The organism is Pseudomonas laurentiana (assembly GCF_014648275.1).
Lineage (GTDB): Bacteria > Pseudomonadota > Gammaproteobacteria > Pseudomonadales > Pseudomonadaceae > Aquipseudomonas > Aquipseudomonas laurentiana.
Window position 1 is genome coordinate 115,343 of sequence record NZ_BMQU01000002.1, and the last position, 57,671, is coordinate 173,013.

Consider the following 57,671-nt stretch of genomic DNA (forward strand, 5'->3'; position numbering starts at 1 on the left):
ACGACAGCGACCCGATATTTTGTCCGCAGAAGCACAGCTGCACCGGGCCAGTGCCGACATTGGCGTAGCAACCGCTGCGATGTTTCCCAGTTTCAGCCTGACGGGAACCTATGGTGCCGCAGGCTCGGACATGGGCTCACTGTTCGCAAGCGGGGGGCGGTTCTGGAGTGTCGGGCCATCAGTCGACATTCCTCTGTTTCACGCAGGCAGCCTGTGGTTTGGTCGTAAAGCTGCCATCAATGCCTATCAGCAGGCGACGGCGAACTATCGGCAAACCGTACTCGACGCATTCGCACAAGTTGCAGATGCATTAAAGGCCCTGGAGTTCGATGCGCAAGCCTTGCAAAAGCAGGCTGAGGCACAAGCTGCTGCTGAGGAGGCACTGCGTTTGCTGCAAGCAAACTATCAGTCCGGTCTGGTGACCTACCTGGATCTGCTGATAGCCGATGTACAGCTTCATCAAGTCAACATTGCGTATCTGCAAGCGCTTGCTCAACGATATCAGGATACTGTTGGGCTGTTTGTCGCATTGGGGGGCGGCTGGTGGAACGCCCCGGCCTCGACCGAGAACAGGCAGCAGCCATGAAGTACCCAGGCATCCTTCGAATCGGCTTCAGGCTGCTGGTCAATGACAGGGCCAAGTTCTCAGCGCTGCTGGTGGGGATTACCTTCTCGGTGTTCCTGATGATGCAGATGACGGCCATGTTTGCCGGCATCCTCAACCGCGCCTACTCGACCGTGACCAATATCGGCGCGGCGATGTGGATCATGGACCCGGCCGTTAATACCCCGACCAGTGTCATTCCTCTGCCGGATTATCTGCTCGACGCCGTACGCAGCATGGAGCAGGTCCGCTATGCGGTGCCGGTGTTCATTGGCGGCGCCCAGGTCAAACTGGCCAGTGGCACCTATCAGCCAGTCAGCGTAATAGGCCTCGACGATACCAGCCTGTTCGGTCGACCGGAGCTCGAGCAGGGTACTATCGAGGACATCTATGCAGAAAACGCATTCGTCGTGGTTCACGATGCCGAATACTCAAAACTGGAAAGTCCCAAGATCGGTACCGCCTTCGAACTCAACGACCACCGCGGCACCATCGTCGGCATTGCCAAGGTGTTGACCAGTGGCTTGACCGGTGTACCCACGCTCTACACGACCTACCGGCGAGCCATCGAATACATCCCGACCACCCGTTTCACCGTGTCTTACATTCTGTTGGAACCCAAGAGCAAAGCCGCAGAGGCGGTGATCAAGCAGCAGGTTGCGCAATTGGGCTATGTCGCCTTGAACAGGGGAGAGTTCAACCAACGCATTACCGACTACTACGTCTACCAGACAGGGGTGGGCACCAACATATTGATGATGACCGTTATCAGTTTTCTGGTCGGTTTATCTATCTCTGGACAAACGTTCTATACCTTTATTCTAGAGAACCTGGACAAGTTTGCGGCCCTCAAGGCCATCGGTGCAAAAGGGCGTGAGCTGATCTACATGATCCTCTTCATGGCGACCTTCACCGCGTTGACGGGGTATGGGCTCGGTGTCGGCCTGGTCACACTGATGATTTCAATCGCACGCAGCTATCTACCCAACTATGCAGCAATCATCACGTACTGGAACCTGGGCCTGGCATTTGGCCTGGTGCTTTTGATCGCAGGGGTTTCAAGTTATGTGGGCGTGCGCAAGGTGCTCAGAATCGAGCCTTTTGACATTTTCAGAGGATAACCGAGCAGTCGTAGGCAGCGCACCTTCAGTTGGCGGCCCCATGCCGCAACACTTCAATGCAAAACGCCGACTCGTAAGGAGGGACGTTGCATTCCACAATATCAGTAGCCGCAACTTGCAGATGCACTCCGACAATGTCGGCATGAATCGGTTGCTGACAGACATGTCGATCGACCAACACCGCCGTGTAAACCCGACGAGCCCCCAATTGCGCCAAGTACGCACACGTACGCAGGAGCGAATGGCCTTCAAACAGCACGTCATCGACAACAAGCAGGGTGCTGTTGGAGAGGTCCAGCGCACCCAAAAGCGGATTTTCGGTCAATTGCGTGCGGGTATGCAGCACTTTGAGGTCATCGGCATAACGTTTGACCTTGAGCGGGTAAAGAGGTAAATCCGGCAAACCGGTCTGACGTGAAAGGTGTTGCTGTAGTCGTTGTGCCAGCGGTTCGCCCCGGCGCTGGATACCAATCAGTACGGCATGAGCGGGTGGTAACAGTGCCGCAGCCTGTCGCGCCATCGCCTGAAGTACCGAATCCAGCTCATCGTTCTCATACAAACGCACCCTTTGACCCACAGGTGTAATCGGCATGGCACTCTCACTTTGAGCGTAGATAGATTGATCATAGCGCAAGGAACTGTAGTGGCGATTTTCGTGCGGTAAGGGCAGGGGAAGAACGCCACAGGATTTTATAAATAAGTAACTCAACTAAATAGACATTTAGTTGAGTTATAGTCTTTTTGTATATAGAAACAGGTTAATGCATCAGATGCGCTAGGGGTAGCCTATACATGCGCGTCATTTTTCAAGCAAGTACGGCATCATTTGATCGCGTGCCAGAAACACGACTAATCGGTTACAAACCACAAATCAACGAAAACAGCATGCTCTGAATCTGGTACCCAAGCACTGAATGAGCACGAGCGAAAGGACTGTTGCAACCAAACTAAGACCTGAATCACAACATCATCCAGGATGTACCGGAAGCTGCAACTTGCTGGCAACATTTTGGCTGACATAAATGCCCAAGCCAACGCTACCAGATCGCGCATTGGGCTGAGCAAGCAAGAAAAAAGGCTTGTGCGTTATCGCAATGTATTCACGAACGCTCGTTATTCCCGGGAGGTCCGGTTGCCGATCGGTTCGACTATGAAGACAAACTGGTCGATGTCCCGCACATGCTGATCGGCAATGTTTCAACAAATGGACCGCCGTGATCCGTTGAACGTTCGCCTAGGAATCTCACAGAAGGAATTCCTGCTGGAGTCCAGCAGAGAGCCAAAGCTGTTGTGAGCCATGCTGAAAAGCAGCCTGCCATGGGTCTGAGGCCTCAATACAAACTTACTCATAATGTATATTATGTTAAATTATGTGTCAGGAAAGGATGGCCGACCTTTGTCCATTTCCACTAACCCCCTAACCCCCGGTCGCTTTTCCACAAAACCCCGTTTCCTAGCAAACCCGGCCACGGACTTCCGAGATTGGCCGATCAACCCCAACTGGAGAATTTTCCAAGGCAACCGTGCCGCTGATTCCTCCGAGGGAATCGAAAAGAACGTGTGGAAACGCGAGATTCGATGCGTTACCCAGTTCATGGATTTCTACCTAAAGGACGTGTCAGCTAAACGGGACAACGTGGCCTCCGAAAAGCTCGAATCTTTATTCAGTTAATCGACAGCTCACCCGCATCACATTTCCGATTTCCAAGTACCATCGTCGGACTCTTCAAATCATTGCCACACATGCCCCTTACACGAGCCATGACATGAGCAAAGCCAGCAGGTGTAATGACACAGGGCAAGTGCTGGTGCGTTAGAAGGCAGGCACAACATCGCCGTGATAGCGCTCAAGGATGAACTTCTTAACTTCGGGGGAATTAAGCAAAGCGCCGAGTTTTAGTACCGCCGGGGCGTTCGCCTGATCGCGACGTACATACAGGTAATTGGCGTATGGTGACTCCGAGCTTTCGATAAACAGAGCATCCTTGTGAGGTTCAAGCTTTGCTTCCAACGCATAGTTGGCTTTGATCAATGCCAAGTCGACCTGGTTAAGCACGCGCGGCAACATGGCCGCCTCTAGCTCCTGAAATTTCAGATGTTTGGGGTTGCTGACGATGTCGAGGCGCGTCGCCATGATGTTGTCGGGATCTTTAAGGGTGATCAAGCCTTGCTTGGCGATCAACAGCAGTGCACGACCGGAGTTGGTCGGATCGTTGGGGATTGCGATGGTAGCGCCATCCTTGAGCTCACTGATGGATTTGATCTTCTTCGAGTAGGCACCGAAGGGTTCGACGTGCACGGCGACAATTGGCACCTGATCGCTGCTTGGGCGGTCTTTTTTGTACGCCTCGTAGTACGGCTTGCTCTGGAAGTAATTGGCGTCCAGCAAGCCTTCATCTGTCTGCCGATCTGGCTGGATATAGTCAGAGAAGACTTTAACATCCAGCGTTACCCCCTCCTTGGCCAGCTCAGGTTTGAGAAATTCCAGGATCTCGGCATGGGGCACAGGCACCACTGCGATTTTCAGGGTTTCGGCATAGGCAGAACCCATGGCAGTAACCAGCAGTGCAACGGAGAGAGCGACACGTTTCACGATAGTTTTCCTTCGAAGCGTTTCAGGGAGAATGATGAGAGATCCAAATCGGTCGAGCCGCGCATACACCACTGCGCAAACGCTTCGCCCAGTGCAGCGGAATGTTTGAAGCCGTGACCGGAACAGGCTGACACCACCAAGGTGTGCTGTAACGACGGATGCTCGTCGATGATGAAATGTCGATCCGGCGTCACGGTGTAGGCGCAGACCGCCGACTTGACCACCTTCGAGGTAACGCCGGAGATGCGGCCATGCACCTGCTGCTCATACATGTCCTGCTCTTCGGCCGCCGAGACCGTACGATCCATTGTTTGTGGCAATGAAGAAGTGTGGTACTGCGCGGTGGCGATTTTCAGGCTGCCCTCGCCGGTTAACGCAGGGAAGCCGTAGTTGATTTTGTCGTCTCCACGACCGTGGGTGAGGATAAACGTCGGTGAGTGGCCCACCAGCCCGGCGCTCTCCTCCAGCTCGAACCAGAAAAGCTTCTGCCGATAGACACTGAGCAGGCTGTCAAACGGCTCGCCCAACAAGCCACCGATCCAGTTGCCCGCGCTGATCACAAGCTTATCGGCAAACAGCGTGCGCTGGTTTGTAATGACCGTAACGCCCTTCTCGTCCGAACTGATATCGGTGACTGTCTCGCCCTTATACAGGATGGCGCCATTCTGTTCGGCCTGCTTGAGCTGCACATCGATGCAGCGCTCAGGGCGGACGAAGCCACCACCTGGTTCAAAGTAACCGATGGCGGTATCGTGCACGTTGGCGAACTGCGGGAAGCGCTGGCGAATCTGCTCGGCGGACAACACTTCATGCTCAATGCCATAGGTCTGCGCCAGGCCAATGGTGCGCTGGGTGAAGTCTGTTTTATCGTTTGGGTCGAACTCAGGGCTTGAGGTCAGTACCAACAGACCGGACTGTTCGAACAGTGACTCCCCCGTCAGTTCCTCGAGCTCACGCCAAATGCGATGGGAATTGCGCACGATGGGAACGTATTGCGCACCCTCACCTACCGAAAGTCGGGTAATGCGCGTATCGCCATGGCTGGAACCCAAGTTGTGGGGTGGGTGATGACGGTCGATACCGACCACATTCGCACCGGCCTTCGCCAATTGATAAACCGTTGCAGCGCCCATGGCACCTAAGCCGAGAACCACTACTTCACACCGCTTGCCCATTAATTCTCGCCTAGTAAAAAAGCCGATAGTTGAGAGCGAAAACGATAGAGAATCAACAACTAAAAGAGCATAAACATATGCCCAAATACATGACTACGGCTACTACCCCACTGCTGCTGCCTGCCGAAGTAGAAACGGTCAGTACTGGCGAAGCCCGACTAAAAGTTACTTGATCCCTAAGCCGTAACAACAGCCACTTCAAAGTTCGGCGGAACGCCGGCTATTGCATTCACTTGATATCCGCCGGGCAATGAAGTCCTTCTCTGCAATAAAAAAGGGCCCTGCGTAAGGCCCTTCATGTTTACAAACCAACATCACGTTGCGAGCCAAGACTCCACGGTGTCAGAACCGTATTGAGCCTTCCACTCCTTCAGCGTTTTATGATTCCCGCCTTTGGTTTCGACGACTTCACCTGAATGAGGGTTTTTATAAACCTTAACTTGGCGAGGTTTGCGAGTGCCTGCTTTGGATTCGGTAGCTGATGCATGACGTCCGGCTTGTGGATCAAGCAGATTGATCACGTTTTCAAGCTGTAACCGTACTCGTCAAGCAACGAGCACGGCCCCGCCTTAGCGTCCGCCTGATGCTCGATGGCGTGCCACGCTTCGAAAAGCTCGCGATAGGTTCAATGAACCCCTTGCATTGCAACATCGACCGCCTCGATAAGAATCTCTGCATGCTCTTTCGTAAACGCCAATAGCGGTCGTATCTTGAGCACGTTTTCGAGCGGGCCGGCGGCACTGATCAGCACCCCATGTTCACGCATTGAGTTGACGACCTTGCGAGCCTGTTCGGCTGCTGGTCGCTTCGTCGCACGGTCAGTGACGAGCTCAACACCGAGGAACATGCCAGCCCCCCTGACGTCACCGATCATTTCATGGCGCTCCGCAAGCTTTGTCAGGCCATCCAGCAGATAACCGCCAATGTCATGCGATCTCTGCTGCAGATGTTCTTCCTGGATGACGTCCAGAACAGCTTGGCCTGCGGCACACGAGACGGGGTTGCCTCCAAACGTATTGAAGTAGCGCATGTTCCTTCCGAAGTCATCAACTACCTCAGAGCGTCCAACGATACCGGCAATGGGCTGACCATTACCCATGGGCTTACCGAGCGTGACAATATCCGGACGCACGTTATGCCTCGAAAAACCCCACATGTTCAGACCGGTACGCGCAAAGCCTGGCTGTACCTCATCTGCGATGTACAGCATTCCTTCTGCCTGGGCCAATGCAACACCTTCAGCGAGGAAACCAGCCGGCCCGGGCAGGACACCGTCGCTGGAGAAGATGCCATCCAGCAAAATAGCCGCAGGACGGATACCGTGCGCGTTCAAGTCATCGATCGCGGCACGTACGTCTGCGGCGAAAGTCGACGCCACGTTTTCGGCCCCCAGACGGTAAGCGTCAGGTGCGCGAACGGTACGGACATGTTCCGGGAGCACCATGCCGCGACCGAGCGACGGCGAAAGCTCGGCGATGTCTCCAGTTACACCGTGGTAGGCAAATTGGGTGATGATGACGCCGGTACCGCCTGTGTACTGCTTGGCGATCCGAAGCGCGAGGTCATTCGCTTCACTACCGGTGCAGGTGAACATGACTCGATCCAAGTCACCAGAGAATGTGCCCAACAGTTGTTCTGCATAGTCGAGAATGCCCTCTTGCAGGTAGCGGGTGTGCGTGTTCAGCAGAAGCGACTGCCGATACATTGCCTCAACCACTCGGGGATGGCAGTGACCGATGGACGCGACGTTGTTGTAGGCATCCAGATAACGACGGCCCTGCTCATCGTAGAGCCAAACGCCCTCCCCTCGAACGGTATGGAGCGGTCGTTCGTAGAAAAGACGGTACGCCGGACCCAAAAGACGCTCGCGGCGCTCAATCAAGCGTCGTTCCGTTTCCGAAAGCCGTGTTGCGTCCTCTGAAGTGAAACCGTTGATCATGCTCATGCTTTGACCTCTCGCAGGCACGCTGAAGAAATTCGATCTTCAATTTCAGATCGAGACAGAGACGACATGGCCTTCAAATTTGCCCACGCGCGCTGGGCGTTTCGAAGGATGTACTCACGATTCTCAGGATGGAGCTCGGCGCGCCATGAGTTGATGCAAAGGGCTAATGCCAACCGCGTGGCGAGCAGCTCCGGCAGCAGTGCCAACTCATCCTGCGTAAGCGGATTGTGTTGGTGGTAAGCGCCAATGACATCCAATGCCGGCTCCAGGACATCGCCGACCTGCCCAAGGTGGTATGAAGCGGCAACCGCTACTTCGTTCACCAATGGTGCGGACACCATGTCACCGAAATCAAGAATGCTCCGCAGGACATTAGGGCTCTCGGCATCCACGATAATGTTGTGCGGGTTCGTGTCATTGTGAATAACCTGCTTTCGGAGCCGAGGGATCCGGGGCAAGACGACGGATTCGTACAGGTCAAGACTTTGCTCGACGATGCTTCGCCCCTGACCTGGCTCGATGTGAGTCAGGAGCGGTCGAAGGTGCGCGGCATGCTGCATGTCCCAGAGCAGAGCATGCCCAGCGGCAGGATGAGTGAAGCCTTCCAGCGCTACGTCAAGCCGAGCAATGGACTGCCCAATGACTCGGCGAAACGCCGTTGTGGTGCGACCCACGCAGTGAAGGGACATACCCTCTTCAAAAGACAGGAGTCGGGCCAGCATGTGCTGCCCATCAATCTCAACAAAGGTGGCGTACTGGCCGTCAAGCGACGGATGCACGCGTTGAACCGGAAGATCGGGATCTCGACGTTCGATCCTTAGCATCGCCTGGTTGTGGAAGTCGACCACATCGGGGTTCTCAAGCGGATGGGAGAGCTTGAACAACCGAGATGACCCGTCTTCAAGAACCACGCGGAAATTGAGGTCTCGCTCTCCGCCCAATTTTTCGAGCTTGCCGCTTAAACCAAATTGCTGCTGGAGCACTGCGGACGCTTGTGCATCAGTGACCAGAGCTGGAGCAGCTTCCAGTAAGCTGTCATCAACAGCTAAATTTTCAAGTGGCATGACTCACGTCCTCATCCGGCTTTCGAATGGCGCCCCTGTTTCCAAGGGCGCCATGCATCACTTATTGACCCAAGCGTTGAATCGCTCCTCCAGATCCTCACCATGATCGATCCAAAACTCGGCGTCGGTAGCCCGGGCGTTTTTTAGATTTTCGGGTGCAGTCGGGAGTTTTTCGCCAACACGTTTATCTACCAAGCTCATCGCGTTTGTGTTGCTGGGCCCATAGGGAATGGCTTCGACGTAATTCTTCTGTTGAACAGGCTCGCTAGCGAAAGCAATGAAGCGCTCTGCCAATTCCTTTTTCGGAGACCCTTTCACGATCGCCCAGTGGTCGAGGTCGTAAAGGCTTCCATTCCATTGCATTGCAAATGACTGGCCTTCCTCCTGGGCAGAGGTGACACGGCCGTTGTAGGCGGAGGTCATGACCACGTCACCGGCTACCAACCATTGCAGAGGTTGCGCGCCGGAATCCCACCATTGGATGTTGGATTTGATTTCGTCGAGCTTTTTGAAAGCCCGTTGAATACCCGCTTCAGTGCCGAGAAGCGTGTAGAGGTCTTGGTTGCTTACTCCGTCCGCAAGCAGCGCGAACTCCAGCGTGAATTTCGCTCCGCGACGAAGGCCGCGCTTACCGGGATATTTTTTTATGTCCCAGAAGTCGGCCCAACCTTGCGGGCTAGTGGCTAGCTTCTTGGGATCATAGGTAAGCACAGTCGACCAGATGAAAATGCCGACGCCACAGTCGCTGACAGCGGCAGGAATGAAATCCTCCTTCTTCCCTATCCGGCTCCAGTCCAAGGGCTCGAACAACCCCTCACTGCAGCCACGGATGAGCTCAGGAGATTCGACCTCCACAACATCCCAACTGGTCTTACCGGTGTCGGCCATCACCTTGATCTTAGCCATTTCGCCATTGTAGTCATCAGCCATGATGGCCGTGGCGCTCTTGGCTGTGAAGGGTTTGTAGAACGCCTTCTCTTGAGCCTGGCGATTGTTCCCGCCAAAGGAAACCACGGTTAGCTTTTCAGCGGCACTCAGCGGGCCTGCAATTGTTCCAAGCAAAAGTACAGCTGCGATTTTCTTATTCATGCGTCTCTCCAGGTCAGCTACGGGTCGTGGGCAGCTTTAAAGGGATGGCAGTTTTCTTGTAGTGGCAGCAATCGATCGAATGTGACGCTTCCTCCGGTGAGGACAGAGTCCATTAAACCACACAATAAATATGATGCATCATATTTTGCGCTACACTCGTTTTCACCAATGAGAGGGATCCCGTCATGACCGATCAACGTACTCTGCTTCTCACCGGTGCGAGCCGAGGCATCGGCCACGCGACCGTGAAACATTTCAGTGCCGCGGGTTGGCGAGTCTTTACCGCTTCGAGGCAGGATCTGGGCGAAGGCTGCCCATGGGCCGAAGGGATGGCCAACCACATTCACCTCGACCTCGGGAACGTGGAGGATGTACAGCGCAGACTTCCGGAAATCAGGGAGAAGCTCGGTGGCCGACTGGATGCCCTAGTTAATAACGCAGGCATTTCACCAAAAGGCTCAGATGGGGAGCGGCTAGGGGTTTTGGAATCCGACTATTCGACCTGGCTGAACGTTTTCAATGTGAACATCTTCTCGACAGCACTGCTGGCTCAGGGGCTTTTTGAGGAGCTCAAGAGGGCAAAAGGCTCCGTTATCAACGTCACCTCCATTGCGGGTTCGCGCGTCCACCCGTTTGCAGGTGTCGCTTACGCCTGCTCGAAAGCGGCGCTATCCGCCCTGACTCGCGAGATGGCGCATGACTTCGGGCCTCACGGTGTTCGCGTAAACGCGATCGCTCCCGGGGAAATCGATACCTCCATCCTATCCGCCGGCACCGAGCTGATAGTCGAGCGATCGATTCCAATGAAACGCATGGGTAAGCCCGAGGAAGTCGCCGCACTTGTGCATTTCCTTTGCACGCACGGCGCTTCGTATGTCAATGGCGCGGAAATTCACGTAAACGGTGGGCAACATGTTTGAGTTACTCGATAATCGCTGCCGGTAGCCTCCCCTATCCAGCCGGGCATGTGCCGCACACGAGTACGCGATGAATTACCCTATTGAGAACCTAAAACACTCCTATCTTGGCAGCGGTATCTATGGCTTGCTCCGAGAGGCTTTGATCACCGGCCGCTTCCAGCCTAACGACCGGCTACGCATACGCGACCTTGCTGAACAATTGGGTACGAGTGTCACGCCTGTTCGGGATGCCATTCTTCAATTGGCGAAGGAGCAGGCTCTGGTTCTCAAGACACCGAGAGACATTCGCGTCCCAGTATTGACCTCCAAGCAGTACCTGGAGATTAGAAGCATTCGGCTCTCGCTCGAAGGATTGGCAGCCGAGACCGCTGCCTCGTTAGTGACCCCGCAACAATTGATGCGGCTGGAAACCTGCATTCAAAATAACCTCGCAGCGATTAAAGACAATGACTTGACGTCAGCATTGATCTTCAATCACGAGTTTCATTTCAGCTTGACGGAAATCGCTGACATGCCGGTACTTGCCAGCCTACTGGACGGCTTGTGGATGCGTACTGGGCCGCTCATTGCTCGCGCCTATGGAAGCTTCAACGAGCGCATGGCGATTGACCATCACTGGGATGTGCTCGACGCGCTCAAGAAACGAGATGGCGCGGGAGCTCGCAAGGCAATCTGTAGTGACATTCTTGATGGAAGTCAGAAAATGTTGGAATACGTTCAACTTGAGCATGATTGAACACCCTGCGTCCGTTGAGCCTGGGTTGTAGTAGTCAACTAACCACGGCGGGTGCTAGCCCGCCGTTGAAACGATGTGGCCGTTGCCAGGTGTAGCGCTGCATCAGATACCTATCGCTATCCTGCTGCGCTGGCTGCGGTCGCTAAAAACAGAAAACCCCTGAAACCATAGGAGTCAGGGGTTTAGAAGTAGTGGTGCCCAGAGACGGAATCGAACCGCCGACACGGGGATTTTCAATCCCCTGCTCTACCGACTGAGCTATCTGGGCCGCAGCGGAATTAAACGTTTTTACCGCTGGAGCGTCAAGCACGAAATCAAAAAAAATCAATGAAATCCTATGTTTAGGATTTTCAGAAATGTGGAAAAGCCACGAAGCCATTAGCGCTAAATAAAGCTGATGCCTCTCTCGCACGGTCGCGAACACGATGAAAAATTGAGCCTGATCAAACTCAATTGAATACCCAGAGCACGCGGGTGAGCTTGTCCGTCAGGTTGGCATAACGGAAGCTGGCATGGGGTTGTAGCTGAAAACTGTCGTTTGCGTAGAGGGTCACGGGATCGCCTTCATCCAGCCAGACGGTCAGCTCACCTTCAAGCACGAAGCAGCCCTGCTCCGAACTGTCGTCCAGATATTCGTCACCACTGGTTGCCCCAGGTTCAAGGCGGCTGTCCAGCATGGAGAAGCTACCGGCTATCGTGGGCGAGACCAGGACGTCGGTAATACCACCTCCGAAATACAGCGTACGACGTTCATGCGGACGAGTTACCCAGCTAAGGTCGCGTGGCTTATTCAGGTTGTAAAAATAGGCTGTTGATACACCGAGTGTTTCGCTAATGGCCGTCAGGTCCGCCACGGTTGGGCGCGACACACCCCGTTCAACCTGGGAAAGAAAGCCAACCGAACGACCAATGCGTTGAGCCAGCTCGCCTAGCGTCAGGCCTTTGAATTTGCGCAAATCGCGAATAAGTATTGCCAGGCCTTCAACTTCTTCGTGCATTTTCATAATTAAACCCATAGATCAAAAAATTGCATGCGCTGCAAAGCCCCTTACGCTACGCCTCAAAAAGCCGATAACGCGAATGCTTGCGCCTTATTATCCAGGGCAAGGTCCAGATACGTATCAACCAGCACAGGAGCTGCCGACATTTTTGTGAAAACTGAGGGGTAGGCAGCAGAGGAGACAGGACCAAGCGCCCCTCAAAGCGCTGTGCAGAGGGCGATTCGGCAGGATGTCAGTATCGCGAGCAGCATGCTGTGAAGCGAGCTTGTGGGCCATGGTTAAGGGCAGCTGTAAAATTGTTCAAGTTATTTTCATGAAAAAATACATGAATAATTTCACAAATCAAGCGCACTTCGACATCAGCGTGGGCGGTGGGATCACCGAAGCGTGGCAATCAAGATCAAGGGCTGAAGGGTGTTTCATTTCAGCGGCTGAGCGTAAAGCGAGCACCTCGGCATGAATCTGCCGAGGTGCTCTGTCTTAGTGGATAGCCTGATAGGTCAGGTCCAGGCACTTACGAGCCTTTTCCACCAGTTCGTCGATCTCTTCAAGGGTGATCACCAGCGGCGGTGCGATGATCATGGTGTCGCCCACAGCGCGCATGATCAGGCCGTTGTCGAAGCAATGCTGACGGCAGATCATGCCGACCCCCTTGCCTTCATAACGCGTCCGCGTGGCCTTATCCTTCACCAGCTCGATCGCTCCGAGCATGCCCAGGCCGCGCACTTCGCCCACCAGCGGGTGGTCAGCCAGCTCACGCAGGCGGTTTTGCAGATACGGCGCGGTCACTTCGCGAACCTGCTCGATAATCTTCTCTTCTCGCAGGATACGCAGGTTTTCCAGGCCCACCGCCGCCGCTACCGGGTGGCCGGAGTAGGTGAAGCCGTGGTTGAAGTCGCCGCCTTCGCTGATCACCTTGGCCACTTCGTCACGCACGATCACACCGCCCATGGGGATATAACCGGACGTGAGCCCCTTGGCGATGGTCATCAGGTCGGGCTTGAGGTCGTAGTAGTCGGAGCCGAACCATTGGCCCGTGCGGCCGAAGCCACAGATTACTTCGTCGGCGACGAAGAGGATGTCGTACTTGGCGAGGATTTCCTTGACCTTCGGCCAGTAGGTTTGCGGCGGAATGATCACGCCGCCAGCGCCCTGGATCGGCTCGGCGATAAAGGCGGCAACATTGTTCTCGCCGACTTCCAGAATTTTCTTTTCCAACTGCTCGGCCGCCCATACGCCGAACTTGGCTTCGGTCATGTCGCCGCCTTCGCCGAACCAGTACGGTTGCGGGATGTGCACGATATCCGGGATCAGGCCGCCCTGCTGGTGCATGCCGCTCATGCCGCCCAGGCCCGCGCCGGCCACGGTGGAGCCGTGGTAGCCGTTAACGCGACCGATGACCACCTTCTTCTGCGGCTTGCCTTTGAGTGCCCAGTAATGGCGCACCATACGCAATACGGTGTCGTTGCCTTCGGAGCCGGAGCCGGTGAAGAACACATGGCTCATGCCTTGCGGGGCCACATCGGCAATCGCCTTGGCCAGCTCCAGCGCGGGCGGGTGCGCGGTCTGGAAGAACAGGTTGTAGTACGGCAGTTCCTTCATCTGCCTGCTGGCCACATCGGCCAGTTCGTCACGACCGTAGCCGACGGCCACGCACCACAAGCCAGCCATGCCATCGAGAATCTTGTTGCCTTCGCTGTCCCACAGGTACACGCCCTTCGCCGAGGTGATGATGCGCGGGCCTTTCTCGGCAAGTTGTTTGACATCGCTGAAGGGTGCTAGATGATGATCACGGCTCATCGCCTGCCAGGCCAGCGTTTGCGAATTTTTTTCACTCATCGACTTATCTCCATCAAAATACGCAGCCGGGCTGCGGGGGCACTTTTTTTATAGTGAGAACGGCCAGTATTCAGGCGGACTTCAACATCAGCTGGCGCAGTACCGAGCGTTGCCGGCAGGCTTTTCCAAATGACTGGAAGATCGTCAGGTAGTGCGGGTTTTCAAGTACCTGAAACTCCGGATGCCATTGAACGGCCAGGGCAAACCCCTTGCTGTTTTCAACCGAGATCGCTTCCACCAATCCATCCGGTGCACGTGCTTCCACCCTTAGCCCGGGCGCCAGCGCATCAATGCCCTGGCCATGTATGGAATTGACATCGATGATCGGTGGCAAGCCCATGCGGTCCATCATGCCGCCCGGCTGTATATGCATCTTGTGGCGTGGGCCATATTGCTTTTCCATGGGCTCGTCCTTGCCTTCACGGTGGTCCATGAACAAACCGGTCTCATGAACTTTCTGGTGAAGGGTGCCTCCCAGCGCCACATTCATCTCCTGAAATCCACGGCAAATACCGAGAACCGGAACACCCGCAGCGATGGCCGCACGCATGAGCGGCAAGGTCGTGGCATCACGCGCGGGGTCGTGACGGGTGCCCGGCGCACTGGCCGGGCCGTTGTAATGGAACGGTTCTATGTTGGACGGCGAGCCGGTAAAGATCAGCCCATCCACCAGGTCAATGATGTCGGCGGTATCCATCAGGTCGGCGAGACTGGGAATCACGATCGGCAAACCGCACGCCGCCTGGCTCGCAGCACGGGCATACTTCTCGCTGATGGTCTGGGTAGCATGCAGCTCAATTTCGCTGGTGCATGCAGTGATGCCGATAACTGGCACACGTGGCATATCATCCTCCGGCAAATCAATATTTCGAGTTGTATTCAAACTTGTGGTTAGCGCGTGCGGCGTAACGTGAGCATCAGGACTTACAGAAACCAGCGATACTCGCGAGCATTGATTTCATTCAGAAAATCCAGTTGTTCCTGGCGCTTGTTTTCGCAGTAGACCATCACGAACTCACTGCCCAGCCCTTCATTGATCACCGGATGGTGACGCATGGAAGCCACTGCGCTCAGCGCGTCCTTGGGGAAATCGATGCCGCTCTTGCGGTTATCGTTCAGCGGCGCAATGGGTTCGACGCCGCGATCCAGGCCGTACTCCATCCCCGTCAGGATGGCCGCCAGTACCAGGTACGGGTTGGCGTCGGCGCCGGCCAGCCGGTGTTCGATACGCAGGTTGCGCGGGTCGGACTCGGGAATGCGAATGCACGCATCTCGGTCTTCAAAGCCCCAGCTCGCAAGGCTGGCAGCGTTGACCATCGCGCCGTAGCGGCGATAGGCATTGTGGTTGGGGGCGAAGATCGGCATGCAATGGGGCAGCAATTCCAGGCAACCCGCCACCGCATGGCGCAGGTTGCGCTGCTCAGAGCCTGCCAGGATGTTGTTTCCGGCCTCGTCGTACAGGCTGACATGCACATGCATCCCGCTACCCGGGGCGTCCAGGTAAGGCTTGCTCATGAAGCTGGCGCGATAGCCGTGTTTCATCGCAACGCCGCGGGTGCTGCGACAGAACAGCGCCGACCAGTCCGCCGCACTCAGGGCATCATCGCTGTGGGAGAAGTTGATTTCGAATTGGCCTGGGCCCAGCTCCGCCGTGATGACGTTCGCCGGCACGCCCTGCTCGTTGGCGACATCGACCATCTCGTGCAGTACCGACGAAAAACGCGACAGTCGTTCGATATGCATGTTCGGCTGGTCGTCTTCATCATCGGTCGACGTGTCGCGTGGGAATTGTGGCAGGCCGTCCTTGAGCTTGCGATCGAACAGGTAGAATTCAAGTTCGAAGGCGACCACCGGGCGTACTCCACGCCGGGCAAGGCGTTCGATCACACGGGCCAGCACTTCACGGGGCTCGAACTCGATAGGCGTCGAGGTGCCGTCCGACGTGATCAGCATCTGCGCGATCACTTCCTTTTCCCAGCGCACCGGTTTCAACGTACCGGGCACCAGGCGCCGTGATGCATCCGGGTCACCATCGGCAAAGCAATAGTCGCCAATCGTGTATAGGCCGCCCTGGGTACCCAGCAGTACACAGTTCTGAGGCAACTTCAGCGGCGCCCCTGCTGCGACTTTCTCAAGCATATCCATGGGATAGCGCTTGCCATAGAAGTGCCCGGGAATATCCAGCGCAATCAAGTCCACATAACGCACTTCAGGGTATTTCGCTCGGAAAGAGCGCACTTCAGTCAGCAGATCCGGAAAGATCGCACTCATCTTCTTATCCTTGTGAGGTGAACGAATTCAATTGAATACCCAGAGCACGCGAGTGAGGTTGTCCGTCAGGTTGGCGTAACGGAAAAGCGTGTGGGGTTGCAGCTGGAAGCTGTCGTTTGCATGGAGTGTCACGGCGTCGCCGTCTTCCAGCCAAACCGTCAGTTCGCCTTCGAGCACTAAACAGCCCTGCTCCGAACGGTCGTTCAGGTACTGATCACCACTGGTGGCACCCGGTTCAAGACGACTGTCGAGCATGGAGAAGCCGCCAGCAATATTGGGCGAGGCCAGCACGTCGGTAATGCCAGAGCCGAAATACAGTGTGCGCCGCTCATGGGGGCGAGTAACCCAACGGATGCCACGGGGCTTGCTAAGGTTGTAAAAGTACGCGGTCGATACACCGAGTGTTTCGCTAATCGCCGTCAGGTCCGCCACGGTCGGGCGCGAAACACCCCGTTCAACCTTGGAAAGAAAGTCATCCGAACGATCAACGCGTTCAGCCAGTTCGCCCAGTGTCAGGTTCTTGAATGTGCGCAGATCGTGAATAAAGATCGCCAGGCCTTCGACTTCTTCGTGCATCTTCATTGTCAGGGGCATGCCGTGAAATTATTTGAGTTATTTTTCATGAAAAAATACACGAAAAATTTCACAGGTCAAGCCGAACGCTAAATTCGGCTGCACCATTGGTCAATGCAGGTGCTCGCCCTCGGAGCGAAATCGGTGGTCAGCACGATGGACAGCACGATGGACAGGTAGTACCGAGCGCTGGGTGAAGTCCAGCGCCAGCCACGCCGTTGTTCACTCCCCTGAGCGGTCGCTCAGGCCTCTGCGATCGACAAGTGCGCGCCCTCCTCCACGCGTTTTCTGACAACGCACTGCAGACCGTGGAGCTTAAGAAGCGGCGTTCTTCTCGAGTGTTCAATGCTTACGTTCGCCAGTCACCCGGAGGCTTCCGGGCGCTATGCCAAAAAAATCCCTAAAGCGTCGATGGAAATGTGAAATGCTGACGAAACCGGTGGCGACAGCAATTTCCCCAATCGGCCGATTACTTTGCGCAATGAGCTGCCTCGCTCGTGTCAGACGTAACTCCAGGTAATACCGAGTCGGTGTAGCCTCCATGAAACGGCAAAACCAGCGCTCCAGCTGGCGCTTTGAAATTCTGACACAGGCGGCCAGCTCATCGATCGTCAGTGGCTCTTCGATATTCTGGCGCATCAGCTCTAATGCCGACTTGAGCGTCTGAGGCAACGTCGGGTCTGAGTCAACGCCAATGACGGATATATCTGAAGCATCATCCGATTCGTCGCAACGCAGCACCTCCTCCACTGCGCATACCAGTTCCTGCTTGCCGGTTTGCCGCATCAACTCGAGCATCATGCGTAGCGAGCTGTTGGCGCCGGCACAACTGATACGGCCCCGATCAAAAACGTAGGTACGGCTGGAAACACTGACGTTTGGAAACACCTCGGCCATCATCGCCCGGCCATCCGGATGAAACGCACACTCGAATCCGTCCAGCAAATTCGCTTCCGCCAGGAAAAAAGCACCGTTCCACAATCCCCCCATTATCGCCCCCGATGAGGCGCCGGCTCGAAGCTTGCGTCGAAGCAATGGGTCACCCTGCAGTTGAACACGGAAACCTCCCGCGACAATAACGACCTCCTGATTGTCCTCTAGCTGACCCAGTTCGCAATCCGCTGAAATGACGATGCCCAGATCGCTTATTACCTGGCGCCCCGAGATACCCACCGTCAGTATCTCGTACAGGGGTTTCTGGCTCATCAGGTTGGCAGTAACCAATGCATCCACTGCCCCGGTGAAGGACATCATTGAGAAATTGTCCATCAGGATAAATGCCACCCGAACGGGGGTTCCCTCCGCTGCAGGCAAGGCGTCAGCATTTCGATAAGCCATGTTTTTGTTCTTGAGCACACTTTCAAATGCGTAGCGCATGTGACCTCTCTGAGTGAGCAGATTTTTTAGTCTCAGCAAGCGGATCGCCATGCGCCAATGCGGGAAAGCGACGTTGCCAGCCCCACCGCAGAGAGGGAAATCTCGATCGGGAAAGGTTGTTGAGATGGAGGTATTCAAATACCTCGGCACCGCCGATGAATCTCGCATTTGCGCCGAATAGGAAGAGAGTAATCATCTGTGACTGATCAGGGAACATCCCCTGTAGCGCCAAGGCTAAGCGTGTCGTTAAGAAGCATATTCAAGACGTTCTTATGGGTTGATTGGCTTTACCGATCACGATAGTTGGGACGGGGCGAGAACGCTGATCGCAATCTCAGCGCTCTCGAAGCCCGTCGGTTCAACGCGTCTTGCCAAGCCAGCGAAGGTAACTGACAGCCGCCTCGCAGCGCAGGACCAGCCCGCGGCTACCGGGCATGCATCTCGCGGATCAGCTTCTTGTTGATCTTGCCAACGCTGGTTTTCGGTATTTCGTCCACAAAACGCACTTGCCGTGGCACCGCCCATTTATTCAAGCTGCCACTGTCGACAAATTGCTGCAGGTGCTGGGCAAGGGACTGCTGATCCAGTTGCACACCCGCGGCGCGGACCACCAGGGCCAACGGTTGCTCGCCCCATTGCGCATCGGCAATCCCCACCACCGCCACCGAATCGACGTCGGGGTGCTGGCTGATCAAGCTCTCCAGCGCCACCGAGCTGATCCACTCGCCGCCCGTCTTGATCACATCCTTGATCCGGTCGCGAATCTGTACCACACCGCGCTCATTGATGCAGCCCATGTCGCCGGTGTGCATCCAGCCGCCGGCCCATAATGCGGCGCCTTGCTCGGGCTCTTTCAGGTAACCCTGGGTAAGCCAGGGCGCGCGCACCACGACCTCACCCAGACTTTCACCGTCGTGCAGCACGTCGCGGCCCTGCTCGTCGACAATGCGCAGGTCGACCAGCGGAATCGGCACACCAGCGTTGATCCGTAGCGGCACCTGCTGCTCCATGGGCAGTGCCAGGTCTTCGGGGCTCAGACGCGTCAGGCACAGCAGCGGACAGCTCTCGGACATTCCGTAACCGCAGTGCACCCGTATGCCTCGGGCGCTCGCCCGTGTCGCAAGGCCCTGGGTCAAGGCGCTGCCGCCAAGAAGCATTTTCCAGCCATCAAGGTTGGTCTTTCGGCCTTCTTCGCAGTCGAGCATCATCTGCAGTAAGGTCGGTACACAGTGAGAGAACGTCACCTGCTCTTCACGGAACAAGCGCACCAGTTGGTTGGGCTCATAGCGCCCGGGATAGACCTGCTTGATCCCAAGTGCAGTGGCGACATACGGCACGCCCCAGGCATGCACATGGAACATCGGGGTAATCGGCATGTACACATCGCACGAGCGCAGCAAGGGTTCGCCCCCGCAAGCGGCGAACGTGCCCATTTCGTTGAGTGTATGCAGCACCAACTGGCGATGGGTGAAATAGACGCCCTTGGGGTTGCCGGTGGTGCCAGTGGTGTAGAACAGGGTCGCCAGCGAGTGTTCATCGAAGTCGGGGAATTCGAACTGACTGTCGGCCGCCGCAAGCAATGCCTCGTACTCACCCAGCACAGGCAATTCCGTGACACAAGGCTCGGCGTCGCTAAAGCGGACAAAGCCCTCGACCGTCTGCAACTCACCCTGCAATTGGTCCATCAACGGCAGGAAATCATCATGCACCAGCACCAGGCGATCCTCGGCATGGTTCATGGTGTAGCGGATCTGCTCGGCGGATAGGCGCACATTGACCGTATGCAGTACCGCACCGATCATCGGCACGGCAAAAAAACACTCCAGTGCGCGGTGGCTGTCCCAGTCGAGCAAGGCCACGGTATCGCCAGGTTTGACCCCGGCCTGCACCAGCACATTGGCCAGGCGCTGAATGCGTTCAAGCAAGGTCGTGTAGGTGTAGCGCAGCTTGTCGGCGTAGACAATTTCCTGACCGGGTTGATAGCGAACACCGGAAAGCAGCAGGCGCTTGATCAGCAGCGGATAGCTGTAGGCCCCGGGTGCCGGGGCAATGACACGGGTGTTGATCATCTCAGTGCCCTTCACAGTTGATCGGCGTCGAGCAGGAACAGGCTGGCACTGCCGGCTTTGACGGTGGCGCTGAGCGACTGGATGCGTGGCAACAGACGCTCGAAATAGAACCGCGCCGTACCCAGTTTGCTGACGTAGAACCCTGATTGCTGTTCTTGCCCCAGGGCGACATCGGCCATTTGCGCCCACATGTAGGCGTACAGCGTGTAGCCGAACACATGCAGGTACTCCACCGCCGCCGCACCGATTTCCTGCGCGTTACCTTGCGCACGGTCCAGTACCCAGGCGGTCAGTTCGTCCAGGTTCGCGACTGCGCCCAGGAGCGGCACGCTGAACTCGCCACGCGAGGGGTCGAGGGATTCGGCGAATGCCTTGATTTGCGCAGAAAGCAAGGCGTAAGTGCGGCCACCGTCGGCGACCAGTTTACGGCCCACCAGGTCCATGGCCTGAATGCCATTGGTGCCTTCGTAGATCTGTGTGATACGGCAATCGCGAATCAACTGCTCCTGGCCCCATTCGCGAATGTAACCGTGGCCGCCAAACACCTGTTGGCCGTGGACGGTGGTTTCCAGGCCCATGTCGGTCAGGAACGCCTTGGCCACTGGCGTCAACAACGCCACTTGTGCCTCGGCACGGCTGCGCTCGGCAGGGTCTTGGCTGTACTTGGCCAGGTCCAGTTGCAGCGCAACATAAGTGGAAAACGCCCGCCCGCCTTCGTTCAGGGCTTTCATGGTCAGCAGCATGCGCCGCACGTCCGGGTGCACGATGATCGGGTCGGCAGGCTGGTCGGCTGCCGCCGGGCCCGTCGCGGAGCGGCTTTGCAGGCGCTCGCGGGCATATTCAGTGGCGTTCTGGTAAGAACGCTCGCCCAAGGCCAGGCCCTGGATGCCGACGCCCAGGCGTTCGTAGTTCATCATGGTGAACATGGCGTTCAGCCCCTTGTTCAGGTCGCCAACCAGATAGCCGACAGCGCCATCGAAGTTCATCACGCAGGTGGCCGAAGCCTTGATGCCCATCTTGTGTTCGATCGACCCACAACTGAGCGCATTGGCCTCAGCCAGTGAGCCGTCCGCCTCGACCAGCACCTTGGGCACCAGGAACAGCGAGATACCCTTGGCGCCTTGCGGCGCATCCGGCAGCTTGGCCAGCACCAGGTGGATGATGTTTTCCGTAAGGTCCTGCTCGCCACCGGTGATGAAGATCTTGGTGCCGCTGATACGGTAGCTGCCATCGACCTGCGGCTCAGCGCGGGTGCGGATCAGACCGAGGTCGGTGCCGGCATGGGGTTCGGTCAGGCACATCGAACCGCTCCAGCGCCCTTCGTACATGGCCGGCAGGTACTGGGCTTTGAGCGCTTCGCTGGCATGATTGAGCAGCGACAGGCAGGCGCCGGCGGTCAGCATCGGGTACAGGCCAAAGGACAGGTTGGCAGCGTTGAGCATTTCCTCGACCTGGGCACCCATCACTTTGGGCATGCCCATGCCACCATATTCCACCGCACCCGCCACACCCACCCAGCCATCCTCGGCATAGCGGCGATAGGCTTCGGCGAAGCCGTCCGGTGTGCTGACCCGTCCCTCTTCCCAGCGACAGCCCTGCTCGTCGCCGCTGCGGTTTAGCGGCGCCACCACCTGGGCGATGAGCTTGCCGGCCTGTTCGAGAATCGCCTTGGCGGTGTCGGCATCGACCTGCTCAGCCAACGCGGGAATCCTTGACCAGATGGCCGGAATGTCGAAGACCTCATTGAACAGAAAATCCATATCGCGCAAAGGTGGAAGGTAATCAGACATTTTGCGAACACTCGATTTCTTGGGTGGTGTGTTTTATCCGGTCGTCAGCGACGGTGCCGGGAGCGGTAACCTGGGCCTTGTTGCCAGGCAGGAGGAAATACGACAGCGCCGGAATCAGGATCAGCGCACCGAGCATGTTCCACAGGAACATGAAGGTCAGCAGGATGCCCATGTCAGCCTGGAACTTGATCGGCGACCAGGCCCAACCCACAACCCCGGCAGCCAGGGTGATGCCGACCAGGCCGACGACACGGCCTGTAAAGGCCACGGCATTTTCATAAGCCTCGGACAGCGGCATGCCTTTACGCTGGTAGTGCAACTGGACGCTGAGCAGGTACAGCGCATAGTCGACGCCGATCCCCACGCCCAGGGCGATTACCGGCAAGGTGGCGACCTTGACACCGATGCCCATCATCACCATCAGCGCCTCGCACAACACCGAGGTGAGCATCAGCGGTACAACCGCCACCAGGGTTGCGCGCCAGCTGCGGAAGGTAATCAGGCAGAACACCGTGACTGCCAGGTAAACCAGCAACAGCATGGTACGGTTGGCGTCACGCACGACGATGTTGGTCGCCGCTTCAATACCGGCGCTGCCAGCGGCCAGGAGGAACTGGCGGTCTTCACTGCTGTTAGCCGCGGCAAAGCGCTCGGCCACCGCGACCACTTCGTCCAGGGTGTCGGCTTTGTGGTCCTTGAGGTAGGCGATCACCGGCATCAGCGAGCAGTCGTTGTTGAACAGCTCCGGGGCGTTGACCGAGGCCTGTTGCGCGGCATAATTGAGCACATCCTGATTGCGCTGGATGCTGTTGAGCTTGGGGTTGCCTTCGTAGGTGCCGGCCGTGATCTGGCGCACGGCGTTGGTCAACGACAGCGTGGTCTGTACCCCGGCATGTTGTTGCAGCTCCCAGGCCAGGCGGTCGGCGAGCACCAGGGTCTGGTAGCGCAGGCAACCTTCTGGAGCGGTTTTGATCATCACTGCGAAGGTGTCGCTGGACAGCGCGTAATGGCCGGTAATGTAGGCATTGTCACGGTTGTAACGTGAATCGGCGTGCAATTCCGGAGCGCCGCTGTCGAGGTCACCAATCTTCAGTTGCAGGCTCAGGGCAAAGCCCCCCGCCCCCAGGACCGCAGCCACCAGCAAGGCCGCCGTCGCCCATTTACCTGTAGTAAACCGATCGAGCAGGTCCCAGAGCTTGCCGAAGCCACGATGTTCGGCGGCCCGCGAGTCGATGCGCAAGGCGCGCTCGGCGGCTTTGCGACCGACGCCGACATAGGACAGCGCCACCGGCATCAGCAGCAACGAAGTGAAGATCAACACCGCCACGCCGATACTCGCGGTGATTGCCAGGTCCTTGATCACCGGGATATCGATCAGCATCAGCACGGCAAAGCCCACCGCATCGGCAAGCAGTGCAGTGACACCGGCCACGAACAAGCGGCGGAACGTGTAGCGAGCGGCTACCTGGCGATGGGTACCGCGACCGATGTCCTGCATGATGCCGTTCATTTTTTGCGCGGCGTGCGACACGCCGATCGCGAAGATCAGAAACGGCACCAGGATCGAATAAGGGTCGATGGCATAGCCCAGCCAGGCGACGATACCCAGTTGCCAGACCACCGCCGTCAGTGAGCACAGCACCACCAGCAACGTACTGCGCACACAACGGGTGTAGAGGTAGATGATCACCAGCGTGGTCAGCACCGCCAGGGCAAAGAACAGCATGACCTGAATCAGCCCGTCGATCAGATCGCCCATCAGCTTGGCAAAGCCGATCACATGAATCTTGTATGTGCCCTGCGCTTCGTACTGGCTGCGCAGTTGTTCAAGTTTCTGCGAGAACGCGTGATAGTCGATACCACGACCAGTCGCCGAATCCTGGTCCAGCAGCGGCACGATCAGCATGCTTGATTTGAAGTCGCGGGCGACCAGGCTGCCGACGATATTGGCGCGCTCGATGTTCTCGCGCAGTTGCTCGATGTCGGCCGCCGATCCCTGGTAGCTGTCGGGCATGACCGGCCCGCCCTGGAAACCCTCTTCGGTGACTTCGGTCCAGCGTACCGACGGGCTCCACAGGGACTTCATCCAGGCGCGGTCGACGCCCTGGCTGAGGAACAGCTCATCGTTGATTTGCCGAAGGTTCTGCAAATACGCCGGATCGAAGATGTCGCCCTGGGCGTTTTCCACCACCACGCGCAATGAGTTGCCCAGGCCACGCAACGACTGTCGGTTGTCCAGGTAGTTCTGAATATAGGGGTGGCTCTGCGGAATCATCTTCTCGAAGCTGGGGCGCAGTTCCAGGCGAGTCATGGCCATGAACCCCAGCACCAGGGTCGCCAGCAGCATCAGCAGCATGAACGGCAGTCGGTGATTGAACACCAGGCGTTCCAGCCAGTTGCCGGAGCGGGTGTCGAATTCGCTCAGGGTGCGGATCACCGGCAAGGTGTCTTGTTGGATGTTGGCCATCAGGTTGTTCTCTTGTTATGGGGACGGCAGTTATTCAACGGCGAGTGTGCGTACGCCACGCTCACCCACCAGCACCAACTCGGTCGCGGCATCGAATGCCGCCGCGCTTATCGGCGTGCGTGCCGTTTGCCGGACCTGGGCGAAACTGGCACCGTCGTCGCGGCTGAGCAGCACATGCCCGGCCTGGCTCAACAGCCACAGCTGTCCGGCGCGGTCCAGGCTGGCTGCGGTGATGCTATTGGCGAGGCCGGTGCTCACCGGCTGCCAATGCTGGCCGCCATCGGTGCTGCGCAGCACATGACCACGCAGGCCATAGACCAAGAGCACCCCCGGCTTGCCGACGGCGCCAAAGAACGTACCGTTGTAAGGCGTGACCAGCCGGGTGAAGCGCTGGCCATCGGCGTCAAGTTTGAGCAGCAAACCCTGTTCCCCGGTGATGTACAGCGCGCCGTCGACGCTGGCCAGGCTGGTCAGGTGCAGGCCTTGCGGGTTGTCGCTACGCTCCAGCCACGGCGTCCAGTGCTGCCCGCCGTCGCGGGTGTGCAGCAGCAGGTTGAAGACGCCGACAGCGAAGCCGTTTTGCTCGTCAGCGAACCAGACATCCAGAAACGGTTTGTCGGCGCCTTCTTGCACCAGCCGTTCAGCTTCCGCGATCAGCGCTGGCCAACGTTCGTCCTCCGGTGCGGCCTGAGCCTGGGCACGGTAGTAGGCCAGCACCTGTTCGCCCAGCACGCGCCCGTCCAGTTGTTTTTGCCAGCTCACACCGCCATCGCGGCTGTGCAAGATCACGCCGTCATTACCCACTGCCCAGCCCTGCTCGGCGCTGGGGAAACTCACGGCATTGAGGTCGGCACTGGCTGGCACGCTGGCCTGCTGCCAATGGCCGCCGTTGTCATCGGAATACAGAATGTGCCCACGCGGGCCGACAGCCACCAGATGCGCGCCGACGTTGGTGACATCACGCAACGGACTGACCGTTGCCAAGGCGCTGGGCATGGCCGGCAGATCCAGCACATCCAGGTAAGATGCGGCCTGTGCCGCCCCTTGAAGGGCGGTCCACGTCAGCATCAACGCGGTACAGCGCTTGAGAAAATACATACCGGCTCCTCCGGATCGCCGCTGCACGCAGCAGGCTGCTCAACAAACAATCCGGCACCCAGGTGCGATGCCGGAGCGTACCTACCTTGCGGGCGGGCTCAGCGAATGCCGGCGCCAGCCAGGGACTCGGGCGACCACTGGGTCTTGGACAGCGGCTCGATGTAGCGAATGCCCCCGTAAGCACCGACCACGCCATTGAGGTTGTAGGTGCCGCCGATCAGGTCGTAGATCATGAAGGGCGTAGCGTCCGGGGTCTGTTTGTCATAGCTCTGGCTGAGGAAGGCGAACGAGCCACGGTATAGCTGACCACGGGCGTCATACTGATCGGAGGCCAAAGCGATCCAGCTGTCCTCATCGAGGTAGAAGCGGCGCTTGTGGTAGATGTGGCGAGCACCGTCCTTGAGCTTGCCCTCGACGACCCACACGCGATGCTTTTCCCACCGCACGAACTGCGGCGCCAGATGATTGGGGGTGATGAGCTGCTTGATGTCGGTGCTGTAGGTGAGCTTGTAGGTGTTGTAGGGCACATACATTTCCTGTTTGCCCACCAGGGTCCAGTCGTAACGGTCCAGGGCGCCATTGAAGACAAACACGTCATCATAGGTACCCGAGCCCGAGGTACCGGGGTTGGGCGTGTCGTAGGCCAGGTTCGGCGCGAGCTTCACCCGGCGCTGCCCCGGCAGGTACTGCCAGGCGCTACGTGGCTGCACCAACGGGTTGGCGGCGTCGCGCAGCATCATCGCTTCGCCGGCACGCCGGGCGGGCGCGGTGTACACCAGCTTCATCTGGTAGTAGGTGTCTTTGGCACCGATGGTTTTGCTCATGTCCTCGTAGATCGGGTAGCTGATGTTGGCTTGACCTGTGGTCGACAGGGTTGGCACACCCGCGGAATCGACGTTCCAGGAGTCGTACTTGGCCGCCATGCTCACGCCCTGATAGCGCAGGAGGAAGTTCCACATGGCCTCGGCACCGCTCTGCGGGATCGGAAACGGAATCCCCGGCAGCACATTTTGAACGGCCGATCCGCCTTCCTGGCTGTGCGCGCCAACGGCATTTTTCGCCGTGTTGTCCAGTACAGACTGAGGCAGCGCGACGGTGCGATGGGTCGGATAGACATCAACCGAAAAGGTCGGAAAGCGCTTGAGCAGCTCCTGGGTGGTAGCCGTCAGTTGGCCTTTGTACTGATCAGCATTCTTGCCATTGATGACCAGCAGCGGCTTTTCGTCGGCAAACGGGTCGGGGCGCATGCTGTCGCCGTTCTTGAAGCCCGCCGGTGGGGTGACCAGCCCGCCCTGATAGGCGGGAATGGAGCCGTCGGCATTGGCGGCGCTTTCCGCGCCGATACGGGTCAGGCTGGTGCCAAGGCGGGCTGCCTGGTCACTGGATACAGCGGCCTGGGCGGACTGGATAGCTGCCAGCGACAAACAGGTGGCCAACAGGGTGTGCATGTAGTTCATGGTTATGGTTTTCCTGCGTGATGTCTGAAGGAAGACGCAACTCAAAAAGTGGTTTTGACGGTCAGGTACAGCGCGCCACGGTCCTCAGTGGTGGCGCCGCCACCGGAGAAGGAGGCATAGCCTGCGCCGTAGCAGGTGTAATCCTGCTCGCGGTCCAGGGCATTGGGCGTCGTGCCATCGGTCTGGCCGTTGTTGCACGACTGCGACTTGCCGAAGCTGTCGACGTACTTGAGGTCGACGAAATACTGGTTGTAAACCGCGGCGCTGACGCCCACCGCGTAGTTGCCGGTGTCCTCGGCGCCGCCGCCCTGCACCGGCGAGACGCCATCGAGACCGACGTTGACCGAAAGCGGCATGCTCAGGTCGACACCGGGCATGACCTGGTACCAGGTTGGGGTGAAGTTGACGGCAATGCCCCAGTTGTCACGGGTCGGTTTGTCGATCCCGCGGTAGCTGCTCTTGCCCTTGTACAAGGCCTCGTTGTGGCCATCGAGCTTGAGCAAGTTGCTGTAGAACAGCTCGCCCAACAGGGTCGCGCTATCGAACAGCGGCGTATCGGCGATGGTCATCAGGCCGTTGAGGGTCCAGTGCAGTGTCTGGCCGGTGGCACTCAGACCATCACCATCACTGGGCACGTCGTAGACCACGCCACTGCTGGGCAGGCGCGGTGGCAACAGGCCGAAGCCACCGCCCAGCCCGCCTTGGCCCGGCGCACTGACGATGGCCGGAATGCTCGCCAACGGCATGTGGTGGCGAATGTTCAGGTCGCTGCCGACACTGATGCCGGCCACGTCTTTGGACAGACTCAGGCCATAGATATCGATGTTATCGGCATAGGCAAACTGGTAAGTGGCGCTTTGCAGCGAATTGTAAAGGTTGCCGACCGCGCCCTGAGGACCGGCAGGTGGATTGCCGAACGGGCCACGGGACACTGTCAGGCCACGGGTATCCAGCCAGGCTTGCGGAAGGATTTCCGAGGTTTTGCGGTAGTAGAAGCCCAAAGTACCGCCCAGCCATTCAGGCGACCACTTGGCCATCACGCCCCAGTCGCCGCGCTTGTCCGGGGTCAGGTCGTGACCACGGCGGATGCTGGTCAGCGCACCGCGCACCGGGATCAGCCCGGGCGTGCCGGTATGGCCCAGGAGGAAACTGTGAGCACCCTCACCCACCACATCGGAGCCGCCATAATAGGTGCCCGCTTCCGGCAACCGGGCGGCATCCCAATCGAAGAAGTACTGCGCGCCGAGGGTCAGTTCCGGGTTCACCAGAAACGACGTCGACAGCTGATTGCGGGGTACGAACAGCTCCTTGGCCTCTGTACCAGGCGACGCCGCCAGCTTGGCCAGGTCCAGACCGGACTGACCATAGCTGAGCGAGTGCACCGGATTGAGCAAGGTCTCGCCCCAGAACAGGTTGTGCTGGCCCAGTTTGCCGCTCAGTTGCGAACTCTCGCCAACCTCAGTACTCATGAACACAAACGCATCGAGCACTTCGCCAGACGGGCCGCTGTAGTAACGTTGGGCATAGTTGCTCAGGTGCGGGCTACCCAACGGGGTGCCGGTACCAGGCAAACCATTGAGGCTCGGGTTGATGCCGGAACTGTTGCCATTGCCGTTGACGAACGGGTTGGAGTTGGAACCGGTGTTGTCGTAAGCCTTGTCATACCAACTGGCAGCACTGACACGAAAGCCCATGTTGCCCTGGTAGATCACGTCCAGCTCGGTCAGCAGGTCGACACGGTTGGTGATGTTGGTACCGGCCTTGCGGAAGTTGTAATCGCCGTCGTTGTTGTTCGGCGTCGCCAGCATGCGCTTGTCGGCGTTTTCGGTGCGTACGCCGTAGTTGTACTTGACGGTATTGTCCAGGCGCACGGCCCAGTCTTCGTTACCGGTATCGACTTCGAACGCCTGAGCGCCAGGCAGCGCGAGCAAACTGATGGCACAGACCAGCAGACGGCGCTGCGACGGCACAGCGCAATGAGTGCGGTGTTTTGGCATTGCGATGACTCCACGTATTGTTATTTTTGTTATCGCCGCCCGACTTGTGCGGGCGTTGGTCAAGCGTCCATGCATTACTGCAGGGTTTTAACAGTCGAGGATCTGAATGAAGGTTTCGGCCTGAGGCCAGGGACCGAACCCGGCAGCCGGGTTCAAATGACCGACCGCGCCCAGCAATTCCAGGTCGCTGCCCCAGCCTTCGGCCATGGCGGTAACTGCCTCGAGGCTGGCCAGGTGATCGTTGCTGCTGGCGGCAACAATGCTGGGGAACGGCAATGGCGTGATCGGCAGCGGCGCCCAGCCGTTGGCGCGCAGGGTGTCCGGCCGTGGGTAAGCTGCAGGCCATTGAGCGTTCAGGTCAGGTGGCGCCGCGAGCAACGCGCCTTTGATCGGCCGGTCATAGCGTGCAGCCCAATGGGCGACCATCAATACACCGGCACTGTGCGCCACCAGCACAACGTCGCCGTCGATCTGTTCCAGTTCGCGCTGGATCGCTTCGACCCGGGCGTTGCAGTCCAGGCCGTTGACCTGCAGTGGTGGTACCGCGCGGACATTGGCCAGGCGCGCCTGGAGCAGGGTCTGCCAATGCTCGGCGACATGGTCGCGCAGGCCAGGGACAATCAGGACGGTAGCGGCGGTATGCAATCTTTCCATGTCGGCACCTATGCTCAAGGCAGTCAGCTCGGCAAGTCAGTCGAGCGCTTCGAGACTCACAGTAATCACCCCTCCCCCTGGGTGCTTTACATTGAACGTCAGTGACTTCACATTTGATGACACGGGCACCGGCAGGCGTCCGCTACGACTGAGCAGTGGACCGTGTGCTCAGGTTGAGGAGCGGAAATCGGCTTTTCATTTGATGACACTCAGGCTATAAAAAGCGACCCGCCGCAGAAGCGGGGCACCTAATGAGAATGCGTGGAAAACAATAAAATGACCGCCCTCGTCCGTGCTGCAAGCTTGACCAATTACCTCGAAGTGTCGCGCCATGTGGGGTTGAACCCTCATGCCTTGCTGGCTCAGGTCGGTCTGAGTGCCGCGCTGCTGGATGATCCCAACCAACGTATTGCCGTCTCGAGCGTGATCACCCTGCTGGAGGAGTCGGCGCGGGTCAGTGGCTGTGAAACCTTCGGCTTGCGTATGGCCGAATTGCGTCAGTTATCGGACTTTGGCGAGATCAGCCTGCTGCTCAGTCATCAGCGCACGCTGCGTGATGCCTTGCAGGTCATCGTGCAGTACCGGCATTTGCTCAATGACGCGCTGGCGATCCATATCGAAGACGCTGGCAAGACGGTGATCATTCGTGAAGAAGTGGTCAGCGACCTGCCGCGCGGCAGTCGTCAGGCCACGGAGCTTGCGATCGGGGTCATGCGTCGCCTGTGTGCGGCTGTATTGGGGGCGCACTGGCACCCGATCAGTGCCAACTTCACCCACAGCACTCCGGCTGACCTTGCGATTCATCGGCGGGTTCTTGGCTGCAAACTGGTGTTCGGCAGTGAGTTCAATGGCATCGTCTGCCCTGCTGCCGACCTGGATGCGGCCAATCCGCTGGCCAATGAGGCCATGGCACGGCTGGCCCAGCGTTATCTGGATACGCTGCAGGCCGGGGGCAAGTTGTCGCTGGAGCTGGAGATGCGCAAGACCATTTATTTGTTGTTGCCTATGGGACGGGCCACTATCGAGCAAGTGGCGCAGACTCAGGGGATGAATGTGCGTACCTTGCAGCGGCGGCTCGAAGAGTGTGGCGCGACGTTCAGCGATTTGATCAATGGGGTGCGACGGGATCTGGTGATTCGCTATCTGGAGAATCCCAGTTACTCGTTGGGGCGTATTGCGGATATGTTGGGTTACTCGATGCCCAGTTCGTTCACTCGCTGGTTTATTGCGCAGTTCGGGATGCCACCGGCTGCGTGGCGGGTGCAGTATGGGGTTCAGCAGCGTTGAGGCTTGGGGCGTTGACGGTTGGGGCTTGATGGTTGTGAGCATACCCGTTTGCGGCGGCGCTTAATCACCCTTGGCAAATGGATATGCCCCCAAATCCGAGGGCCTGCCCCTTACAACCCCCAATGCATCAATGCCAACACCAGCAGCACCAGAAACACTGTCTCCCCCACCATCAACGCAATGGGCTTGAACCCAACCTTGGCCAGTTCCTTGAGCTGCGTCTTCATCCCCAGGGCACTGATCGCCACCACCAGACACCAGCGCGACAGATCATTAACCCCACCCTGGACCACAGCAGGCACCCACCCCGTACTGTTCAAACAGGCCAGCAACACAAACCCCACCGCAAACCAGGGCAACAGTGGCGGCCGCTGTCCAGAGGCATCATCCCCCGCCCGCCGGGTAATCATCGCCGCACAGACAATCACCGGCAGCAACATTGCCACCCGCATCAGCTTGACCACCGTGGCAATGTCCCCCGTCTCGGTGGACATGCTATACCCCGCCCCCACCACCTGCGCCACATCATGAATAGTGGCGCCGAGGAACACCCCGGCTTGCGGTGGTGACAGCTGCAACCCATCAGCAATCATCGGATAGAGGATCATCGCCAGGGTCGACAGCGCCGAAACGCCGATCACCGTGAACAGCGTCGCATGCTCCTTCTGCCGGTGCGCAGGCAACGCCGCAGCCAGCGCCAACGCCGCCGACGCCCCACAGATCGCCGTCGCGCCGCCCGTCAGCATGCCAAACAGCCGATTGAACCCCATGGCCTTGGCCACCACCATCGACACACCAATGGTCACCACCACAATAATGACCACCAGCACCACCGGCTTCCAGCCAAGGCTGGCAATCTGCTCCAGAGTAATACGCATGCCCAGCAGCGCCACCCCGACACGCAGCACCGTGCGTGCGGTGAATTCAATCCCGGCCTTGCAGCTGCCGTCGGCAGAGAGAAAGTTCAACGCCATGCCCAGCAACAGGGCAAATAACATCACCGGCGCATCGTAATGCTCACTGAGAAAACTCGCCGCACCTGCCGCGATCAGGCTCACGACAAAACCAGGCGATAGCGCTCGCACCCGGTTGTTAACGGCGGCAATTGCCATGGTGCTCATTGGACGGACTCCTCGGACTCGATCACGATAAACAGCTCCTCGCCCTGACGCTCAACCGGGTAACGGGCAACCTTGAGCTGGGTGGAATTGAGCAGATAACCACTGGCCAGGTCGAAGCGCAGGCCATGCGCGCAACACTGAATCACCCGCCCTTCCAGGCGCCCGGCACACAAAGACGCGCCCTGATGCGGGCAGCTGTCGTCGATGGCATAAAACTGGTCGGCGACATTGAACAGTGCCAGGCTCTTGTTCTCGAAGGTCAGCAGCACACGGCTGCCGCGAGCCGGCACCTTGGCCAGCGGCACGGGGTATCGATAACTCATGCCAGTGCCACCGGGTCCAGTGCTTCACGCATGACGTCGAGTAGCACCTCGGCAGGATGAGCGCCGCTCACCACCCGCTGTCGGTTGAACCGAAAACAAGGCACACCCTCGCTTGCAGAGTCGTTGGCGCCGAGAAATGGGCTGGCATCACCACGCAGGCAATCAGCGACCTGTGCAGGACTCAAGCCACAGTCCTGGGCGATACGTAACAGGGTGATCGGATCGCCCAAGTCCTTGCCTTGCTGAAAGTAGGCCGCAAACAAGTTCGCCAGCAAGGCTTCGGCCTCTGCCGACTTGCCCAATGCCACAGCGCGTTGCAGCAAGCGATGGGCGTCGGCGGTATTGGGCATACGACTGATACGGGAAAAATCAATGCTTACACCAGCGGCGTCAGCGACCGCACGCACCTGAGCCTGACGCTGACGCACCGCATCCTCGCTGCCCAAACGCTTGCGGTAGAACGCCTCGAACGGCTGCCCTGTCCTGGCCATATCCGGCAGCAATTGCACCCCCCACCAGCGCAGGTTGACCTCAACTTCAGGCTGCTCAAGACGCAACTGTTCAAGCGCACGCTGCAGATGGCGCTGGCCGATCAGGCACCAGGGACAGATGAAGTCGAAAAATACGTCAATGGATAACGTTTGTTTCACGGTTTTACCTCTTGAATTCGACCCGCGTCAGGTACTGGTTGCACCTGCCCTTCCAGGCGAGCCATGTCGCTGTGGTAGTGACGCTTGCCAATAAAGAACACCGCCGCTGCGCCGATGCTGATCAGCGGCACACACTGGAACGCGGCATGCAGGCCGATGAAATCGGAAACCCGGCCGGTAATCAGCGGCCCGGTCGCCAGGCCCAACAGGTTGTTGAACAGGGTCAGGGTGGCGAAGGCGGTGCCATGCACCGAATGATGGGTCAGGTTGGCGACCATGGCGCTGGACGGCCCGTTGGTGCCGACGGCAATCATCATGCCCAGGCAGATCAGCACCAATTGCACAGTGCCCGAGGGCAGCGCAAAAGCCACCGACAACAGCAGGCAACTACCCAGGCAATAACCGATCGCCAGGCTGATTTTACGGTCCGGGCGCTGACGCCCCAGGCGGTCGCAGAGCATCGCGCAGAGGATCGTGCCGATGCCGCTGCACAACACGATAATCGCGGCGACGACTCCCGCCTGGTCGGTGCCCATGGCGTAGTAGCGGTTCAGGTAGCTGGGCATCCACACGATCACAGTGCCACCCACGAACAATTGCAGGCCGCTGGCAACATAAGCAGCGATTACCGAACGGCTGCTATATAAGGTACGCAACGGGCGGGTTACCTTGCAGGGTGCCATCGAGCGCGGCGGCGAGATCCTCGCCTCTTTGACCAGCAGTGGATACAACAACGCCAGCATCAGGCCAAAAAGCGCCATGCCAGCAAATGCCCAGCGCCAGCCCAGATGCTGGGCCATTACCCCACCCAGGGCCATGCCCAGCACCGAGCCGAACATGCCACCGGCCATGAAGGCACCGGCCAAGGTTGCGCGCATGTCGCGTGGAAAAACCGCGACCACCACGGCGATGCCGACGCTGCCATAAGCGGCTTCGCCAACACCCACCAGAAAACGGGCGATAAACATCTGCGGGTAATTTTCCGCGAGGGCGCAACCCAGGGTTGCCAGGCTCCAGAGCACTGCCATCAGCACCAGGCTTTTGACCCGGCCAAAGCGGTCGGCCAGCAGCGAAAGCGGAAAGGTCAGCAGCCCGACCATCAGCGCAACGATGCCGCTGAGCAGGCCGAGCTGGCTGTCGCTCAGCGCCCATTCACTCTTGAGCAGGGGGAATACCGCGTTGAGCACCTGGCGCGACATGTAGTCGGAAATCAGCAGGCCAAAGGTCAAGGCGAAGACAATCCAGGCATAACGCCGTGGAATGCCACGTGAAGTGTCGGCACCATCATCTGCGGCGCTGGCGATATAAGCGGCCATGCTGCCTCCTCTGTTGTCTGGCGTAAGTCTTGTTGTTATCAAAAGCCTGACTAACAGCGCTGTGGGCTGGAGTGGGTCGGCACTGCCGTCACAGGCCGACCCTGTCCGGTCAGCCGCGCTGTGGCACACCCTTATGGCCCGGCAGGCGATTGGGCGCCATTCCGTTGGCGTTGAGTGTTTCTTCGATACTGCTGTACTGCTGGCCGATGCGGTAAATGGCACGGGCTTCTTTGCCGTTGGCAATCTCGCGTCCCAGTTCATGGGCAACCCGCACGGTCTGCTGGATCTGCTGCACCGAGGTGAAGCGCTTGCCGTGGTGATCGATGATGGTGTCTTCGTTGCCGCAACGTGGATGCAAGCCCATGGCCAGCGCCATGGTGTTGAACGGCAGCACGTTCTTGAGCAGCGATTCTGCAGTCAAGGTGCAGCCATCCGGCGCGCGGTGAATGAAGTTGAAGAAGTTGAACGGGTTGGGGCCGTCGAAGCCGCCACCGATACCGATCCAGGTCAGGTTCAGCGGCCCCATGTAATCGCCGCGGCGCACGATGCGCTCAAGGGTTTCCAGAGCATGCATGCCCGTCAGCTGGAAGTGCGGCTGGATGTTACTCGCCTGCAGGCGGCGCAGATGTTCGCGGACCCAGGCAGGCCCGGCCGGTACGGTCATTTCACTGTAGGCGGCCTGAATCGCCGGGTTGGCCAGGGAGGTGCCTTCCAGGTACTCCGGATACAGCAACTCCATGATGTTCATTTGCGTGGTGTTGATCGCCACGGTCACCTGGTCAGGCTTGGGCGTGAGCTCAGCGAGCATGTGGCGGGTATCGTCAGACAGCCATTTGGCCGCTTCGCCATCGTTTTCAGGGGCGAAGGAAATCGAACCGCCTACCTGGATAATCATGTCCGGCACGGCTTCGCGCACGCCGGCGATCAGTTCGTTGAATTTGGACAGGCGTTTGGAGCCTTTGCCATCGAGTTCACGCACATGCAGGTGAAGCACGGTGGCGCCCGCTTCATAGCAGTCAACCGCCTTCTGGACCTGCTCATCCATGGTCAGCGGAATGTCTTCGGGAAAGTCCTCAGGCATCCATTCCGGGCCATAAGGGGCGACGGTGATCACCACCTTTTCCATGTTTTCCGGGTGCAACGAATCGTCGAAGAATTGCATGCTGTCGTCCTCGGTCTTGTTATTGTCTTGTGCCCGCTGTGCAGCGGATGGCTAATGCTCAGAAAGTACGGTCGCCCTTGATCCCGGCACGCTCCATCTTGCGATGGCAGGCCGGGTAATCCATGACCGCGTAGTGCTGGGTGCTGCGGTTATCCCAAATAGCGATGCTGTTGGGCTTCCAGCGCCAGCGCACCTGGTATTCGGGCAGGTACGCCTGGCTGATCAGATAGCGCAGCAGATCGCCTGCCCCCGGGTTGGCGTCCTGGCCAAAACGCACCCGCTGTGGGGTGTGGTAGTTGGTGAAGTGAGTGGTAAAGGCGTTGACGAACAGCACCTGCTCCCCGGTTTCCGGGTGGGTGCGTACCACCGGGTGCTCGGCGTCGGGGAACTGGGCTTTGAGCGCCAGGCGTTTTTCCATCGGCATCGCCGCGCCAAAGCTGGCTTCGATGCTATGCCGGGCGCGCAGGCCTTCGATCTTCCGCTTCACCTCATCCGGCAGGTTCTGGTAGGCCAGCACCATGTTCGCCCACTGGGTGTCACCGCCTACCGGGGGGCACTCCACACAGCGCAGCACGCACCCCATGGGTGGCGCTTCGCGCCAGGTGGCATCGGTATGCCAGGCATTCTCGTAGCGGTCGGCGGGTTGGTCCGGGCGCTTGTAGATCTGCACCAGCCCCGGGTGCTCCGGGTCGCTGCCTGCTACAGGGTGGTCCTCCAGCTCACCGAATCGCCGGGCGAAGGCCACGTGCTCGGCGCGGCTGATGTCCTGGTTACGCAAGAACAGCACCCGGTGTTTGAGTAATTGCGCACGGAGCTGGTCGAACAGGTCGTCATCGTGCACCGCATCTGCCAGGTTAACCCCGGACACCTCAGCGCCGATGGCGCAGGTCAATTGTTCGATGTGCATGCTACAGCCCTCTTCAGATGACGAAGATCGACGAACCGGTAGTTTTGCGTGCTTCCAGGTCACGGTGCGCCTGGACTGCATCGTGCAGGGCGTAGTGCTGGTTGATTTCAATCTTGATGCGGCCGCTGCTGACGTGATCGAACAGCTCACCGGCAAGGTCGGCCTTCTCTGCAGGGTCTGCGATATAGTCAGCCAGCGCCGGGCGGGTCAGGTGCAGCGAGCCTTTCATCGCCAGGATCTGTGGATCGAACGGCGGGATGGTGCCGGAGGCCGTGCCGACGCAGACCATCAGGCCGCGGCGCTTGAGCGCGTCGAGCGAGGCCATGAAGGTGTTCTTGCCGACGCTGTCGAACACCACATTGACGCCCAGCCCATCGGTCAGCTCGCGTACGCGCTTGGCCACATCTTCGTGGCTGTAGTTGATGGTGTGGGTGCAGCCATGGGCCTTGGCCACTTCTGCCTTGGCCTCGGTGGACACGGTGCCGATCACGTTAATGCCGAGCAGTCGCGCCCACTGCGAAACGATCAGGCCAACCCCCCCGGCGGCAGCGTGCAACAGGATCGTATCGCCGGGTTTGAAGTCATACAGGCGGCGCATCAGGTAGGCCGAGGTCAGGCCGCGCATGGTCATCGCCGCTGCGGTTTCAAAAGCGATGGTTTCCGGCAGCTTGATCAGCGCCGCTGCGCCGATCAGACGGTCGGTGCAATAGGCGCCCAGGGTGTTGAGAAAACCGGTGTAGGTCACACGATCACCGACCGCCACATTGGTCACGCCCTCGCCGACGGCTTGCACTACCCCGGCCGCTTCCACGCCCATGCCGTTAGGCATCGGAATCGGATAAGTACCGTTACGGAAGTAGGTGTCGGCGTAGTTCAGGCCAACCGCAACCTGGCGCAGACGGACGTGCCCCGGGCCGGGCTCGCCGACCTCGGCGTCTTCATAGCGCAATACCTCGGGACCACCGGTTTCATAGAAACGTACGACTTTGGCCATGCTTGTCACTCCAATCATCCATTCGGACGCGTTGCGTCTGTTCTTGTTGATTGGACTCTAAGCGCTACGCGGTGAGGGTGCTTCTCATCGGACGACAAGGTGTTTTCATTTGATGACACCACGTGCGGAGCTGGTCGCCTGCCATTGACGTGCACCTTCGGCCAAGCGCTGAATCTCTCGCGTATTACTCTGCTCAATGCCTTTGATCAGCACGTCAAAGCACGCTGTAGATCTCAGAAATCACCTGCATCGTCGCCTCTTCGATCGCTCCCTCATTACGGCATAGCACCCAGCCGTGATCTGCAATCGCTCGCTCGAACGCCCTGGTAGAAGCAACATGTTCTTCCAGCTTATGCATCACCGTACTGCTCAGCCCACGCGATCGTGCCGCTGCCCTCGCCCATGAAACATCAGGGGCGGTGACAACACCGACATGCAGGTCTGGCACTCGCACGTTCCGATCAATGTTCAACTGTAGAATTTCTGCAAACGGGACTATCCGGCGAAACGCGGCATCAGACGGGTACCAGCGATCGATCAAGATGATGCTGCCCGGCGGCTGTTTGGTCAGCACGTGCTGGGAAATCCAGGTACGGCTATCAGCAAGGCGCTCACAAACCCCCAACTCCAAATCCCGGTCAGGATTTCTGACGAGTTTGTTGACGAGGGCCATTGTTTCCCCCCTGTAGGGATCGCTTTTTTTCTCGCAAAGTCGGATCACCTTTTTGTTGTCCGCCCGCAGCACTTTCGTAACGGCTTCCAACAGTGTGGTTTTGCCGGTTCCCTTGGGCCCATCTAGAGAAACAAATAGCGGACGATTCATGCTTCCAATAACGATTGATGTACGGTTTCTTTGCTCGGTTCGTTCGCTGTAGCCGCTGGGCGCGACTTCGCGAATCGAGTGGAGGGATCTATATGCACAGACGCAGCGTCATCTTACCCCGGCCTCACTGCCAGCGCTCAACCCCCATCACCCGTTCATCGACGACGTATCGCACCTGTCTGGTCAATGACCCGTTGCTGGACGGCATTTCAAATTGCCCACGAGGGTGAATCAAACCGCTCGCCCAAGAAGCTGATCAACGCTCGGACTTTTGCAGCCAGGTGCTTACGTGTTGGGTAGACCGCGTAGATGCCTAACTCGATAGATCGGTAAGCCGGCAAAATCTCGACCAAACGGCCTGTCCGGATATCATCGGCGACCATAAAACTCGGCTGCAGTGAAATTCCGCCTCCGCTGAGGGTAATGCTGCGGCAGGTGTCACCGTTATTGCACCGAACCGTAGACTGTGTTCTTACCGTTTCTTGCCCATTAGGTCCATCGAACGTCCAGTCGCTCCCGCTTGCGAAATTGGTGTAAGCCACCACACCGTGTTGTGTCAGGTCCTGAAGTGTTTCGATGGGCGCATGAGCATCCAGGTAGGAAGGCGCAGCACAGAGACACATGCGAGTGCTGGACAACCGTCGCCCAACCAAGGAAGAGCTTTCCATCCGTGCGATGCGGATAGCCACGTCGAATCCCTCTTCTACCAGGTCTACGATCCTGTCATTAAGGCTGATGTCCAACTGTACCTGTGGGTAGGCCCTCATGAAATCTGCCCATATTGGCGCAAGGTGCAAGACGCCAAAACTCACCGGGGCATTGATTCTGAGCAATCCAGTTGCTTCCGGCGCTGTTGACGACACGGCTTCTTCAGCCTCATGCATCAACACCAGAACATCCTTGGCCTGCTCATAGAACTGCCGGCCAGCGTCGGTCAGGGAAAGCCGCCGTGTCGTGCGATGCAGTAACCGCGCGCCCAACCGCTCCTCTAACGCGCTCACATAACGAGAAATCGCGGCTTTGGACATTTCCAGAGGTTCAGCGGCGCCTATGAAGTTTCCCTTCTCAACCACGGTGCAGAACACCTGCATCTCGAGAGCGCGATCCATGACTGTCTCACTTACTGGAACTGTAAGTCGCATTTGAGCTTATTTATCTCAGATCGACAATCTTTAAACTGAACTCATCGAGGCGCAAACCCACACAGCGCTGAGCATTTCCTTCCGCTGCTGATCGCATTGGGAGCCGCTGGTGAGCGTTACGAAACACGTGTATTGGAAGGTGGAATCACGTATGGGGTGCTGGCAATGGACCGCTGCCTGCTTGACACGGATGAGGGAGCCCTCTCCGCCAACCGTCACTGAATAAAGGCAACAACTTCAATGAAAAATCTAAACAGTTTCACAGGCGCCCTACGCCAGCAGGAAACCGGCATCGTCTTTCGCAGTCGTGATCAATCCTCACCGCCCAGGGCTCGTGTGCTCCTGCTCCATGGCGTGGGCGCTAACGAAGAAAATCTGGCAAGCGTGGCGGCAACGCTCCCAGAGGCGCTTGAGGTACTGTTGCTCCGCGGCCCCATTCAGGTTGGTCCCCAAGGTTACGCGTGGTATCAGGTCAACTTCACCAGCAATGGGCCCGCATTCAGCTTTGAGCAAGCGGACAACAGCCGTCAATTGCTATGCCAGTTCATTCAAGCGCTTCCACCACTGCCAACAGTGGTCGCGGGTTTCAGCCAAGGTGGAATCATGAGTTCAAGCGTTGGGGTAACAGAGCCGGAATTGGTGAAAGGCTTTGCCATCCTGAGCGGGCGGATGCTGAGGGAGCTAGCGCCTCACATTGCGCCGCGCGAACGATTCAAAGACATTTCAGCGTTTATTGCCCATGGTCGACGAGATGGCGTCTTGCCGATCGACTGGGCAAAAGAAGCAGATGCCTGGTTAGACAGCATCGGCGTCCCACATCAGACGCATTACTACGACATGGCCCATGAAATTGCACCCGCTGAGCTCGATGATTTCTCTCAATGGCTGAGCAACACATTGCAACTTTCCAACTAAATAATGTTCACGTCGGATGGTGGCGCTCTTGGGTGATGGCGCCTCTGCCGTTAAACCCTCCCCACGCTAACGCCCCCTCCGAGGCGCTGGACGTCAAGTCCAAGGCGTCCTCATATACAGATTGCTCGAATAGCGCGGAGCTATGCGCATATCCTGTACCTCTACCCTAACCGCTATGAACGTGCGATGAGCATACCCTCGCGGTGAAACCTCCCCCCTCGATGCCTACCCTTGACCGGTGACCTAAAAAATGAACGGCACTGCAGAGCCCGCTCCTATCAATGCAACCGATGCCCCGACGCGCATTCGCCCTAGCCATTACCCGGAACCATTCGCCGCGCTCATGACTGGACGCACGAAACGGCCATTGGGTGATCTATTCAACATCAAGAATTTTGGCGTGAACCTGATCCACCTGCCCCCTGGGAGCGTCTCGGCGCTACACCATGCCCACTCGCGACAGGATGAATTCATATATGTCGTAGAAGGTCACCCAACCCTGTTTCGCGGAAACGACATCTTTGAGCTTGCTCCGGGGATGGTCGTTGGCTTTCCCAGCGCAGGGCTTGCACACCACCTGGAGAATCGATCAGGCGTCGACTGCGTCATCCTTGAAGTCGGCGACCGTAGCGCTGGGGACAGCGTGACCTACCCCTCTGACGATTTACAGGCCGTTGCGGGGCCTGACGGGAACTGGCAGTTCCAGCATAAAGATGGCAAACCGTACGAGTGACCCATCGCGATCCCCGGGTTTGCATGGCACGGAAACTAATCCATGGCTTCGTTTATTGAGGCTCAGCGCAGCAGCCGTAAAAATCGAAGCTATGATTTAGTTTTAACCAAATGTCCTGCTTAACCCATAAAAACGAAAGCAAGACTTAGTTTTCCTTGACTTCATGGGGTTCGGTCACATAATCGAAGTCATAGCTTCGTTTTCACTGACCGCCAGACAGGTTGACCACTCCATGAGCGCGCTCGTACAGATCCATACCCCCGACGACTTGGGGAAGGCGGTACGCAAGGTTCGAAAGGCCCAAGGCATCACTCAGTCAGATCTGGCATTGATCGCTGGGAAAAGCCACGTCCTGCTGAGAGATATAGAAAAGGGAAAAGGCACGGTCTCTCTCGCAAGCGTGCTGCTCGTGATGCAGGAACTGGGCATCCGGCTCTACATGGATATACCCGGAAAATGAGAACACTTGAGGTTGTAATCAATGCGACTCACGTCGCGACCTTGAGCGATAACGCGGGCATCTGGAGCCTGGAATACAGCCCGGAATGGATATCCAGCGCCGATGGTTACGACTTGTCGCCCGCGTTGGCAAGAGCAAAGGGCCTTATCGTTGATGGCTCTTCAGAACGCCCTGTTCAGTGGTTTTTCGACAACTTGCTCCCAGAGGAACAGGCGCGCTCATTACTGGCCAGCGATGCAAAAATCGAATTTGCAGATGCCTTTGGCCTGCTTGGCTATTACGGGGCAGAGTCCGCCGGTGCGGTTACGTTGCTTCATGACCCTCACCTGCCTCCGGATGGTGGGCTGAGGCCTCTCCCCGATGCCGAGCTGAGCGAAAGGATTCGGAATTTGCCACGTGTCGCGCTGACCACCGGGGCTCCTAAGCGCATGTCGCTGGCCGGCGCACAGCACAAGCTTCCCGTTGTGCTGGAAAATGGACGTCTGTTTGAACCGATAGGCAGTACGCCCTCAACCCATATCCTCAAGCCTGACCACTCGCAGCGCGATCTGTACGACGCAACTGCCGTCAACGAGTGGTTTGTAATGACGATTGCCAAGGAAGTAAAACTGGGTGTCCCGGCCGTGTACATGCGTCGTGTGCCTGAGTCGGTGTACCTGATTGAGCGGTTTGACCGCCAACGGGTAAACAATCGGCTGATGCGGGAGCATGTGTTGGACGCCTGCCAGATCCTGGGGTTGGACAAGAGCTTCAAGTATCAGCAAGCGACCGCTGAAACGTTGCGGAAAATCCTTGATCTTGTGCGTAACGTTGCGCAGACGCGGATACAGTTGTTCAAGTGGTTGGTGTTCAACATCCTGGTTGGCAACAATGACGCCCACCTGAAGAATCTCTCATTTTTCGTGCGCGCTGATGCGTACTACCTGGCCCCTCACTATGACCTCTTGTGCACCGCGATCTATGGCGAGTCTGCAGCACCTTGGCTAGAGGCAGAGCTGGTCTGGAAACCAGAGGGTATTCGTACCCATGCGGAAGTCACCAAGGCCAGTGTGATCAGCCTGGGTGAAGCCATTGGTCTGAACAAAGCGATCGGAACCAAGATTATCAATGAGCTGACCGAGGGGGTGAGCAACGCTGCCAGTAACATCCTGGATGAGTATGCACCGACAATGAATGCCGGCGAGAGCAGGCTTGTCAGGCGAATCGTTCATGGTGTGATAGCTGACATGACAAGGAGGCTGAGGGATTGATCAGCGCTCGAGGGTGGCTGTACTGCCACCCCCTCCCTCTGAACTGACACTGCGTGCTCGTTGGCTGGCGCCCGTTACCCCAAAGCCCCCATGGTGCTTTGGGGTTCAAGCGGCTTTGGGGTTAGCCGGCTAAAGGGATGCAGCCACGGCATTGGCCCGTGCCATGTGCAGCTTTTTGTAGCTCTCGATGAGCCGCAGGTGCCTATCGAGGCCCTCCAGTTTCATGCTCGTCGGCGTTAAACCGAAGAAGCGTACGCTACCGTCCACTGAGCCCAGCACTGCGTCCATACGCGGGTTGCCAAACATCCGGCGGAAATTGACCTCGTAATCGTCCAGTTCCAGCTCGTCATCCAGCAGCACCTCCAGCACCACATTCAAGGCCTGGTAAAACAACCCGCGCTCGACGGTGTTGTCGTTGTACTGCAGGAACGCTTCCACCAGCTCTTTCGTTTCCTCGAACCGCTGCAAAGCGAGATAAATCAGTAACTTCAATTCGAGAATCGTTAACTGACCCCACGCCGTATTGTCGTCAAACTCAATGCCGATCAATGTGGTTATGTCGGTGTAATCATCGAGCTCACTGTCTTCCAAACGCTCGACCAGGGCCTCCAGGCCTGCTTCATCCAGACGATGAATGTTCAGGATATCGGCACGGAAGAACAGGGCCTTGTTGGTGTTGTCCCAGATCAAGTCCTCCACGGGATAAATTTCCGAATAATCCGGTACCAGAATACGGCAGGCGGTGGCACCTAAATGCTCATAGGTTGCCATGTACACTTCTTTGCCCATGTCCTCGAGAATGCCGAACAACGTCGCGGCTTCATCGGCATTGGCGTTTTCACCCTGGCTCGAAAAATCCCACTCAACAAACTCGAAATCAGCTTTGGCACTGAAAAAGCGCCACGACACCACGCCGCTGGAATCGATGAAGTGCTCAACAAAGTTATTCGGCTCAGTCACCGCATTACTTTCGAAGGTGGGTTGAGGCAAATCGTTCAGGCCTTCAAAACTGCGGCCCTGCAGCAGCTCCGTAAGGCTGCGTTCCAACGCCACCTCAAGGCTTGGATGCGCGCCGAACGAAGCGAAGACGCCACCCGTGCGCGGGTTCATCAAGGTCACGCACATCACTGGGAACTGTCCACCCAGCGAGGCATCTTTTACCAGCACCGGAAAGCCCTGCTCTTCCAGCCCCTGGATACCGGCCAGAATGCCTGGGTATTTTGCCAGCACCTCGTCCGGCACATCAGGCAGTGCGATTTCACCTTCCAGAATTTCGCGTTTTACCGCGCGCTCGAAGATTTCCGACAGGCATTGCACCTGCGCCTCGGCCAGCGTATTACCGGCACTCATGCCGTTGCTGAGGAACAGGTTTTCGACCAGGTTGGACGGAAAATACACCACTTCGCCATCGGACTGGCGAACATAGGGCAGCGAACAGATGCCACGCTCTACATTACCGGAGTTGGTATCGTACAAGTGTGAGCCACGCAACTCGCCTTCGGGGTTGTAAACCTGCAGGCAGTACTCGTCGAGAATGCCCACTGGCAACGCATCTTTACGGCCAGGCTTGAACCAACGCTCGTTCGGGTAATGCACAAACGGCGCATTGGCGATGTCCTCACCCCAAAACTGATCGTTGTAGAAGAAGTTGCAATTGAGCCGCTCGATGAATTCACCCAACGCCGACGCCAATGCACCTTCTTTGGTCGCGCCCTTGCCATTGGTAAAGCACATGGGCGACTGCGCATCGCGAATATGCAGCGACCACACATTGGGAACGATATTACGCCACGAGGCAATTTCAATCTTCATGCCCAAGTCGGCCAAAATGCCTGACATGTTGGCGATGGTTTGCTCCAGCGGCAGGTCCTTGCCAGCAATATAAGTGCTTGTGTCTGAACCCGAATTCAGCATCAGCAACGCCTGAGCGTCGGCATCCAGGTTATCGACCTCTTCAATCACAAACTCAGGCCCCGTTTGCACTACCTTCTTCACCGTGCAACGGTCAATCGAGCGCAAAATGCCCTGACGGTCTTTTTCGGAGATATCGGCTGGCAACTCGACCTGGATCTTGAAAATCTGGTTATAGCGGTCTTCCGGGTCAACAATATTGTTCTGCGACAGGCGGATGTTTTCAGTGGGGATATTGCGTGTATTGCAATACACCTTCACAAAATAAGCCGCACACAACGCCGATGAAGCCAGAAAGTAATCGAACGGACCCGGTGCCGACCCGTCGCCCTTATAGCGAATCGGCTGATCTGCCACCACGGTGAAGTCATCAAACTTGGCTTCAAGCCGAAGATTGTCGAGAAAGTTGACCTTGATTTCCATGCGGGATTACCAGAATAACGAGCAAATAAAGTGGTCGCCATTATCCGGTTTTTCAGCGGGAAGTCTTGTGCTTTCAGCAATGGCTGACCAGCAGTAGATCAGCTTGCTGGACGTCCCGAGCCGGATGAGCCAGGGACTTGAGCGTGCCTGTCGTCCCCTCGCCGGATCGTTGCCCACATGGGTGGCAAGCGACGATTGTGGGGGCGAAGACGGCTGCAGACGCTTACCAGTTGTAGGACACAGAGGTGGAGAGCATGCGCGGGTAACCGTAGTTGCAGCGGAACTCGGTGCCTTGGCAGGTGGCATAGTTGTTGTCGAGCAGGTTCTTGGCGTTCAACTGCAAACGCCAGTTTTCCAGGTCGTAATGCACCATGGCGTCCACCAGGGCATAGGCCGGAATATCCAGCTTGTTGGCGTCGTCGCCATAGCTGGAGCCGACATAGCGCACGCCCGCACCAAAGCCCAGGCCTTTGATATCGCCGTTCCTGAAAGTGTAATCCGCCCAGACCGAGGCCATTTTCTCCGGCACGTTGTACGGCCGGTTGCCTTCAACGTTGGTGTCCTTGGTGATCTCGACCTTGTTGTAGGTCAGGCTGGTAATCACGTTGAACGATTCGGTGATGCTGGCAAGGGCTTCCAGCTCGACGCCGCGAGACTGGACCTCACCAATCTGGACCTGCCGCTGGCCGCTCGGGTCAGTTGGATCGGGGGTCGGAACGTCCTTCTTGCGCACGTCGAACAACGACAGCGTCACCGAGCTGTTGGAGCCCTTGGGCTGGTACTTGATACCCAGCTCATGTTGCTCGCCCGTGGTCGGCTTCATGAGGTCGGTGGTCAGGCCCACGTTGGGTGCAAATGATTGGGAATAGCTGTAGTAAGGCGCCAGACCGTTATCAGCCAGATACACAACGCCCGCACGGTAGGTTGCCTTGCGGTCGTTGCGCTGATGGGTACCCGCTGCGTTGCTCGCGGTCGCGTAGGCACCGGTACCGCCTTCGCTGTCCTGGTTCACGCGCGCCCAGTCAACCCGGCCGCTCAAGGTAAAGGCAAACTTGTCTACCTTGAAATGATCCTGGGTGTAGATACCCAACTGGCGCACCTTGCTGACCACGTCGTTGGAGGTCGCCAGGTCGCTCGGTGTCCACTTGCCATAGACGGGGTCATAGAAATTGAAAGGCTTCGGATCACCGCCCGGGCTGCCCTGGTTGAAGATGTCGTAGGTGGTGTACTGCAGGTCACCGCCCATTGTAACGTTGTGCTCGACAGGGCCGGTGTTGAAATTCGCATGGACCTGGTTGTCCAGTGCCCAGCCGGTGACCGTGGTCTTGGAAGTCAACGCACCACGGTAACCCTGGGCAAAGTCGCCGGGCGCCAAGTCTGCCGTTGGTGCCGGGTTGTAATAGCCCAGGCCGTAAATGGACTTGTAGTCCAGGGACAAATGGCGGTAGCGGAAATTCTGCTTGAAGCTCCAGACATCATTGAACACATGATCGAAGGCGTAACCGATGCTTTCCTGATCGCGATCGAAGTGGTCGAAGTCCGGCTCGCCAGCGAACAGGTCGCTGTCGTAACGCCCCAACGGGTTGGATTTGACCGTGCCCTGGTAGGGCAGATACTGGAACACCGACCCCAGGCGCTCGTGCTGGACCTGAGCGAGGACCGTCAGCGAAGTGTTGTCGTCGATATTCCAGGTCAGCGCCGGGGCAATGAACCAGCTCTCTTCGTCCACATGATCGATCTGCGTGGAGCCGTCCTTTATCTGCGCAGTCAGACGCCCCAGGAACCGGCCCTCGTCATCCAGCTTGCCGCCGATGTCGAACGCACCGACTTTCTTGTCGTAGCTGCCGTACTCGGCCCGGATCTCGCGGATGGGCGCCTCGGTCGGACGCTTGCTGACCTGGTTGACCAGACCGCCCGGCGAACTTTGACCAAACAGCACGGAGCTGGGGCCACGCACCACTTCAACACGTTCAAGGCTGTAAGGGTCGACACGCCACATGCCATAGTTACGGTTCAGCAGGTTCAAGCCATCGAGAAACAGGCCATCGTTGGACTGGTCGAAACCACGGATGTAGATATAGTCGTTGCGGTTATCGGCACCGAACGGCTCGGCGTTTACCCCTGCGGTGTAACGCAGGGCTTCGCTGAGGTTTTGTGCATTCTGTGCATTCATCTGCTTGCGCGTGACCACCGTAACCGACTGCGGGTTTTCGATCAGCGGCACGTTGCTCTTGGTGATGCCCTGCGCTTGAGTGGCGACATAACCGGTGTCTTCCACGGCCTTGGCCTCCACTGCCGAAGGCGCCAACTCGACATACGTCCCGGAACCGGTATCGGCTGCGTTCTGTGCGTAAGCCCCCTCCATCGGCAACAGCGAGCTCAACGCCGTCACAGCCCCCAGCCCTAGCCACTGTGACGAGAATGCACCCGCACCGAGTTTCCCTGCACTAAACCCCAATTTCATGACGCGCCCCGCTCCCTGTAAACGTTGCTGACCATCCTTTGTTGCGAATGGTTTACATTTGCAAGACTAGCAGGAAGCACTATCACCACGCAAACCTGTAGGAAGGATCCGAAACGAAAACGCTATCCAGGGGGGCAGCCCTGGCCCTTCGGGTGGCAATGCTGAGCCATCGGGGCCAGTGGCGACATGGGGCAGACAGAAACGGTCGAGTTGACGAGGACCTACGTCAAGGGGGCGACCAGGCACCTTGCGCAGCGCGAAACCACGCAAGGTTATGGGTTGTCGGCTTTGGCGATTTCAACCAGGCGCTAAAAATGATCGTTTCACGCCTCGCTTTTTAGGCTCTATACAAAAAGAGATGTCGCAGACACCGCATGGAACAAGCCAACGAAACCATGGTGGCGTAACTTTTCGCGAGTTTGTCAAAGCGCGTCACGATCCGGCGGTTCTCTTTCAGCCAGCCAAACAAGCGCTCGATAATGTGGCGCTGTCGGTACTTGGGCCGGTCAAACAGCCTCGGCAAGCCAGGTTTGGTACATTTCGGGATCTCGTTTACCGTCCTTGTCCTTCGTCGCATCAACCTCCGTGCCTTGGCGCAACATCAATCCAAGATTACTCAGAACTACCCACAAGAATGGAGGCGTTTAAAATCTATGAGCTCATATATTTTTTCACATAGGATGCTACATCTCTTTTTACCCGACGAGCTTTATTTTCACTCGTCCAGAATGGCAAGAACTGTAAAACCAAGACATCATTCTGTCTTAGGTAGTTTTCGGTATAAGTCAAGTGATTTATGCTTGGCTGAAAATGTCCAGACGAACCTGATAGCACCTGCACAACGCCATTTGTAGCAACAATTGTTCCTGCGGATATTGGCCAAGATTTCCCCAGTAGCGATGAATGCTTGATTCCATCTGGATCATCACTTGTCTCCACGCCAAACATATCACCACTTTGATCTTGTATAAACTTAAATCTACCATCTTCCCTTGTTGTCAGCGGAAAACCTTTATAGTAAAGCCTTCCATTTATTATGGTAATACGGTACTGATCTCTTACGGCCGTAAGATTCATAAATTTACGATTTTTATTCTGAAGCATGTCCTCTAAAGCTTCTTGTTTTACCATTCTGAGTGGAGATAACTCAGATAGAGGGATTGCGATTCTGCCTGTTGAATCCGATCGATAGAGATCCGCACCTAACGCTCCTCGCCTGCTTTGTAGTCTATTCAAAACAAATACCCCTTTCTCACTTAACAGCCGATCGAAATCTTGCAAATATATAGTTGTTTTTAGTTCGCCACTTCTATACAGACCTACTCATCTCCGATCTCATTCATCCGACATCGGACAAGAAGTCGTACAACAGTGCCATACCCAAGCAATACGCACCCTTAAAATCAAACACAAACTGGCGTGCTTTAGGTGATATCACATCACGAAAATGCCTATCCGGACTCCTTTAAAAACACAATTCACAAACACTCAGTTCCATCTGACGCATTCGGAGATCACTCAACTACTTGCACAGCATTTAATTAAGCACAATTGCGCACACTCACTTCGCAACATTTATTTAAAATCACTAGCTATAACGCGTACCAGGAAAATTTTTATTGATCGATCCGCGCACAATTTTTAGCTTTCCATCGTTACTACCACCTACAATTGTCTTGAATCCAAAACTATAAAGCAGCGCTCCTGTTGGCGCAGCCAACCAAGCATAGCGAATACCAAAGACATCCAAGGTATCTTGTGTACGTTTCAACCAAGGCCCTTTACCAACATGGCAGGACTGAAACTTAATCACACCGACTTCACGCAGGCCGTACTCATGCAGCTTCCTGAATAAATCAGCACAAGAAATCTCAGCAAGCCCATTCTGTTCATTCCCATGACTAATAATATCAAGCCGGTCATTCAACGTCATGTCAGCCAGAAAATTTTTAGGGCACTCATTTAACGAGTAAAGATCCATGGTTTTCTTAGGGTCGTAATGTTTTGACAAGTAACGATGTTCCAACCCCTTATAGGGATATGCAAGAACCGTCTTTATTTTCCCATGCCCCCACCGCCCCTCATTCCACAACTTTACATGTGCATATGCATCCACTAGCGCATTTCTGATCATAAACCCACCATACCTATACAATTACAAATTAACTTTCACAAACACACCACCTCAATAAAAAATTATTGAGTATTCCTTAAATATAAGAGCCTGCCTCTCTCACCAGAGATCAGACTTTTATCGACTCGACCACCGTTTCAACAACCGCACAATCAAACCGCCTCATCCCCTGACTATCAAACGGCGCACCCACCCGACTAACGCGCACCTGCACGTGCACTTCGTTTCCTTCGAAATCAAATACCAACTGGCGTGTTTCAGGATCTTGGGTAGGCATTTGCCGCGCCTGGTCGATCAGGCGAAACCAGGCCCAGGGCCCTGTGCTCTTGCGGATCAGGGTGCGGCCATCGAGCAGCGTCACGGTGGCCCGAATTTCGCTGCCCAGGGCTTTGCCCGGCCATTCGAATAGCGCCGAACCCAACGGCCCGTGGCTGTAGTTCAACCGCGTACCGTCGTAGTCCAGGGAGAAACTGGCGATGCGCTCGCTCATCAGCAGTGGGCTGAGTTCGTAGGTCACCTGTGCCTGGGGCTGGCCGTTCGGAAAAAAGCTGTTGCGCAACTGGCTGGCGTGCTCCAGGGAGGCTAGCAGCGGTGCGCTGATGCGGCCCAGCGAGGCACCCTCGCTCAAGCGCCAGGGGCGTGAGTGGGTATCCAGTTGGCCGTCCAGGTGCTGGTCCATAAAACGTTGCAGCACGCCGTCAGCGGCAAACAGCCGATTGAAGTCCTCCAGCGCTACCTGGGTGTCCGCATCACCGTCGAACGGGTAACGGCCGCTCAACGCCCGCTCACAAAACGGGGAAACCTCACTGGCCCATGAGTGCTCAAGAACATGCCGGGTCTGTTGTTGCACGTGTTGCTGCCCGACCTCGACCACGTCCAGCAGCACGGGCTGTACCAGCAAGGGGAGTTGCTCGACCTCCTCCCTCAGCCGTTGCAAGGCATCCGTGGCGTCAATCGGTAGGCCCTGGCGGGCGCCACGCTGGCTGGCATCAATGAACAAGGCGGTGTCCTTCAAGGCACTCAGCAATTGTTCGGAAGTGCTGGCCGGTGCGGCTGCCGTCAGCCATTGATGCAGGGGCTTGAAATGTTGAGTCACCGGGTGGACGGGTGGCGCAAGTGCGGGAGTGGGCGGCGTCAGCCCGACACGCTGCTGTACCTGCTCGCCTTTCTGTACGGCGAGCTCCAGCAAGCCTTGTGACGGCAGCAAGGACGACAGCTGTGTATGCCGCGCCGCACCGCGCAACAGTTCCAGCAGCGGCGAGTCGGCTTGTGCCACGTGCAGCAGCCTGCGGGGCAAATGCTCTGTCTGGTCCAGGCCGGCGATCTGCAAGTCGTCGAAAAACGCCTCCCACTGCTCGATGTAGGCCTGATGGTAGAGGGCGAGCACCTCGTCCTTGATCGGCTTGATCGCCAGCACGTCAGCCTGCCCCATCAGCCGCCGCTCCTGAACCAGCTCAACGGCCAGCAATGGTTCAATCAGCGTGCTGAACCGCCGATGCCCTTCCACGGTGTACAACCCAGGCACCCCGCGTGTTTGGGACTCGCCGCTGCGTTTGGTGAACAGCAGCAAGCCGCCTGCGCCCAGTACAGAGGCGATGCTGAATTCGCGCAGCGTGCGCTCATCCAGTCGCTCAAGCAGCTGCCGGTACAAGCGCTGAGCCACAGGCTCGGCCGCCAACTGGTTACGCGCCTGTTCGATGAGCGCCGGGTCCAGCGGCAGGGGCGCGGACTGCGCCAGGCGCTTGAACAACGGCTGCAGATGCTCATCCAACTGCTGACGTTGCGGTTCGTTCAGGCCGACCCCGGTGCGAGACGCATTGGCATACCATTCGCCCAGCGCTTGCGCATCAAAGCGCCCTTCACCGCCGAGCATCAGGTACAGCGACAGGCTCTGGCGCAACGCTGCTTCGCTGAGGGTTTGAGCACTCCGCAGGCTGTCCTGTAACCGGTGCAGCAGGTCGACCAGTACCCGCTGCTCGAGGGCTTTGGCATAGGCCTGTGCAGCATGCTGCTGCAGGTGCCGACCGGTCGTCCAGGGCAGCCAGCCTCGGTCGAGCATTCGGGCAATATGGGCCAACCGATCAAGATGCCGCAACGAACTGCCATCCAGTACCGTCGTGCTCGCTTGGCTCGACGCCTGCTGCAATGCCGCAATCTGTTGATCGACGTATTCCAGGCGGCGGGTCTGATCGCGGTGCATGCTGAGTAACAGCACGCCGATCATCAGGCTAAACGCCGGGACCAGGTAGTGCGCACGCGGCCTGCACCAGGCCAACGCCAGGCGCATTGGCGTGCGCAGCCGACCCGGCCGCCGGCAGGTGTGCAAGGCCCGCAACAAGACCGGGGCTGGCGATTCGACCGTGGCCGGTTGGGCGCTGAAGCGCACAGACTGCAAGGCCACTTGGGCAATGCCACGCTCCTGCGCCAGGGCCGTTTCCAGAACCGTCTGCAAACTGATGGACAGGGCGCGCCACATGGGCGTAAAGCCGAACAGCATGGAACGCACCTGAACATCCGGCTCGCGCTGAAGGCGCTCAAGTTCACTGCTGTCCAGTTCGGCGATCAGGCCCCTCATACGCTGGCCGAGGGTCGCGAGCAGTTCCCGGTTGCGCAGTGCCGGCGGAAACTCAAGGCTCAGTTCGCGCTGGTCTGCCGCCAGCCATGCCAGCGACTCAGTGTATCCAGGCAACTGCTCGCAGCCACTCATAATGATTTGCACCGGCAGCGCGTGACCAAAGCGGCTGGCCAGCTCTTCAAGGCGCGCACGGAGTATCAGGGCCAACTGATCGCGTTCGGCAGCCCTCGCCTTCTGCAACTGTACGGCTGGCAGTACCAGTACAATGCCTCGTGGCAGTCGGCCGCAAACCGCTGCCTGTTTGAGCTCATCGAGCAACAGGCGCCACAGCTTCGCCTGCTCGGCTTGCGCCTGATTCACCAGGCTGCCGTTGATATCGAACAGTGCAAAACCGCTGACTGTGGTGCAGCGCAGGTCCTCATCGGCATTGCCGGTCAGGCCAAGCAGCGGCCCCTTGTCGAGCCCTGCCGGCCCAACCAGAAAGAATCCCGGCAACGTGCCGCCGGCCCGCTGAAACCAGGCATGCAGACGTTCACGCAACGCCCGTTCGCGCTCCGAGCAGGTATCGACCGGTGCGGTGTCCAACGATGGCGTAGGGTCGACCTCCTTTGCGCGCCGACGCCAACGCAACCTCAGCACCAGCGCTACAAGGGCCAGCCCGATGCACAGCAGCAGACGCGCCCACACGCTGGCCAGGGGCACGTAACCGTCCACGGCGAGGCGCTGGCCATGCATCAGGACCAGATACATCACACAGACAAGGCCCAGCAGCGCCGGAGCGGCTCGCAGCAAGTATTTCAAGGCGCGCAGTAGCATGGCAGCAACATCCGCAAGTAAAAAGGTGTAGGGAAGTACCGTCTCGGTCAGCCTTCCGCGGGGTACGCGAAAATCTCCACGCGGCGATTACGCGCTCGGTTATCCGGGCTGTCGTTGGCAAACAATGGCTCCAGCTCGCCCCGCCCCTCGGCGGTGTAGCGCTGCGGGTCAATGTCATTGCCCACCAGTGCGCGAAGCACCGTCTCAGCGCGGGCCAGCGACAACGCCTGATTGGAAACCAGGTGCGTCGCCACTGGCGTGTCGTCACTGTGGCCAATCACATTGATGTGTACCGGCCACTGTTCCAGCGCTGCGGCAATGCGCTTCAACACCGGCTGGTAAAGGGACGCCACTTCGCTACCACCAGCAGCGAACAAGCCGGAGGAGCTGATCGTGATGCGCACGCCAAGGCCGTCTTCAAGCAGGTACAGGCGCCCTGCCCGAACGTCCGCGGAAAGCTCCAGTGCCAACTGCTGTGCCAGGCTGTTCAGCGGGGCCTGTTCCAACGCTTGCAGGCGAACCAGGGTTTGGTAGGAGCGGCTTTCCAGGTGATAGGCCAGGCCGGCCGCCAGCAACACCAACAATGCCCCGCACCCCCACCAGACAACGCGACGACGACGTGTGAAGCGGCCGATAGGCCAGGCGCGCACCTGTTCTTCCAGATGCACCGTGGGCACGTAGCCGCGCTGCATGCGAATCGTTTCGAACAGATGGTTGCGGCGCATCGCAAGTGCCGCACGGCCTTCACTCTGAATGCGGTAGCGGCCTTCCAGGCCGAGCGCCAGGCACAGGTACATCACCTCCAGCAGCGGAAGGTTCTCCTGGGGTTTCAGTTCTGCGGCATCGAGGTAGCCAAAGAAGCCATCTCCACCCGACGTCTGGCCATGGAAGATCATCAACAGGCTGTGTTTCGACCACTCACCCCGGCCCCATTCAGCGCTGGAAATGGTTTCATCGAGCAACGTGCAAATCGCATATTGGGCGCGCTCGACCATGTTGATCGACACGCCGTCATCCACCGCCTTTCGGTGGAAGGTACGCATCTGGGTAACGAGGTGCGCCCGCAAATCATCAAGGTCAGGCGCATGCTCGAGGCTGCGCAGCAGCACGACCTCATAAAGCAGGTCGCTGGCGTGCAGGCCGAGCCCTTCGCTACTCAGCGGCGGCAAGGCTTCGAGCGGCTGCTCTGTGGGTGCTGGCAATGCAGGTGCCCCCCAGCGCGCCTTGACGGTTGCAAGTGGGGTCCAAAAACGACGTTTCATTGAGGTTCCTTGATCGCCCAGAAGGCCAGCTGCAAGCCAGGAAAATCACCGGCCAGGTGGAGGCCGAAACCTGCGCTGCTCCTGAGTTCCTGCCACAGCGGGTTATCGCTTTGAAGTTCGAAATAGCTAAAGCCGGCGTAGTACGGCAGTTCACGCGGGGCGGCGGGCAGGACACAAACGTTGATCCCCGGTAGCTGCAGGTCGACGAGATCGGCGACACGTTCGGTCGGCCCGATTTTCAGACAGGTCGGGAACACCTTGCGCAGCTCGTCATCGGGCACCTGGGCCCGTACTGCCAGTACAAAGCGGGCGGAACCATACAGGCTCGAGTCCAGCACGGCCGCAAAACGAATGCCGTGCTCACGATCATTCAAGACCAGTGGCACCACATCGGTTCCGGCCTGCGCGCTCAGGATATGGGCCAGGTCGGTCATGACCGGATCGAAACTGTCCGCAAGCCGATCATGCCGGTACACCGGATAGGATTTAGGTCGCTTGCTGGTTTCAGAGAAAATCGCCAACTCACCGGCCAGCGCGACCAGTTCGCGGTACAGGGCCTCGGGATGCAAGCCGGGGTAGCTGGCCAGGTGGGCAAGTAGGGTCTCGGCTCGGTTGATGGTCTGCAGCATCAGAAAATGGTGGACCTCTGCGATCCCACCCAGCCCGGGCACGCCCATGTTGGTCGCCAGCATGTAACCGCGCTGCCGGACCCGGCCCAGGAAGTCATCGACAAACGCCACCAAGCGCGGCGCTGAACGCCAGCTCAAGACCGGTGCGATAAACGTCTCATCAAGGCTGAGTTGGCCACCGGAACTGCGTTCGAGCACTCGGGCAACATCCAGGTACACGTGTGACTGGGCAACGTCCTGCCGACGAGCCAGTCGCAGGTTGAGTCGGGCGAGCTGCACGGTTGCCTCTGCCGCGTCATCAGCCGTGTTGTCCCGTACATTGGCCTCAAGCAGATGGTAGCGCGACAGGCTGTCCGGGCCAGGCTCACGCTCGACGTCGATGTGTGAAACGCCGGTCATGGGCAGGGCCAACACCACGTCCAGCCCTCTTGCCCCCTCCGGGACCACAAAGCTGGCGCGCGCCAGCGCCTGGCTATCCAGATTGAACAGCGTGCCGTCCGGTAGCACACCCGCACACTCGAGCAGATGGATTCGCCCCAGAAGCAGTTGCGCCGGGTCAAGCTTCAGGGCGGTGAACCCCCAGACGTTCGCCTGAACCGCTTGCAGCCCCTGAACCAGTTGCCCTCGCAGGTAGCGCTGTTGTTGTTGGAAATGCTGCGGCTGGAGGAACATGCCTTCCGACCAGACAACGCTGTCATTGCTGAACATGGGTTGAGTCCTCTTGTAGTGGAATGGCCTGGATCGATACCACGTCCCGCCCCAGGCTTACCCTCAATGCCTCGGGGCTTTGGGCCTGAAAGACGTCTACCGCGCGCCATTGGGCGTTATCCAGGTCGCGGTACTCCGCAACGACACCCACCAGCCGCGTCTGCGGATGGGGTACGAACAGGTGTTTTCGCCATTCACCGGGGCTCACCTGAAACGTCTCGCGCGCTAGCCAGGCAGCGTCCACCGGCGGCTCGTCACCATCGGCCAGGCGCGACAAGTCGGCCTTGAGGAACGTTCTGGCGTCACTCAACTGGTAGAGCGTAAGGACGATAGGTGATGGGCGACCATGGAGGTTCGGGTTGACGTCAAGCGCCGCGACAATGTCCACGCGCTTTCGCGGGTCGAGCGGCAAAGGCGCTTGAAACCAACTGAGCACCTGGCAGCCCTGCAGCATGCCCACGGCCATCAGCAGTACGCCATGGCGCAGTGCGCGCCGTACGCACACGGCGCTATCAATCGCGGCCATCGTCGGCGTCCTTCGGGGCTTTGGCTTTTTTGGCTTTTTGGGGTTTTTTAAGTGTCGGCGCCTCTGCAGACGCCGAGCTGCTCTCCCCACCGCCGTTGATGTCGACCTTGCCTTTACCGTCGATGGTCACTACCGCGCCATTGATTGCAACGCCCTTGGGGCCTAACTCCAGCGTGCTGGCGCCAGCTTTCAGCACGAGCGTCTGACCGGCTTCAAGGGTGATCGTCTGATTGCCCTTGAGGTCGATACTGCTGGCACCCAGCTTGAACTTGCCGCCAACCCGGGTATCGCTGTCCGCTGCAACGTCCAGCGATTGGCCCCCGCCCAACTTGACCTGATGATCAGCGCCAACGTCCAGCGAACAACTGCCTTTCACTTCGCTGATATGCTCGCCACCGACGTCGAGGGAGTAGTCGGCGCCGACCCGACCGTTAAGCTCACCCTCAATGTGCTCATGTGCGTCTTTCATCACCTGGCGGTAGGCATCGCCCCCCACCTTCTGATGAAAGTCATTACCGATGCGTTCAAACGCATCGTTACGTACGGTGATGTCCTGGTTGCGCCCCGCGTGAAACAGCAACTGCTCGGCGCCGTCCTTGTCTTCGAAACGCAATTCGTTATAGACATCCTCGGCACCCAGCGACTGGCTTTTGATCCCACTGCGGGCGACCTGCGCGGGTAACGTGTAAGGTGGGCGCATGCCACCGTTATAGAGGCTGCCGGTTACCAGCGGACGGTCCGGATTGCCGTCAAGAAATTCCACGACCACCTCTTGACCGATACGCGGCAGGAAAACCGCCCCCCAGCGCTGCCCGGCCAAGGGTTGCGCGACGCGCACCCAGCATGAGCAATTCTCGTTACGCTGGTCGCCACGGTCCCAGTGAAACTGCACCTTGATCCGCCCGAACTCATCGACCCACAGTTGCTCACCTGCCTTGCCGACGACGAACGCAGTCTGCGGGCCAGCAATCTTCGGTCGTGGGGTCTCGCGTTTGGCGCGGTAGCGGGCATCGCTGCGGATGGCCACGATCTGACAGCTGAAATGTGGGCCGCTGACACCATAGGTCGAGGCCATGCAGGTCGCCTGAACATGGGCCCGCACGATCAGGTACTGGGTGTTCTGGCTATGCTCCGGATGCCCCTCCAGGGTGAAGCAGGCCCCCGGCAGCAGATAAGGCGCGCTGCCTGTTGCATGGACCCAGTGCTGTTCAGCATTCAGTGCCTGGACCTGGACCTTGGTCGCCGCCTCACCCGCCGCGGCATCATTGAAGCGCCCAGGATAGTGGTAGTGCTCATAGGT

46 protein-coding genes, 1 tRNA gene and 3 pseudogenes (2 of these 50 running past the window's edge) are annotated in these 57,671 nt (G+C 58.0%); 10 read left to right on the forward strand and 40 right to left on the reverse strand.

The window, feature by feature from the left end; all coding sequences use genetic code 11:
* Both IE038_RS02460 and IE038_RS02465 read left to right on the forward strand, forming a co-directional pair.
* Window positions 1-586 carry the end of an efflux transporter outer membrane subunit gene (locus IE038_RS02460; RefSeq protein ID WP_163939813.1) on the forward strand. 908 nt of this gene lie to the left of the window's left edge, so 586 of the gene's 1,494 nt are visible here — the last part of the coding sequence; its start codon lies beyond the left edge, outside the window; its stop codon occupies window positions 584-586.
* Window positions 544-1,725, forward strand: coding sequence for an ABC transporter permease (locus tag IE038_RS02465; protein ID WP_229775590.1), 1,182 nt, complete (start codon window positions 544-546; stop codon window positions 1,723-1,725). Before IE038_RS02460 ends, IE038_RS02465 begins: the two co-directional genes overlap by 43 nt.
* A gap of 25 nt (window positions 1,726-1,750) precedes the next feature.
* Here IE038_RS02465 and IE038_RS02470 read toward each other — a convergent pair whose 3' ends face one another.
* From IE038_RS02470 to IE038_RS02495, 7 genes and pseudogenes are all read right to left on the reverse strand, one after another.
* Window positions 1,751-2,317, reverse strand: a complete 567-nt coding sequence (locus IE038_RS02470; RefSeq protein WP_163939806.1) for a phosphoribosyltransferase family protein — start codon at window positions 2,315-2,317, stop codon at window positions 1,751-1,753.
* Between the two features lie 1,221 nt (window positions 2,318-3,538).
* Window positions 3,539-4,318 carry a MetQ/NlpA family ABC transporter substrate-binding protein gene (locus IE038_RS02475; RefSeq protein ID WP_189395055.1) on the reverse strand — a complete coding sequence of 260 codons (780 nt, stop codon included), beginning with the start codon at window positions 4,316-4,318 and terminating at the stop codon, window positions 3,539-3,541.
* Complete coding sequence (solA, locus tag IE038_RS02480; RefSeq protein WP_163939478.1) at window positions 4,315-5,493, reverse strand: N-methyl-L-tryptophan oxidase; 1,179 nt, start codon at window positions 5,491-5,493, stop codon at window positions 4,315-4,317. The genes IE038_RS02475 and solA overlap by 4 nt, the downstream gene beginning before the upstream one ends.
* Before the next feature lie 314 nt (window positions 5,494-5,807).
* Window positions 5,808-6,049: pseudogene (locus IE038_RS24370) on the reverse strand (histone-like nucleoid-structuring protein, MvaT/MvaU family); the annotation flags it as partial.
* 69 nt (window positions 6,050-6,118) lie between these two features.
* The gene (locus tag IE038_RS02485) at window positions 6,119-7,438 is read right to left on the reverse strand and encodes an aspartate aminotransferase family protein (protein WP_163939476.1); all 1,320 of its coding nucleotides are present in this window, start codon (window positions 7,436-7,438) and stop codon (window positions 6,119-6,121) included.
* Window positions 7,435-8,502: a phosphotransferase gene (locus IE038_RS02490; protein WP_163939474.1), complete on the reverse strand. Its 1,068-nt coding sequence runs from the start codon at window positions 8,500-8,502 to the stop codon at window positions 7,435-7,437. Before IE038_RS02490 ends, IE038_RS02485 begins: the two co-directional genes overlap by 4 nt.
* Before the next feature lie 57 nt (window positions 8,503-8,559).
* Complete coding sequence (locus IE038_RS02495; protein WP_189395056.1) at window positions 8,560-9,591, reverse strand: polyamine ABC transporter substrate-binding protein; 1,032 nt, start codon at window positions 9,589-9,591, stop codon at window positions 8,560-8,562.
* Window positions 9,592-9,776: 185 nt separating this feature from the next.
* Here IE038_RS02495 and IE038_RS02500 point away from each other — a divergent pair, with 185 nt between their 5' ends.
* Complete coding sequence (locus IE038_RS02500) at window positions 9,777-10,511, forward strand: SDR family NAD(P)-dependent oxidoreductase (RefSeq protein ID WP_189395057.1); 735 nt, start codon at window positions 9,777-9,779, stop codon at window positions 10,509-10,511.
* A 67-nt stretch (window positions 10,512-10,578) separates the two neighbouring features.
* Window positions 10,579-11,247: a GntR family transcriptional regulator gene (locus tag IE038_RS02505; RefSeq protein ID WP_163939290.1), complete on the forward strand. Its 669-nt coding sequence runs from the start codon at window positions 10,579-10,581 to the stop codon at window positions 11,245-11,247.
* 192 nt (window positions 11,248-11,439) lie between these two features.
* On the opposite strand, the gene IE038_RS02510 is transcribed toward IE038_RS02505, so the two are convergent.
* The 14 genes from IE038_RS02510 to IE038_RS02575 all read right to left on the reverse strand — a co-directional run bounded on the left by IE038_RS02510 (window position 11,440) and on the right by IE038_RS02575 (window position 29,840).
* A tRNA-Phe gene (locus tag IE038_RS02510) sits at window positions 11,440-11,515 on the reverse strand.
* A gap of 181 nt (window positions 11,516-11,696) precedes the next feature.
* Window positions 11,697-12,251, reverse strand: a complete 555-nt coding sequence (locus IE038_RS02515; protein WP_163939288.1) for a helix-turn-helix domain-containing protein — start codon at window positions 12,249-12,251, stop codon at window positions 11,697-11,699.
* Between the two features lie 477 nt (window positions 12,252-12,728).
* Window positions 12,729-14,087, reverse strand: a complete 1,359-nt coding sequence (locus IE038_RS02520) for an aspartate aminotransferase family protein (protein ID WP_189395058.1) — start codon at window positions 14,085-14,087, stop codon at window positions 12,729-12,731.
* Between the two features lie 70 nt (window positions 14,088-14,157).
* Window positions 14,158-14,931, reverse strand: coding sequence for a gamma-glutamyl-gamma-aminobutyrate hydrolase family protein (locus IE038_RS02525; RefSeq protein WP_189395059.1), 774 nt, complete (start codon window positions 14,929-14,931; stop codon window positions 14,158-14,160).
* An 80-nt stretch (window positions 14,932-15,011) separates the two neighbouring features.
* The gene (locus tag IE038_RS02530; protein WP_163939286.1) at window positions 15,012-16,358 is read right to left on the reverse strand and encodes a glutamine synthetase family protein; all 1,347 of its coding nucleotides are present in this window, start codon (window positions 16,356-16,358) and stop codon (window positions 15,012-15,014) included.
* A gap of 27 nt (window positions 16,359-16,385) precedes the next feature.
* Window positions 16,386-16,940: a helix-turn-helix domain-containing protein gene (locus IE038_RS02535; protein ID WP_163939292.1), complete on the reverse strand. Its 555-nt coding sequence runs from the start codon at window positions 16,938-16,940 to the stop codon at window positions 16,386-16,388.
* Between the two features lie 333 nt (window positions 16,941-17,273).
* Window positions 17,274-18,308: a GlxA family transcriptional regulator gene (locus IE038_RS02540; protein ID WP_189395060.1), complete on the reverse strand. Its 1,035-nt coding sequence runs from the start codon at window positions 18,306-18,308 to the stop codon at window positions 17,274-17,276.
* 425 nt (window positions 18,309-18,733) lie between these two features.
* Window positions 18,734-20,377 carry a fatty acid--CoA ligase gene (locus tag IE038_RS02545; protein WP_189395061.1) on the reverse strand — a complete coding sequence of 548 codons (1,644 nt, stop codon included), beginning with the start codon at window positions 20,375-20,377 and terminating at the stop codon, window positions 18,734-18,736.
* 11 nt (window positions 20,378-20,388) lie between these two features.
* Window positions 20,389-22,167, reverse strand: a complete 1,779-nt coding sequence (locus tag IE038_RS02550; RefSeq protein ID WP_189395062.1) for an acyl-CoA dehydrogenase C-terminal domain-containing protein — start codon at window positions 22,165-22,167, stop codon at window positions 20,389-20,391.
* The gene (locus tag IE038_RS02555) at window positions 22,160-24,634 is read right to left on the reverse strand and encodes an efflux RND transporter permease subunit (RefSeq protein WP_189395063.1); all 2,475 of its coding nucleotides are present in this window, start codon (window positions 24,632-24,634) and stop codon (window positions 22,160-22,162) included. The genes IE038_RS02550 and IE038_RS02555 overlap by 8 nt, the downstream gene beginning before the upstream one ends.
* 30 nt (window positions 24,635-24,664) lie before the next feature.
* Window positions 24,665-25,732 carry a WD40/YVTN/BNR-like repeat-containing protein gene (locus tag IE038_RS02560; RefSeq protein WP_189395064.1) on the reverse strand — a complete coding sequence of 356 codons (1,068 nt, stop codon included), beginning with the start codon at window positions 25,730-25,732 and terminating at the stop codon, window positions 24,665-24,667.
* A 98-nt stretch (window positions 25,733-25,830) separates the two neighbouring features.
* A complete protein-coding gene (locus tag IE038_RS02565; protein WP_189395065.1) occupies window positions 25,831-27,189 on the reverse strand; it encodes a DUF1329 domain-containing protein in 1,359 nt (452 codons plus the stop codon).
* A 41-nt stretch (window positions 27,190-27,230) separates the two neighbouring features.
* Window positions 27,231-29,186, reverse strand: a complete 1,956-nt coding sequence (locus IE038_RS02570; protein ID WP_163938669.1) for a DUF1302 domain-containing protein — start codon at window positions 29,184-29,186, stop codon at window positions 27,231-27,233.
* An 87-nt stretch (window positions 29,187-29,273) separates the two neighbouring features.
* Window positions 29,274-29,840 carry an RBBP9/YdeN family alpha/beta hydrolase gene (locus IE038_RS02575; protein ID WP_163938672.1) on the reverse strand — a complete coding sequence of 189 codons (567 nt, stop codon included), beginning with the start codon at window positions 29,838-29,840 and terminating at the stop codon, window positions 29,274-29,276.
* A gap of 276 nt (window positions 29,841-30,116) precedes the next feature.
* Between IE038_RS02575 and IE038_RS02580 the strand changes: the two genes are divergently transcribed.
* The gene (locus IE038_RS02580; RefSeq protein WP_189395066.1) at window positions 30,117-31,127 is read left to right on the forward strand and encodes an AraC family transcriptional regulator; all 1,011 of its coding nucleotides are present in this window, start codon (window positions 30,117-30,119) and stop codon (window positions 31,125-31,127) included.
* Window positions 31,128-31,237: 110 nt separating this feature from the next.
* Here IE038_RS02580 and IE038_RS02585 read toward each other — a convergent pair whose 3' ends face one another.
* The 9 genes from IE038_RS02585 to IE038_RS02625 all read right to left on the reverse strand — a co-directional run bounded on the left by IE038_RS02585 (window position 31,238) and on the right by IE038_RS02625 (window position 39,532).
* Window positions 31,238-32,248, reverse strand: a complete 1,011-nt coding sequence (locus tag IE038_RS02585; RefSeq protein WP_163935087.1) for a YeiH family protein — start codon at window positions 32,246-32,248, stop codon at window positions 31,238-31,240.
* On the reverse strand, window positions 32,245-32,571 hold the full coding sequence (locus IE038_RS02590; protein WP_163935090.1) for a Rieske (2Fe-2S) protein: 327 nt from the start codon (window positions 32,569-32,571) through the stop codon (window positions 32,245-32,247). Before IE038_RS02590 ends, IE038_RS02585 begins: the two co-directional genes overlap by 4 nt.
* Window positions 32,568-33,221, reverse strand: coding sequence for a DsbA family oxidoreductase (locus IE038_RS02595; protein WP_163935094.1), 654 nt, complete (start codon window positions 33,219-33,221; stop codon window positions 32,568-32,570). The genes IE038_RS02590 and IE038_RS02595 overlap by 4 nt, the downstream gene beginning before the upstream one ends.
* Window positions 33,218-34,537 (reverse strand): MFS transporter, encoded by a 1,320-nt coding sequence (locus IE038_RS02600; RefSeq protein ID WP_189395067.1) that lies wholly within the window; start codon window positions 34,535-34,537, stop codon window positions 33,218-33,220. The genes IE038_RS02595 and IE038_RS02600 overlap by 4 nt, the downstream gene beginning before the upstream one ends.
* Window positions 34,538-34,646: 109 nt before the next feature.
* Window positions 34,647-35,699, reverse strand: coding sequence for a beta-keto acid cleavage family enzyme (locus IE038_RS02605; RefSeq protein ID WP_163935097.1), 1,053 nt, complete (start codon window positions 35,697-35,699; stop codon window positions 34,647-34,649).
* Window positions 35,700-35,757: 58 nt separating this feature from the next.
* Complete coding sequence (locus IE038_RS02610; RefSeq protein ID WP_189395068.1) at window positions 35,758-36,606, reverse strand: TauD/TfdA dioxygenase family protein; 849 nt, start codon at window positions 36,604-36,606, stop codon at window positions 35,758-35,760.
* A gap of 13 nt (window positions 36,607-36,619) precedes the next feature.
* Complete coding sequence (locus IE038_RS02615; RefSeq protein ID WP_189395069.1) at window positions 36,620-37,600, reverse strand: quinone oxidoreductase family protein; 981 nt, start codon at window positions 37,598-37,600, stop codon at window positions 36,620-36,622.
* A gap of 214 nt (window positions 37,601-37,814) precedes the next feature.
* Window positions 37,815-38,423: a dTMP kinase gene (locus tag IE038_RS02620; RefSeq protein WP_163935099.1), complete on the reverse strand. Its 609-nt coding sequence runs from the start codon at window positions 38,421-38,423 to the stop codon at window positions 37,815-37,817.
* Window positions 38,424-38,632: 209 nt separating this feature from the next.
* Window positions 38,633-39,532 carry a LysR family transcriptional regulator gene (locus IE038_RS02625; RefSeq protein WP_163935102.1) on the reverse strand — a complete coding sequence of 300 codons (900 nt, stop codon included), beginning with the start codon at window positions 39,530-39,532 and terminating at the stop codon, window positions 38,633-38,635.
* Between the two features lie 102 nt (window positions 39,533-39,634).
* On the opposite strand from IE038_RS02625, the pseudogene IE038_RS25160 reads away from it, so the two are divergent.
* From IE038_RS25160 to IE038_RS02645, 5 genes and pseudogenes are all read left to right on the forward strand, one after another.
* Window positions 39,635-39,787 (forward strand): annotated as a pseudogene (locus IE038_RS25160) (dioxygenase); the annotation flags it as partial.
* Window positions 39,788-39,805: 18 nt separating this feature from the next.
* Complete coding sequence (locus tag IE038_RS02630) at window positions 39,806-40,480, forward strand: alpha/beta hydrolase (protein WP_163935105.1); 675 nt, start codon at window positions 39,806-39,808, stop codon at window positions 40,478-40,480.
* A gap of 343 nt (window positions 40,481-40,823) precedes the next feature.
* The gene (locus tag IE038_RS02635; protein WP_229775591.1) at window positions 40,824-41,213 is read left to right on the forward strand and encodes a cupin domain-containing protein; all 390 of its coding nucleotides are present in this window, start codon (window positions 40,824-40,826) and stop codon (window positions 41,211-41,213) included.
* A gap of 232 nt (window positions 41,214-41,445) precedes the next feature.
* Complete coding sequence (locus IE038_RS02640) at window positions 41,446-41,673, forward strand: helix-turn-helix domain-containing protein (RefSeq protein ID WP_163935111.1); 228 nt, start codon at window positions 41,446-41,448, stop codon at window positions 41,671-41,673.
* The gene (locus IE038_RS02645) at window positions 41,670-42,923 is read left to right on the forward strand and encodes a HipA domain-containing protein (RefSeq protein WP_189395070.1); all 1,254 of its coding nucleotides are present in this window, start codon (window positions 41,670-41,672) and stop codon (window positions 42,921-42,923) included. The genes IE038_RS02640 and IE038_RS02645 overlap by 4 nt, the downstream gene beginning before the upstream one ends.
* A 129-nt stretch (window positions 42,924-43,052) precedes the next feature.
* On the opposite strand, the gene IE038_RS02650 is transcribed toward IE038_RS02645, so the two are convergent.
* From IE038_RS02650 to IE038_RS02695, 10 genes and pseudogenes are all read right to left on the reverse strand, one after another.
* Window positions 43,053-45,257: an OsmC domain/YcaO domain-containing protein gene (locus tag IE038_RS02650; RefSeq protein ID WP_189395071.1), complete on the reverse strand. Its 2,205-nt coding sequence runs from the start codon at window positions 45,255-45,257 to the stop codon at window positions 43,053-43,055.
* A 223-nt stretch (window positions 45,258-45,480) separates the two neighbouring features.
* Entirely contained in the window at window positions 45,481-47,721 is a 2,241-nt protein-coding gene (locus tag IE038_RS02655) for a TonB-dependent siderophore receptor (RefSeq protein ID WP_189395072.1), read from the reverse strand.
* A gap of 337 nt (window positions 47,722-48,058) precedes the next feature.
* Window positions 48,059-48,253 (reverse strand): annotated as a pseudogene (locus IE038_RS02660) (transposase); the annotation flags it as partial.
* A 119-nt stretch (window positions 48,254-48,372) separates the two neighbouring features.
* On the reverse strand, window positions 48,373-48,957 hold the full coding sequence (locus IE038_RS02665; protein WP_189395073.1) for an IQM protein middle domain-containing protein: 585 nt from the start codon (window positions 48,955-48,957) through the stop codon (window positions 48,373-48,375).
* A 352-nt stretch (window positions 48,958-49,309) separates the two neighbouring features.
* A complete protein-coding gene (locus tag IE038_RS02670) occupies window positions 49,310-49,855 on the reverse strand; it encodes a hypothetical protein (RefSeq protein ID WP_189395074.1) in 546 nt (181 codons plus the stop codon).
* A 109-nt stretch (window positions 49,856-49,964) separates the two neighbouring features.
* Window positions 49,965-53,246, reverse strand: a complete 3,282-nt coding sequence (gene tssM / locus IE038_RS02675; protein ID WP_189395075.1) for a type VI secretion system membrane subunit TssM — start codon at window positions 53,244-53,246, stop codon at window positions 49,965-49,967.
* 47 nt (window positions 53,247-53,293) lie between these two features.
* Complete coding sequence (icmH, locus tag IE038_RS02680) at window positions 53,294-54,508, reverse strand: type IVB secretion system protein IcmH/DotU (protein WP_163932987.1); 1,215 nt, start codon at window positions 54,506-54,508, stop codon at window positions 53,294-53,296.
* A complete protein-coding gene (tssK, locus tag IE038_RS02685) occupies window positions 54,505-55,845 on the reverse strand; it encodes a type VI secretion system baseplate subunit TssK (RefSeq protein WP_189395076.1) in 1,341 nt (446 codons plus the stop codon). Before tssK ends, icmH begins: the two co-directional genes overlap by 4 nt.
* Window positions 55,832-56,371 (reverse strand): type VI secretion system lipoprotein TssJ, encoded by a 540-nt coding sequence (gene tssJ / locus IE038_RS02690; protein ID WP_189395077.1) that lies wholly within the window; start codon window positions 56,369-56,371, stop codon window positions 55,832-55,834. Before tssJ ends, tssK begins: the two co-directional genes overlap by 14 nt.
* Window positions 56,358-57,671: the 3' portion of a type VI secretion system Vgr family protein gene (locus tag IE038_RS02695; protein WP_189395078.1), read on the reverse strand. It continues 762 nt past the right edge of the window; only the last 1,314 of its 2,076 coding nucleotides appear in the window; the start codon falls outside the window, past its right edge; the stop codon is at window positions 56,358-56,360. The genes tssJ and IE038_RS02695 overlap by 14 nt, the downstream gene beginning before the upstream one ends.

Bases quoted from the DNA above. Each gene is read 5' to 3' on its own strand.
- IE038_RS02470 (WP_163939806.1), bottom strand. From the start codon at position 2,317: ATGCCGATTACACCTGTGGGTCAAAGGGTGCGTTTGTATGAGAACGAT.
- solA (WP_163939478.1), bottom strand. From the start codon at position 5,493: ATGGGCAAGCGGTGTGAAGTAGTGGTTCTCGGCTTAGGTGCCATGGGC.
- IE038_RS02485 (WP_163939476.1), bottom strand. From the start codon at position 7,438: ATGAGCATGATCAACGGTTTCACTTCAGAGGACGCAACACGGCTTTCG.
- IE038_RS02490 (WP_163939474.1), bottom strand. From the start codon at position 8,502: ATGCCACTTGAAAATTTAGCTGTTGATGACAGCTTACTGGAAGCTGCT.
- IE038_RS02495 (WP_189395056.1), bottom strand. From the start codon at position 9,591: ATGAATAAGAAAATCGCAGCTGTACTTTTGCTTGGAACAATTGCAGGC.
- IE038_RS02500 (WP_189395057.1), top strand. From the start codon at position 9,777: ATGACCGATCAACGTACTCTGCTTCTCACCGGTGCGAGCCGAGGCATC.
- IE038_RS02505 (WP_163939290.1), top strand. From the start codon at position 10,579: ATGAATTACCCTATTGAGAACCTAAAACACTCCTATCTTGGCAGCGGT.
- IE038_RS02515 (WP_163939288.1), bottom strand. From the start codon at position 12,251: ATGAAAATGCACGAAGAAGTTGAAGGCCTGGCAATACTTATTCGCGAT.
- IE038_RS02520 (WP_189395058.1), bottom strand. From the start codon at position 14,087: ATGAGTGAAAAAAATTCGCAAACGCTGGCCTGGCAGGCGATGAGCCGT.
- IE038_RS02525 (WP_189395059.1), bottom strand. From the start codon at position 14,931: ATGCCACGTGTGCCAGTTATCGGCATCACTGCATGCACCAGCGAAATT.
- IE038_RS02530 (WP_163939286.1), bottom strand. From the start codon at position 16,358: ATGAGTGCGATCTTTCCGGATCTGCTGACTGAAGTGCGCTCTTTCCGA.
- IE038_RS02535 (WP_163939292.1), bottom strand. From the start codon at position 16,940: ATGAAGATGCACGAAGAAGTCGAAGGCCTGGCGATCTTTATTCACGAT.
- IE038_RS02540 (WP_189395060.1), bottom strand. From the start codon at position 18,308: ATGCGCTACGCATTTGAAAGTGTGCTCAAGAACAAAAACATGGCTTAT.
- IE038_RS02545 (WP_189395061.1), bottom strand. From the start codon at position 20,377: ATGATCAACACCCGTGTCATTGCCCCGGCACCCGGGGCCTACAGCTAT.
- IE038_RS02550 (WP_189395062.1), bottom strand. From the start codon at position 22,167: ATGTCTGATTACCTTCCACCTTTGCGCGATATGGATTTTCTGTTCAAT.
- IE038_RS02555 (WP_189395063.1), bottom strand. From the start codon at position 24,634: ATGGCCAACATCCAACAAGACACCTTGCCGGTGATCCGCACCCTGAGC.
- IE038_RS02560 (WP_189395064.1), bottom strand. From the start codon at position 25,732: ATGTATTTTCTCAAGCGCTGTACCGCGTTGATGCTGACGTGGACCGCC.
- IE038_RS02565 (WP_189395065.1), bottom strand. From the start codon at position 27,189: ATGAACTACATGCACACCCTGTTGGCCACCTGTTTGTCGCTGGCAGCT.
- IE038_RS02570 (WP_163938669.1), bottom strand. From the start codon at position 29,186: ATGCCAAAACACCGCACTCATTGCGCTGTGCCGTCGCAGCGCCGTCTG.
- IE038_RS02575 (WP_163938672.1), bottom strand. From the start codon at position 29,840: ATGGAAAGATTGCATACCGCCGCTACCGTCCTGATTGTCCCTGGCCTG.
- IE038_RS02580 (WP_189395066.1), top strand. From the start codon at position 30,117: ATGACCGCCCTCGTCCGTGCTGCAAGCTTGACCAATTACCTCGAAGTG.
- IE038_RS02585 (WP_163935087.1), bottom strand. From the start codon at position 32,248: ATGAGCACCATGGCAATTGCCGCCGTTAACAACCGGGTGCGAGCGCTA.
- IE038_RS02590 (WP_163935090.1), bottom strand. From the start codon at position 32,571: ATGAGTTATCGATACCCCGTGCCGCTGGCCAAGGTGCCGGCTCGCGGC.
- IE038_RS02600 (WP_189395067.1), bottom strand. From the start codon at position 34,537: ATGGCCGCTTATATCGCCAGCGCCGCAGATGATGGTGCCGACACTTCA.
- IE038_RS02605 (WP_163935097.1), bottom strand. From the start codon at position 35,699: ATGCAATTCTTCGACGATTCGTTGCACCCGGAAAACATGGAAAAGGTG.
- IE038_RS02610 (WP_189395068.1), bottom strand. From the start codon at position 36,606: ATGCACATCGAACAATTGACCTGCGCCATCGGCGCTGAGGTGTCCGGG.
- IE038_RS02615 (WP_189395069.1), bottom strand. From the start codon at position 37,600: ATGGCCAAAGTCGTACGTTTCTATGAAACCGGTGGTCCCGAGGTATTG.
- IE038_RS02620 (WP_163935099.1), bottom strand. From the start codon at position 38,423: ATGAATCGTCCGCTATTTGTTTCTCTAGATGGGCCCAAGGGAACCGGC.
- IE038_RS02625 (WP_163935102.1), bottom strand. From the start codon at position 39,532: ATGGATCGCGCTCTCGAGATGCAGGTGTTCTGCACCGTGGTTGAGAAG.
- IE038_RS02630 (WP_163935105.1), top strand. From the start codon at position 39,806: ATGAAAAATCTAAACAGTTTCACAGGCGCCCTACGCCAGCAGGAAACC.
- IE038_RS02635 (WP_229775591.1), top strand. From the start codon at position 40,824: ATGACTGGACGCACGAAACGGCCATTGGGTGATCTATTCAACATCAAG.
- IE038_RS02640 (WP_163935111.1), top strand. From the start codon at position 41,446: ATGAGCGCGCTCGTACAGATCCATACCCCCGACGACTTGGGGAAGGCG.
- IE038_RS02645 (WP_189395070.1), top strand. From the start codon at position 41,670: ATGAGAACACTTGAGGTTGTAATCAATGCGACTCACGTCGCGACCTTG.
- IE038_RS02650 (WP_189395071.1), bottom strand. From the start codon at position 45,257: ATGGAAATCAAGGTCAACTTTCTCGACAATCTTCGGCTTGAAGCCAAG.
- IE038_RS02655 (WP_189395072.1), bottom strand. From the start codon at position 47,721: ATGAAATTGGGGTTTAGTGCAGGGAAACTCGGTGCGGGTGCATTCTCG.
- IE038_RS02670 (WP_189395074.1), bottom strand. From the start codon at position 49,855: ATGATCAGAAATGCGCTAGTGGATGCATATGCACATGTAAAGTTGTGG.
- tssM (WP_189395075.1), bottom strand. From the start codon at position 53,246: ATGCTACTGCGCGCCTTGAAATACTTGCTGCGAGCCGCTCCGGCGCTG.
- icmH (WP_163932987.1), bottom strand. From the start codon at position 54,508: ATGAAACGTCGTTTTTGGACCCCACTTGCAACCGTCAAGGCGCGCTGG.
- tssK (WP_189395076.1), bottom strand. From the start codon at position 55,845: ATGTTCAGCAATGACAGCGTTGTCTGGTCGGAAGGCATGTTCCTCCAG.
- tssJ (WP_189395077.1), bottom strand. From the start codon at position 56,371: ATGGCCGCGATTGATAGCGCCGTGTGCGTACGGCGCGCACTGCGCCAT.